This window comes from Streptomyces sp. NPDC059994, assembly GCF_042737755.1.
Taxonomy (GTDB): Bacteria; Actinomycetota; Actinomycetes; order Streptomycetales; family Streptomycetaceae; genus Streptomyces.
Map to the genome: position 1 here is coordinate 1 of NZ_JBHWUR010000062.1, position 45,060 is coordinate 45,060.

Genomic DNA, 45,060 nt, shown 5'->3' on the forward strand with positions numbered 1-45,060 from the left:
CCCTGAAAGCGCCCGATGCCGCGCAGCGGCACTCAAGGGGCGCGGGGAACTGCGCGACCGGCCCAGCCCGGTCCGCAGCCAAAAGCCGGGCCCGGGGCCAGGGCCGCCGGAACGCACGGACCCGCAGGCCATCGGCCTGCGGGTCCGGTCCGGCTCAACAAGCCGTCAGGCGCTTACGCGGCAGCCTTGGGCGCGTTGACGTCGCTCGGAAGCGCCTTCTGCGCGACCTCGACGAGCGCGGCGAACGCGTTGGCGTCGTTGACCGCGAGCTCGGCCAGGATCTTGCGGTCCACCTCGATGTTGGCGGCCTTCAGACCCTGGATGAGGCGGTTGTACGTCATGCCGTTCTGGCGGGCAGCGGCGTTGATGCGCTGGATCCACAGCTGACGGAAGTCGCCCTTGCGCTTCTTGCGGTCGTTGTAGTTGTAGACCAGCGAGTGGGTGACCTGCTCCTTGGCCTTGCGGTACAGGCGCGAACGCTGACCGCGGTAGCCGGAGGCCGCCTCGAGGATCGCCCGGCGCTTCTTGTGGGCGTTTACTGCCCGCTTGACGCGTGCCACTTGTTAACTCCTTGTAGCGGGGCCGTGGTTGGACTCACACGACCCGAAATCGAATAGGTCCCGGTCACGACGTCCCGCCCCCGTCGACCGGAGGCGGAGGAACGTCACTTGCCGAGAAGCTTCTTGATCTTCTTGGCGTCGGCCGGAGCCAGGACGACCGTGCCCGTCAGCGAGCGGGTCTTCTTGGACGACTTGTGCTCAAGCAGGTGGCGCTTGCCGGCACGCTCACGGAGCACCTTGCCGGAGCCAGTGATCTTGAATCGCTTGCTGGCACCGCTGTGCGACTTGTTCTTCGGCATAGCGCCGTTATCTCCTCGTCAGTGGCGCCCCCAGCCGGTCCGGAGACCGGCGCGCGGGAGCGTCATATGTATCGGTAGTCCCTGGGCGGGCTGCCCGGGATCAGGCCTCGGCGGGTTCCTCGGCGGACGCCTCGGCCGGCGCCTCGGCGACGGGCTCCGTGCCGGACTCCTCGACCTCGGCCTCAGCCTCGGCCTCGGCCTCAGCAGGCAGACCCTGGCGCTCCGCCTTGCGGGCGGCCTGCGCCTCGCGGGCTTCGGCCATCGCCTCGGTCTTCTTCTTGTGCGGACCGAGGACCATGATCATGTTTCGGCCGTCCTGCTTCGGGTTCGACTCGATGAACCCGAGGTCCTCGACGTCCGAAGCGAGACGCTGCAGCAATCGGAAGCCGAGTTCCGGCCTGGACTGCTCGCGACCACGGAACATGATCGTGATCTTGACCTTGTCGCCCTGCTTGAGGAACCGGACGACGTGACCCTTCTTGGTGTCATAGTCGTGCGGGTCGATCTTCGGCCGGAGCTTCATCTCCTTGATGACCGTGTGCGCCTGGTTCTTGCGCGCCTCACGGGCCTTCATGGCCGACTCGTACTTGAACTTCCCGTAATCCATGAGCTTGCACACGGGCGGACGGGCGGTCGCCGCCACCTCGACCAGGTCCAGGTCGTACTCCTGTGCGAGCTCCAGGGCCTTGGCAAGCGGAACAATCCCGACCTGCTCGCCGCTGGGACCGACCAGTCGTACTTCGGGAACACGAATCCGGTCGTTGATGCGGGGCTCGGCGCTGATGGATCCTCCTCGGTAGCACCACACGACTGTCCGGCAGACAGCCGCGTATGTCTTCTCACTCGGACCAACCGGCGCGGCATACGAAAAATGCCCCGACGGGACACAGGCGGGGCTCCATGAACAACCGGAGCACCGCCGCGGTCAACCGCGGGGCGCACATCGGACGGCTCCATCGTCCGTACGGAACGATGGCGGCCGTCTGACCGGATGACCCGCCGCCCCGGAGGGCAGTCAGGTGGGAGATCGGAGCCTCCACTTGTGGGCCGGACACATGGGAGTGTCTGGCCGGTCGTTACACAAGGTTAGCAGGACACCGGCACGGGGGCCAATCGTGCGCACCCCGCCCCACCGCCTATCGTGTGGGGCATGAGTGAGACCTCCCCCCAGTCCCCCGAGACCGCCGACTTCGACACCATGACCCGCGACATCGCGGAGGTCCCGGCCGTCGAGGTGATCGTCACGGTCGCCGTGAACCTGATGAGCGCCGCCGCGGTGAAGCTCGGCCTGACGGAGGAGGGCGACGAGCACAAGGACCTGGACGAGGCCCGCAAGCTCGTGCACGCGCTGGCCGGTCTGCTCGACGCCAGCACCACCGAGATCAGCTCGTTCCACGCCGCCCCGCTGCGCGACGGCCTGAAGTCGCTCCAGCTCGCCTTCCGCGAGGCGTCGGTCGTCCCGGACGAGCCGGGCCAGGGCCCGGGCGAGAAGTACACGGGCCCGGTGTACGGCTAGTCGCCGGCCCCTTCCGTACGCATACGCATACGGCGTTACGAAATGAAGCGCCTCCGGGGAGAACCGGGGGCGCTTCTTCATGCGTCCGGACCGCCCGCGGTCAGCGCGTGAACAGGGGCTCGTTGGGCTGAGGGGCCGCGGCCGGCAGCAGGGCCAGATCGAGGCCGCGGACGAGACGGGCGCGCAGCACCTCGTCGGCGGCGAGCAGCTCGACGACCCGGCGCGCGGCGTCGGCCGGCACCGCGCCGTCGGCCAGGACCAGGGCGAGCGTGCCGTCGGCGCTGCCGGGGCCGAGGTGGGCCCGCAGGACCGCCGGCTCGGCGGCGACCGCCGTGCGCACGGCCTCGACCACCGCCGGGTCGTCCAGCGGGTCCGCGCTGGTGCGCCCCTCGGCCAGGGCGAGCAGCGCCCCGCCCTTCAGCTCGTAGGCGACGGGTCCCGCCAGATCGAGGACGACCGTGTCGGCGCGCTCGTGCGCGGCGGCCTGGAGCGCCTGGTGCAGCGGTACGGCGACGGGCCGGGCCTCCGGGTCCCACAGCGCGAGCGAGGCGAGGGAGGTGAAGGCGGGCAGCGCCTTGCGGTCGCCCGCGGTGAGCGTGGGCACCGCCATGTCGCTGGTCTTCTCCCGGCGCAGCCCGTTCTCGTCGGTCTCCACCTCGCCGAGCACCGCGACGACGGGGACGAGCAGCCGCGCGCCCTTGAGCGCGGCCAGGACGCGCGACTGGGCCGCGCCGCTCCCCCTGTCCTCGGCCCAGGCGGCGAGCGCCGCCGTGAGTCCGGGGTCGGCGGTGCCGTCGTCGTCGGAGAAACCGGGGTCCGGGATGTTCTTGAGCGCCACGGCACGAGCCTAACGGGGGCCCGCCCCGGCCCCCGCACCAGGGGAATCGCCGACCGGGGCACAAGGGTGACGACGCCGGGGGAGCGGCGCCTCAGGCTCCGGCGTGCCCGGCGGGGCGGCTGCCGCGCCACAGGGTGAGGGACGCGGTGAGGAGGAGGGCGCCGGCGGCCGCCGCGAGGGCGGCGAGCCAGTCACCGCGGTGGTCGCGCTCCTTCTCCTTGTCGGGGCCCGCGCCGAAGTACGTGCGGGCGCGGCCGGTCGCCGTGTTCGTCCGTACCTCGGGCTTGAGGCGGGCACCCTCGGCGAGGGCGGCGGCCGGGTCGACGCTGCCGTAGCCCCGGGCGTCGTCGCGGCCGCCCCGGGGCGCGTTGCGGGCGGTGTCCGCGAGCAGGGTCTTGATCTGGGCCGGGGAGAGGCCGGGGTGGGCCGAGCGGACCAGGGCGACGGCGCCGGAGACGAAGGCGGAGGCCGCGCTGGTGCCCCAGCCCTCGTAGTACTTGCGGTCCGGGTCCGCTATCACCACGCCCACGCCGGGCGCGGAGACCGTGGCGTACCAGCGGCGGGTGGAGAAGGCGGCGTGCGTGCCGTAGCGGTCGACGGCGGCGACGGCGATGACGCCCGGGTAGGCGGCGGGATAGGAGACGTGGTCGCCCTGTTCGCCGCCGTTGCCCGCGGAGGCGACGACGACGGAGCCACGGGCGAGGGCGTACTGGATGGCGGCGTCCTCGGACGGCTCGGGGTGCGCGGAGGCGCTGTCGTCGCCGAGGGAGAGGTTGATGACGTCGGCGCCGTGGTCGGCGGCCCAGCGGATGCCCTCGGCGAGCGCGCCGCCGCGTGACTCGCGCGCCTTCTTGCGCGCCGGGTCGGTGGATTCGAGGATCACCCGGACCGGCAGGATCCTGGCTTCGGGGGCGATGCCGAGGACGCCGTCCTGGCCGCCGGGACCGTGTCCGTGGCCCGCGATGATCCCGGCCATGGCGGTGCCGTGCCGGGCCCAGTCGCGGCTGCCCCGGCCCGCCCCGAAGCCGACGAGGTCCTTGCCGGTGAGGACCTGTCCGGCGAGGTCGGGGTGGGTGGCGTCGACACCGGTGTCGAGCACGGCGACGGTGATGCCCTTGCCCTTGGCCGTCCGCCACGCCTGCTGGGTGCGCATGGCGGCGAGCTCCCACTGGCGGTCCCGGATGGAGTCGGCGTGCGCGGGGGCCGCGGGCAGGAGGAGCGCGAGGGCGGCGGCGGTGGCCAGGGCGGCCGCGCGGTACCGCCCGGCCCGGCGGGGAGTGGCCCGTGGGGTCGTCATGACGGCTTCTTCGTTCCGGTGGCGGCGGTCTTGCGCAGGGCCCGTTCCACCCGGTCCGCGATGCCCTTGGCGTCATAGGTGAGCCCCGCCTCGACGGGTGCGTCCGTCGCGCCCTCGTCGAGGGCGCGGTCGGCGGGCTGGGGGGCGGTGACGGTACGGGCGTCGGCGAAGCCGGTGACGGAGTAGACCACGACGGGGGCGTCGGTGAGGACGCGTACGGTCCAGCTCGCCCGCTGCTTGTCGCCGAACCTGGCGGCGGGGGTGCCCTTGACGGCGTACGGGCGCGGCATCAGGTCGTCGCGGTCGCCGAGGGACTCGTCGCTGAACCGGGTGCGCAGCGCGGCCATCGCGTCGGCGTCGGCCTCGGTGAAGACGAGCCCGACGGTGGTGACGGCGGTGGAGGTGGCGTCGGTGTACGTGGCCCGCAGCAGCCGTGCGCAGCCGACGGGTTGGAGCACCTTGAGCAGCAGCGGGTCGAGGGCCCCGGCGCACCCGGCGTCGGGCGCGACCCCGACGCGGGTCCAGACGCGGTCGGCGCCGCCCGGCCCGGCGCCGCCTCCGGTGATGGTCGGCGGGAAGAGGGTGTCCACGGGGGTGCTGTGCCACATCTCCCGGGCGGCGGTGTACCCGCCCCGCGCGTCCGCTCCCCCGGACTCCCCGCTCAGCCAGCTCCCGGCGGCGGCGCCCCCGAGCAGCCCGACCCCCAGCACGAGACAGACGGCGGCCGCGACGACCCGGCCACGGCGACGGGCCGCCGGCGCGGCGACGGGTATGGGCGGCACGGCGGGAACCGGCATCGCGGGGTGCGGCATCGCGGGGTGCGGCATCGCGGGGTGCGGAACGGTCCCGGGGAACGGCGGCGCGGCGGACCGGGGCGCGGGCACGGTGGGCTGCGGCGCGGGCACGGCGGCCGGGGGTGGCGTCGGCGGGGCCGGGGGCCGGGTCGGGGTGGGGTGCGGCGGGAAGGGCGGGCGCGCGGGCTGCGGAGACGTACGCGTCGGCGCGGCCGTGCGCGCCTCGGCCGTCGGAGCCGTCGGAGCTGTCGGGGGCTTCGCGGGTATGAGAGGCCGGGGCGTCAGGGCCGCGTCGAGGAGGTCGATGGCCGAACGCGGCGGCCCCTCGGTACGTCCGGGAACGGCGGACCCGTCACCGTCCCCGGACGGGGAAGAACGTCGAGGCGAGGAGTCAGGCGCGCCACCGGACGACGCGCGCCCGGGCGCGGACAGCGCCTCCCCGGACGAGACAGGAGACCGCGGCGCGGAAGCGGGCGACACGCCACCGGACGACGAAGCGCGCGCGGACACCGGCACCGACAGCGCCTCCCCGGACGAGACAGGAGACCGCCGCGCGGAAGCGGGCGACACGCCACCGGACGACGAAGCGCGCGCGGGCACCGGCGCCGACGGCGCGGATTCGGACGGGGCGGGACGCCGGGGCGCCGGGGCCGACGGCGGGTGGCCGGGCCGGTGCGGGAGCCCGGGGGCCGGCGTCGTCGAGCCGTGCGGGTTCGGTGCCCGCGTGGGCCCGGCCGGGGACTCGTGGCCCGGCTCCCCCTCGGCGGGGCGGCGCGCCGCGGACGGGGGGCGTTGTGCGTCCGTGGTCAATGGCCCCCCTCGTACCCCTCGTGCGTGCGCTGCGGATCGGCTTGGCCGGCAGGGCCGTTCGTCGCCGCGTGGGCGCTACTTTACGGGCTGGGGCCAGGGAGCAGGGCGGCGGTCCGTGCTCGGGGGATCTGCACCGACTCGTCCCCCTACCCCCGGGTAAGCCGTTCTGGCAGGCTCTGCGCATGACTCCCCGCGCCGCAGACCGGGCCCGGTACGACCGGGCCACCGCCCATCTCGACGCCCCGCTCGCGCTCGTGGACCTGGAGGCGTTCGACGCCAACGCCGACGACCTGGTCCGGCGCGCCCAGGGCAAACCGATCCGGGTCGCCAGCAAGTCCGTGCGCTGCCGGGCGCTGCTGGAACGGGTGCTGGCCCGGGACGGGTTCGCCGGGATCATGTCGTTCACGCTGGCGGAGTCGATCTGGCTGGCCAGGGCCGGGTTCGAGGACGTCCTCCTGGCGTATCCGTCCGCCGACCGGGGCCGCTTCGCGGAGCTCGCCGCCGACCCCAAGCTCGCGGCCGCCGTCACCGTCATGGTCGACGACCCGGCCCAGCTCGACCTCATCGACGGGGCCCGGGACCGCGACGACCTGCCCGTACGGATCTGTCTGGAACTGGACACCTCGCTCCGGCTGTTCGGCGGGCGCGTGCGCGTCGGGGCCCGCCGCTCCCCGCTGCGCGAGCCCGCGCAACTCGCCGAGCTCGCCCGTGCCGTCGCCCGCCGCCCGGGCTTCCGCCTGGTCGGGCTGATGGCGTACGAGGGGCATGTCGCCGGGGTCGGGGACGACATCGCGGGGCGGCCGGTGCGGTCGCGGGCGATCCGGCTGATGCAGGCCGCCGCGCGCAAGGAGCTCGCGGCCCGCCGGGCCGAGGTGGTGCGGGCGGTCCGGGCCGTCGCGCCCGACCTGGAGTTCGTCAACGGCGGCGGGACGGGGAGCGTGCAGCATACCGCGGCCGAGGACGCCGTCACGGAGATCGCCGCCGGGTCGGGGCTCTATGTGCCACGGCTCTTCGACAACTACACGTCGTTCACCGGGCGTCCCGCCGCGCTCTTCGCCCAGCCCGTGGTGCGCCGCCCGGGCGTGGGCGTGGTCACCGTGCTCGGCGGCGGCTACCCCGCCTCCGGGGCGGCGGGCGTCGACCGGCTGCCCGTTCCGTACCTCCCGGAGGGGCTGCGCTACGACCCGCAGGAAGGCCCCGGGGAGGTGCAGACGCCGCTGCTCGGCACGGCCGCCGACGATCTGCTGATCGGGGACAAGGTGTGGTTCCGGCACGCCAAGGCCGGTGAACTGTGCGAGCGGTTCGACGAGTTGCAGCTGGTGGAGGGCGACCGCGTCACCGCGGCCGTCCCCACGTACCGGGGCGAGGGGCGCACCTTCCTCTGAGGACGCGGCCTCGTGAACAAGTTTCGCGGTTGTTCACAGCGCCGGGGGCGCCACGCTGCTGCCCACCCCGCCGCTCCCCTGGCCGCCGAGGACCCGGATCCCGGCCGTGACCCGGTCCAGCACGGCGAGCGGCGGGGCGCCCTTCACCGCGTCGAAGGCGAAGCGGACGATGATCATCGACTCGCTGCCGACGCTCGACGGGAAGGCCAGCGACTGTACGTAACCGCCGGGCCCCGCCCCCGTCTTGACGCTCCAGCGCACCACGTACCCGGTGCGCCCGGCGACCACCACGGAGGCGGACCTCACCTCGCGGTGCGAGACGATCCCGCCGTAGCGCTGACGGCCGACGGCGTCCTTCTCGAACGCGGCGTCGGCCGCGTCCGCGATGTCGTGCTTGGCGAGGGCCTCGGCGGTCTTGAGGTCGGTGCCGGTCGGCGTGCGGGTGTTGACCGTGGCGTGGTGGCAGAACGCGCCCGAGTCGCCCGGGCAGTCGAAGGTGTCCTTGGTCTGCATGGTGGGCAGGCCGTCGATCCTGGACTCGGCCTTCTCCCAGCCCGGCAGGACCGGCAGGGTGATGCCGTTGAGCTGGTCGACCAGGAGGTTCGGATCGTCGCTCGCGGAGGCCGCAGGCGACGGGGCCGCGGTCGAGGGGGCCGTGCTCTGCGCCTGCGAGGCGGTCGTCCGGGTCGCGCCGCCGCCCGGCGCCGCGTCGGCCGCCGGTCCCCCGTCGTCCTCGTTCAGGACGATCACCCCGGCCACCAGCGCCGTGACGAGCACCGCGGCGGCCACGGCCACGGCGGCCACCGGGCCCCGGCCGCGCGGCCGGGGCTGCGGGGCGACGGGTCCCGGGCCCAGGGGAACGGTCGGCGGCGCGGGCGGCACCGCCGGCTGACCGGCGGCCCTGGTGTGCCCGGTCCAGGCGGTGCCGTCCCACCAGCGCTCCAGCACGGGGGTGCCCGGATCCGGGTACCAGCCGGGCGGTGTCGTCATGCTCATCGGGCCACCCTAAAGCGGCGGTTCAGCCGCCGTACACCGTGTCCATCTGGTCGGGCACGACCGAGCCGTCGGCCCGGCGGACCGGCGCGGCGGTGCCGTCACGGTCGGTGTACGCGGTGCTGGCGCACGGGTAGGCGCCGCTCTTCCGGCCCTTGGGCTGGATGAACATGGGGTTGACGATCCAGCGGCCGTCGCCGTTGTCGTACGCCCGGCACATCAGCTCGTCCTTGTTGCGGTTCAGGACGAGCCGCAGCCCGGTCGCGTCGCGCAGGAAGGAGACATCCGTGTCGGAGTCGCCAGCCGCGAACACCTGGCGCCGCGCGGCGGGCCGCACCCGCTCGGCGGCCGCCCCGCGCACCCCGAAGACCTCCTGGTTGATCCAGCACCGCTTGCCGTCGACGTACGTGATCATGGCGTCCTCGCCGTCGGCGACCGTGCCGCAGCCCTTGAGGTGCGGGGTGAGCCGCCCGTGCGCGGTCACCGGCCGGATGCCGATGGTGTGGTCCGGCGCGACGCCCGCGCCGCCCGCCCACACGTCGACGACCGGCTCGGGCGACGCCGAGGTGATCCAGACGTCGAACCCGGCCTTGTGGAGCGTACGGATCAGATCGCGCTGCTGGTCGTAGTAGCGCACCCAGCCCGTCACCTGGGCCGTGCCGACCCGCTGCTCGGTGCCGATCGGCGCGGCCAGGTTCTCGGCGCGGGCGGCCCGGGCGAAGGAGCGGACGTCGGCGGTGCGCCAGCCGCTCATCAGCTGGGCGAGCCAGGCGTACCGCGGCTCGATCGTGCGCCGGTCCCAGCCCGCGAAGGCGGTGGCCCCGCCCGTGGTCTTCCCGTCCCCGTAGACCGTGCGTATCTCGTCGGCGCAGCGGGTGTCGGTGGCGGTGGGCAGGGTGGTGCCGTGGGCGGCCGGGCAGGCGGTGGCGAGCGCGGTGGCCGCCTGGCCGGTGAGGTAGCGGCTGGTGGTGTGCCAGTCGCCGTGCTGCGGGCGGCGGATCCTGGAGTGGCGCAGCATCCAGTACATCGTGGCGTCGCCGACGTCGTTCTTGACGACGGTGTTGTCCCAGTCGAAGACCGCGACGGGCTTGTGGCCCTTGGCCCGGGCCGGGCCGCCGCCGCACGTGCCGTAGGTGTCGACGAGCTCCTGGAGGCGGGCCTTGTTCTGCCCGTACCAGCCCTGCGTCACGGTGAGTCCGGGGCACGCGCCGGTCCGCGCCTGGGCGGCGGGGGCGGCGGCGAAGGCGCTGCCCGCGATCGCCAGGGCGAAGGCCGCGGCCTGCCAACGACGTGCGCTGCGCATGAACACTCCTGTCACAAACGGAAGATCACCGGGGACGGTGGACAGAACAGCCGGGCGTCGTGCGACGCCCGGCTGCCGGGAGGACGGGGCAGGGGTGAACGCCTAGAGCGGTGTCACGTACGCGCCGGAGATCCCGCCGTCCACCAGGAAGTCGGTCGCGTTGACGAACGAGGAGTCGTCGCTGGCCAGGAACGCCACGGCGGCGGCGATCTCGTCGGCCTCGGCGAACCGGCCGAGCGGAATGTGCACCAGACGCCGCGCGGCCCGCTCCGGGTCCTTGGCGAACAGCTCCTGGAGGAGCGGGGTGTTGACCGGCCCCGGGCAGAGCGCGTTGACGCGGATGCCCTCGCGGGCGAACTGCACGCCCAGCTCGCGGGACATGGCGAGGACGCCGCCCTTGGACGCGGTGTAGGAGATCTGCGAGGTCGCCGCGCCCATCCGGGCCACGAAGGACGCGGTGTTGATGATCGAGCCCCGGCGCTGCTCGCGCATGTACGGGATGGCGGCCTTGCAGCACAGGTACACGGAGGTCAGATTGACCTCCTGGACCCGCTTCCAGGCCTCCAGAGGGGTCTCCAGGATGGAGTCGTCGTCGGGGGGCGAGATGCCGGCGTTGTTGAAGGCGATGTCGACGCTGCCGTAGGTGTCGTACGCGGCCTTGAAGAGCGCGTCGACCTGCTCGGCGTCGGTGACGTCGACGCGTACGGCGAGTCCGCCGACCTCGTCCGCGGCCTTCTTGGCGGCCGCCTCGTCGATGTCGCCGCAGACGACGTGGGCGCCCTCGGAGGCGAGCCGGCGCGCGGTCGCCAGACCGATGCCGCTGCCGGCTCCGGTGATGACGGCGGTACGGCCGACCAGCCGGCGGCAGACGTTGTTCGCTTCGGTCATGTGCTCAGGCCTCCGTGCTGATGAAGACGTTCTTGGTTTCGGTGAAGGCGGCGAGTGCGTCCGGGCCGAGTTCACGGCCGAGGCCGGACTGCTTGTAGCCGCCGAAGGGGGTCCAGTAGCGCACGCTGGAGTGCGAGTTGACGGAGAGGTTGCCGGCCGCGACGGCGCCGGACACGCGCAGTGCGCGCCCCACGTCACGGGTCCAGATCGAGCCGGACAGGCCGTACTCCGTCGCGTTGGCCAGCCGTACGGCGTCGGCCTCGTCGTCGAAGGGCAGGACGACGGCGACCGGCCCGAAGACCTCCTCGACCGCCACGGGGGCGTCGGGCGCAGCGCCGGTGACGAGCGTCGGTGCGAACCAGAAGCCGGGGCCCTCGGGGGCGGTGCCCCGGATGCCCGGCAGGCCGCCGGGGACGTACGCGCGCACCCGCTCCAGCTGGGTCCGCGAGATCAGCGGGCCCATCTGGGTCTTCTCGTCGGCCGGGTCGCCGACCACGACGGACTCGATGCCGGGGGCGACGAGCTCCAGGAAGCGGTCGTAGACCGGGCGCTGGACGAGGATGCGGGTGCGGGCGCAGCAGTCCTGGCCGCTGTTGTCGAGGAAGGACATGGGGGCGGCGGCCGCGGCGGCCTCGACGTCGGCGTCCGCGAAGACGATGTTCGCGCTCTTGCCACCGAGTTCGAGGGTCACCCGCTTCACCCGCTGGGCGCACTTGGCCATGATCTGCTTGCCGACGCGGGTGGAGCCGGTGAACACGATCTTGGCGACGCCGGGGTGCTCGACCAGCGCGTCGCCCGCGACGGCGCCCGCGCCCGGCAGCACCTGGAAGAGGTGCTCGGGCAGGCCCGCCGCCAGGGCGAGTTCGGCGAGCCGCAGGGCGGTGAGCGGGGTGGTCTCGGCGGGCTTGAGGATCACCGCGTTGCCGGCCGCCAGCGCGGGGGCGGTGCCCCAGGCGGCGATCGGCATCGGGAAGTTCCAGGGCGCGATGACGCCGACGACACCGAGCGGTTCCAGGATCGTGATGTCCAGGCCGCCCGCGACCGGGATCTGGCGCCCGGTCAGACGCTCGACTCCCCCGGCCGCGTAGTCGAGCAGATCGCGGACGTTGCCCGCCTCCCAGCGGGCGTTGCCGATGGTGTGCCCGGCCTCGCGCACCTCCAGCTGGGCGAGCTCTTCGCGGTGTTCGTCGACGGCGGCGGCGAAGCGGCGCAGCAGCCGGGCGCGGTCGGCGGGGGCGAGCGCGGCCCACTTGGTCTGCGCCCGCGAGGCCCGCGCGACCGCCGCGTCCACGTCTGCGGCGGTGGCGGCGGGGACGGTCGCGATGACCTCCTCCGTCGCCGGGTTGAGCACCTGGTGCTCGTGCGGGTCGTACGTGTCGGACAACGGGGGCCTCACAGGCGTTCGAAGGAGCGGCGGAGCTCCCAGTCGGTCACCGCGGCGTCGAAGGCGTCCAGCTCGACGCGCGCCATGTTGCGGTAGTGCGCGACCACCTCGTCCCCGAAGGCGGCCTTGGCGATGGGGCTGTTCTCCCAGAGCTCGGCGGCCTCGCGCAGGCTGGTCGGGACGTGCTCGTAGTCGCCGGCGTAGGCGTTGCCGGTACAGGCGTCCGGCAGTTCCAGCTGCTGCTCGACGCCGTACAGGCCCGCGGCGACGAGTCCGGCGACCGCGAGGTACGGGTTGACGTCGCCGCCGGGCAGCCGGTTCTCGAACCGCATCGAGCGGCCGTGGCCGACGACCCGCAGTGCGCAGGTGCGGTTGTCGTGGCCCCAGGCGGCGGCGGTGGGCGCGAAGGAGCCGGGCTGGAAGCGCTTGTAGGAGTTGATGTTCGGCGCGTACAGCAGCGAGAAGTCCCGCAGTGCGGCCAGCTGGCCCGCGAGGAAGTGGCGCATCAGCGGCGACATGCCCTCGGGCCCGTCGCCCTGCATGACGTTGCGGCCCTCCTCGTCGGTGAGCGAGAGGTGGATGTGGCAGGAGTTGCCCTCGCGCTCGTTGTACTTCGCCATGAAGGTGAGCGAGACGCCCTCCTGGGAGGCGATCTCCTTGGCGCCGGTCTTGTAGACGGCGTGCTGGTCGCAGGTGACCAGGGCCTCGTCGTAGCGGAAGACGATCTCGTGCTGGCCCGGGTTGCACTCGCCCTTGGCGGACTCGACGGTCAGGCCCGCGGCCGCCATCTCGTTGCGGATGCGGCGCAGCAGCGGCTCGATCCGGCCGGTGCCGAGCACCGAGTAGTCGATGTTGTACTGGTTGGCCGGGGTCAGGCCCCGGTAGTCGGCGTCCCAGGCCTGCTCGTAGCTGTCCCGGAAGACGATGAACTCCAGCTCGGTGCCGACCTGGGCGGTCAGGCCGAGCTCGGCGAGCCGGTCGAGCTGGCGGCGCAGGATCTGGCGCGGGGCGGCGACGACGGGCGAGCCGTCGTTCCAGGCGAGGTCCGCGATGAGCAGCGCGGTGCCCTCGTTCCAGGGGACGCGGCGCAGGGTCGCGAGGTCGGAGTGCATGGCGAAGTCGCCGTACCCCCGCTCCCAGGACGACATGGCGTAGCCGTCGACGGTGTTCATCTCGGTGTCGACGGCGAGGAGGTAGTTGCAGCCCTCGGTGCCGTGGGCCACGACCTCGTCGAGGAAGAATCGTGCGGCGAACCGCTTGCCCTGGAGCCGCCCTTGCATATCGGGGAACGCCAGGACCACAGTGTCGATCTCGCCGCTCGCTACGAGGGCGCGCAGCGCCTCGATGTCGAGCGGGGGTGTGCGGTCTGCCACGGGAAAAGCCTCCTTCGGTCAGCCGAGAACCCATAAGGTATTGCGGAGAACCATTGCTTGGGAAGGGGGTGCGGCCAGATGTCGCAACCGGATTCCTCGGACCGGCTCGCGCCGGTACTGCGGACCGTACGGGCCGGCAACGGCTTCGAGGAGGCACTGGAGCAGATCCTCCAGGTCGTACGCCTGGGCCTGGTGCCCGGCGGCGAACGGCTGCCGTCGGAGCGGGAGTTGGCCGAGCGTCTCGGCATCAGCCGGGTGACGCTGCGCGAGGTCCTGAAGGTGCTGACCGACCAGGGCCTGGTGGAGGCGCGGCGCGGCCGGTACGGCGGAACGTTCGTGCTGCCCAGGGCCGAGTCGCCCGGCGAGGACGAGCTGCGGCGCCGGGTGGCCGGGGTCGACGTGGAGGACGCGCTGCGCTTCCGCGAGGTCCTGGAGGTGGGCGCGGCCGGCCTTTGCGCGGCGCACGGGCTCACCGACGAGCAGGCCGACCGGCTGCGGGACGCCCTGGCCCGCACCCATGACGCGCCGCTCGGCGACTACCGCAGGCTCGACACCCTGCTGCACCTCACCCTCGCCGAGCTCTCCGGCTCGGCGACGCTGACCGCGCAGTACGCCGCCGTCCGCGCGACCGTGAACGACCTGCTGGACTGCATCCCGCTGCTGGTACGGAACCTGGAGCACTCCCAGCGCCAGCACACCGCGCTGGTCGAGGCGGTGCTCGACGGGGACGCGGACGGGGCGCGGGAGATGATGCGCGAGCACTGCGCGGGGACGGCGGCGCTGCTGCGGGGCTTCCTGACGTGACGGGGGCGGGCCCGGGGGCCGGGACGCGGCTCGCGCGGCCGGCGCGGCACCCCCGTCGCGGCCGCGCCGACCGCCGCCGTTTACCGCGACGTAACGCAGGGGGCTTGATTTCCGGCCGTCAACACCGCAAAGGTATGGCCCCAGTCCTTTGAGCCCGCCGCTCTGCCCGGCGCCGCATCGCCGTGCCCTGCGTGCCACCGTCCAGTTCGGGAGCCGCGTCATGACCATGGAGTCCACGGAATCCGCCAAGCCCGCCGCCACCGCCGAACCGGCGGACGACTACCTGGAGCGCCGTACGCTCCGCCGCGGCAGCGCAGGCTGGCTGCTGCTGACCGGCCTCGGCGTGGCGTACGTCGTCTCCGGCGACTACTCCGGCTGGAACTTCGGCCTCGCCGAGGGAGGCTTCGGCGGCCTCGCCATCGCCATGGCCCTGATGGGCCTGATGTACGTCTGTATGGTCTTCTCGCTCGCCGAGCTCTCCTCCGTCCTGCCCACGGCGGGCGGCGGCTACGGCTTCGCCCGGCGCGCGCTCGGCCCCTGGGGCGGCTTCCTGACCGGCACGGCCATCCTCATCGAGTACGTCCTGGCCCCCGCCGCGATCTCCATCTTCATCGGTGACTACGTGGAGTCCCTGGGTCTGTTCGGCCTCACCTCCGGCTGGCCGGTCTACCTCGCCTGCTTCGTCGTCTTCATCGGCATCCATCTGTGGGGCGTCGGCGAGGCGCTGCGGTTCAGCTTCGTCGTGACCGGCGTGGCGGTGGTGGCCCTGCTGGTCTTCGCGGTCGGCGCGTTCCTCGACTTCGACGCCTCCAAGCTCGACGACATCGCCGTGCACAAGGACGCGGTCGGTGCGAGCTCCTGGCTGCCGATGGGCGTCATGGGCATCTGGGCGGCGTTCCCGTTCGGCATGTGGTTCTTCCTCGGCGTGGAGGGCGTGCCGCTGGCCGCCGAGGAGACCCGCGACCCCGCCCGTACGCTCCCCAAGGCGATCCGCTGGTCCATGGGCATCCTGGTGGTCCTGGCCCTGCTCACCTTCTTCGCCTCGGCGGGCGCGCGCGGCTCGGCCGCGATCCAGGACGCGGGCAACCCGCTGGTGGAGGCGCTCCAGCCGGACGGCAAGGCCACGGCGCTGAGCCGGATCGTCAACTACGCGGGCCTGGCAGGGCTGGTGGCGTCCTTCTTCTCGCTGATCTACGCGGGCTCGCGCCAGCTCTTCGCGCTGTCCCGGGCGGGCTATCTGCCGCGCTTCCTGTCCCTGACCAGCCGCCGCAAGGCGCCCTATCTGGGCCTGCTCGTCCCCGGCGCGATCGCCTTCTCGCTGGCGGCCGCGACCGGCGACGGGGCGCGGATGCTGAACGCCGCGGTCTTCGGCGCCACCGTCTCGTACGCACTGATGTCGCTCTCCCACATCGTGCTGCGCCGCCGCGAGCCGGACCTGGAGCGGCCCTACCGTACGCCGGGAGGGGCGCTGACCTCCTCGGTCGCGCTGGTCCTCGCGTGCGCGGCGCTGGTGGCCACGTTCCTGGTGGACGTGGTGGCGGCGCTGATCGCGCTGGGGGTGTACGCGGTCGCCGTGGCGTACTTCGGCCTCTACAGCCGCAAGCACCTGGTCGCGCGGGCACCCGAGGAGGAGTTCGCGGCGCTCGCGGCGGCGGAGGCCGAGCTGGAGCGCGAGTGAGTGTCCAGGCAGTACGGGATCGGCAGCACGAGAGGGAGAACGCGGTGGGACGGCCACTGATCGGTGTCAGCACGTATCTGGAGGGTTCGGTGCGCTGGGGGGTGTGGGACTGGCCCGCCGCCCTGCTGCCCGCCCACTACCCGCGCCTCGTCAGGGCCGCGGGCGGCCTCACGGCGATGCTCCCGCCGGATGACCCGGAGACGGCCGCGGAGGTGGTGGCCCGGCTCGACGGCGTGGTCATCGCGGGCGGCCCGGATGTGGAGCCGGTACGGTACGGGGCCGCCCTCGACGCCCGCACCGGGCCGCCCGCGCCGGAGCGGGACGCCTGGGAAACCGCCCTGATCGAGGCCGCGTTGGCGTCCGGGACGCCGCTGCTCGGCATCTGCCGGGGGATGCAGCTCCTGAACGTGGCGCTCGGCGGCACGCTCGTCCAGCACCTGGACGGGCACACCGGCGGCCACGGCGTCGTCGGCCGCCACACCGTGCGCCCCGTGCCCGGCACGCGCTACGCGGGGATCGAGCCGTACGAGGCGTCCGTGCCGACCTACCACCACCAGGCCGTGGACCGCCTCGCGGACGGCCTGGTGGTGTCGGCCCGCGCCGAGGACGGCACCGTCGAGGCGGTCGAACTGCCGGGCGAGGCCTGGGTGCTCGGCGTCCAGTGGCACCCGGAGATGGGCGAGGACACCGAGGTGATGCGGGCGCTGGTGGCGGCAGCGGGGGCCCGGACGGCGGTGCCGGTGTCCTGAGCGCCCCCGGGACCCTCAGCCCGTCCCCGTCCCCGTCCCAGTCCCAGTCCCCGGCCCCGACCGCGTCAGCGACAGCAGGTCGCGGGCCGGGCCCGTGGGGCGGTGGCCGGTGCGCCAGACCGCGCGCAGGTCCCGGCGCAGCCGCAGCCCGTCCAGGGGGATGCGGACCAGGCGGCGGCCCGCCAGCTCCTCCCCCAGGGCGAGTTCACTCAGGACCGAGGGGCCCGCGCCGCTCACCACCGCCGCCTTGACGGCCGTGGTGGAGGCGAGCTCCAGGAGCGGCCGGGCCACCCCGCCGTGATCCGCGAGCGCCGCGTCCAGGACCTGCCGGGTGCCCGAGCCCTCCTCGCGCAGGATCAGCGGGGTCGCGGCCAGTTCGGCCGCGCCGAGCGGGGTGCGGCGCCGGGCCCACGGGTGGGAGGGCGCGGTGACCACCACCAGGCGGTCGTGGCCGATCACGGCCCCGTCGAGCCCGGCCGGTACGGTCAGGCCCTCCACGAACCCGAGGTCCGCCTCGTCGGAGAGCAGCCGCTCGGCCACGAACACCGAGTTCCCGGCGAGCAGCGAGACGGCGGTGCCCGGGCGTTCGGCGCGCAGCGCGATCAGCCAGCCCGGCAGCAGATATTCGGCGATGGTCATGCTCGCGGCGACCCGGAGCCGGGAGTCGCGCCGCCCGCGCAGCGCCTGCGCGCCCACGTCGAACGCCTCGGCCGCCTCCACCACCCGCCGCGCCCAGTCCGTCACCAGCGCGCCCTCGGCGGTCAGCTTGGACCCGCGCGGCGAGCGGTCGACGAGGGCGACGCCGAGGTGCCGCTCCATCGACCGGATGCGGCTGCTCGCGGCGGGCTGGGTGATCCCCAGATCGCGCGCGGCGCGCCCGAGGCTGCCGTGCCGGGCGACCGCGATCAGCAGCTCCATCGCGCTCAGGTCGGGCACCCGCTTCGACAGCGGACCGGCGTCCTCCGCACTGCTCATACTCATAAGCCCAGCTTATGTCCCCATAGGAAGATCCGGTCTGGTGACCCCCTCGGACCGGCGCGAAGGTGGACACATGGTCACCCTCACCCACCCCAGCGCCGACACGGTCACCGCGCGCTTCGCACCCCTGCGGCACCTCGGTCCCCACTGGTACGCCACGGTCATGGGCACCGCGATCATCGCCAACGCGGGCGCCGGGCTGCCGTTCCGTGTGCCGGGACTGCCGGTGGTGTGGGCCCTGTCGCTGACCATGCTCACCGTCCTCGTCGCCGCCCGCGCCGCACACTGGCGCCACCACCGCGACCAGGCCCGCGCCCACCTCATGGACCCGGGCGTGGCTCCCTTCTACGGCTGTATGTCGATGGCGTTCCTGGCCGTCGGCATCGGCACCCTCACCGTCGGCGAGGACGTGATCGGCGAGGGCGCGGCGGTCCCGCTGGCCTGGGCGCTGTACGCGATCGGCACCGCGACCGGCCTCGCTGTCGCCGTGGGCATCCCGTACCTGATGGTGGTCCGCCACCGGGTCGCCCCCGGCACCGCCTCCCCGGTCTGGCTGCTGCCCGTGGTGGCCCCCATGGTCTCCGCGACCCTCGGCGCGCTCCTGGTCCCCCACCTCCCGGCCGGCCAGCCCCGTGAGGCGATGCTGCTCGCCTCGTACGCGATGTTCGGCATGAGCCTGCTCGCCGTGCTGGTGCTGCTGCCCCTGGTCTTCGCCCGCCTGGTCCACCACGGCCCGCTGCCCCTCGCCCTGACCCCGGCCCTGTTCCTGGTGCTCGGCCCCCTCGGGCAGTCCACCACCGCCGTCAACAAGCTCGCCGACGTGGCCCCCGGCGCGATCGACGCCACCAACGCGGGCGGCCTGAGCGCCTTCGCCGTGATCTACGGCGTCCCCGTGATGGGCTTCGCCCTGATGTGGCTCGCCCTGGCCACCGCCATGGTGGTCCGCGCCGCCCGCTCCGGGATGCCCTTCGCGATGACCTGGTGGGCGTTCACCTTCCCCGTCGGCACCTGTGTCACCGGCGCCGAGGGCCTGGCCCACCACACCGGCCTGGACGCCTTCACCTGGCTCGCCTACGGCCTGTACGCGCTGCTCGCCGCGGCCTGGCTGCTGGCGGGCGCCCACACCGTACGCGGCCTGGTCAGCGGCAGGCTGCTCGCAGCGCCCCGCTGAGCGCGCCGGGCGCCGCCGCGAGCGACGGCCCGTACCAGGTGAGCAGACGGCCGTCGACCAGGGCGGCCGGGAGCCGCGGGAACGCCTCCGGGCCGTCGTCGGCGGTGAAGCGGTAGGGCTCGTCGGGGAGGACCACCAGGTCCGCCCCGGCGGCCCTCAACTCGTCCAGGGGGACGCGCGGATAGCGCTCGGCGTGCTCCGCGTACACATTGCGGACGCCGAGCCGGTGCAGCAGGTCCCCCGCGAACGTGTCGCGGCCGAGCACCATCCAGGGACGGCGCCACACCGGCACCACGGCGGCGACCGGCTCGGCCGGAGGCACCAGGTGCTCCCAGGCCTCGCGCGCCTCGTCGAGCCAGCGGGGCAGGGGCAGCCCGCAGGCGTCCGCCAGGACCCGCTCCAGCTCCGCGAACGCCTGGTCCAGGTCGCGGACCTCGGTGACCAGGACCTCCAGCCCCGCCGCGCGCAGGGCGTCCAGGTCCAGCTCCCGGTTCTCCTCCTCGTTGGCGATCACCAGATCGGGGCGCAGCGCCGCGATCGCGTCCGTGTCGGGGTTCTTGGTGCCGCCGATCCGCGCCGCCGCGAGGTCCGGCGGGTGCGTGCACCAGTCGGTGGCGCCGACGACGAGCCCGGGGGCCGTGGCCGCGACCGCCTCGGTCAGCGAGGGCACCAGCGAGACGACCCGGGGACCGGCCGCCGGGGACGCCATCAGTGGCGGGTCTCCTCGATCGCCTCGATGTGGTCGGCGACCGCGACGAGCAGGATCCGGGTGCCGGGCACGGCCGCGCGCCAGCGGTGGCGCACCCCGCCGGACAGGCACAGCGTGTCGCCGCGCTCCAGCCGGTAGGCCCGGCCCTCCGCCTCGACCTCGGCGGCGCCGTCGGCCACGTACATCAACTCGTCGTTGCGGTGCTGGAATTCGCGCGCGGTGTCGTGCTCGCCGGTGAACTCCATGGCGTGCAGCTGGTGGTGGCCGCGCAGCAGCTGGCGCACCCCGCCGCCGTCGCTGTCGTCGGCGCGGGCGACCTCGACCGTGCGCGCGGTGTCGGCGGCGTCGTACAGCTCGGGGACGGTGGTGCCCAGGGCGTCGGCCACGCGCGCGAGGGAGCGGGCGCTGGGGCGGGCCCGTTCGTTCTCGATCTGGCTCAGGAAGGGCACCGAGAGGCCGCTGCGCTGCGCGACCGCGGCGAGCGTCAGCCCCAGCTCGCGGCGGAGCCGCCGCACCGCCACTCCCACCCGAAGAGTTTCCTTGTCGTCCATCTCTCCGGCTCCCTCCCCGTCACCTGGACCACCGCGGCCGCCGCACTGCCTGCACCCTACGCAGCTTCGGCGCCCGGGGGCACCATCACGTGGAAGAAGAGTGCCCGGACGGCGTGCTGGGCGTATCCGCACGGATGGGGCCCCGCCGGTGTCCGGCGGGGCCCCATCCGTATGCGGGCGGCTGAAAACATTCGCCCGTTCGCCGTGCCCGCGCGGCTACCCGGCGGTGGGCGTCCACTTGTCCGCGAGGCCCGGGTTGGCGTCGAGCCAGGCGCGGACCGCCTGCTGCTCCTTGCCCTTGCCGGTCGACTGGATCTTCGCTTCGAGACCGGTGAGCTGCTGCTCGGTCATCTTGAAGTTCTTCAGCCAGGCGCCGGCCTTCGGATTGTCGTCCGAGAAGCCCTTGCGGGCCAGGGTGTGCACCCCGTCGCCCTTGCCCCAGCTGCCCTTGGGGTCCCCCAGCTTCGTCAGGTCGTACGTGCTGTACGCCCAGTGCGGCGACCAGAGCGTGACGACGACGGGCTCCTTCTTGGCGTACGCGCGCTTGAGCTCGGCGAGCATGGACGGCGTCGAACCGTCGACGACCTTGTACTCGCCGTCCAGGCCGTACTCCTTGAGGACCTTGTCCTTGAGCAGGCCCATCATGCCGGCGCTCGGCTCGATGCCGATGATCCTGCCCTTGAACTGGCCGGACCTGCCCTTGAGGTCGTCGAGCGAGTCGATGCCCTTCATGTACGAGGGCACGCTGAGCTCCAGCGAGGTCGGGCCGTACCAGGAGCCGAGGTCCTCCAGCTTGTCGTGGTACTTCTGCCAGTACGTGGCGTGGGTGACCGGGAGCCAGGAGTCCGTCTCGAAGTCGATCTGGCCGCCCGCCATACCGGTGTAGAGCGCGCCCGCCTCGTACTGCTTGGTGTCCACCTTGTAGCCGCGGCGCTCAAGGAGTTCCTTCCAGAGGAAGGTGGAGGCGATGCCCTCGTCCCAGGGGATGTAGCCCAGGGAGACCTTCTTGCCCTTGCCGACGTTCTCGGCGCCGGAGGCGGTGGCCGTCGACGAGGAGCCGAACATGCCCATGCCGCCGGCCACGAGCGCGAGGACGACCACGCCGACGACCGCGACTGCGGGCCGCGGACGGTGGTTCCAGATCCTGGCGCCGGACGTCCTGGCCCGGGCCAGTGCCCGGCGGCCGACCGGCGAGACCTGACGGCCGAGCGCACCGGTCATCCGGTCCAGGTACATGGCGAGGACGACGATGGAGATGCCCGCCTCGAAGCCGAGGCCGATGTCGACGTTGCCGATGGCCCGGTAGACCGCGCCGCCGAGCCCGCCGCCGCCGACCATGCCCGCGATGACGACCATGGACAGGCCCAGCATGATGACCTGGTTGACGCCCGCCATGATCGTGGGCAGCGCCAGCGGGAGCTGGACCCTGAGCAGCGTGTTGCGCGGGGTGGTGCCGAACGCCTCGGCCGCCTCGACCAGTTCGGGGTCGACCTGGCGGATGCCGAGCTCCGTCATGCGCACGCCCGGGGGCAGCGAGAAGACGATGGTGGCGATGATGCCGGGGACCACGCCGACGCCGAAGAAGATGATGCCGGGGATCAGATAGACCATGGCGGGCATGGTCTGCATGAAGTCCAGGACCGGGCGGCTGATCGCGCTCACGGTCTTGGACCGGGACGACCAGATGCCGAGCGGCACCGCGAGGAGCAGTGTGACGACGGTCGCCACGAGGACCAGCGACAGCGTCGACATGGCCTCGTCCCACAGCTCGATCGAGTCGATCAGCGCGAACCCGCCGAAGGCGAGCACACCGGCGACCAGACCGCGCAGCCACCAGGCGACGACGGCGAGGATGCCCGCGAAGAGCAGCGGGTGCGGCGCGGACAGGACGGCGTCGATGCCGTCGTACATGCCGTTGACGACCTTGGTGATGGCGTCGAACAGCCAGGAGAGGTGGTTCTGGAGGAAGGTGACGGCGCTGTCCACCCACTCGCCGAGAGGGAGCCTAGGCACGGGCCACCTCCTGCATCGAGCAGGCGACCGGCCCGCGCTGGTCGTCCCCGAGGAAGGCGATCAGCCGCTCCTGCGGTACGACGCCGAGCAGCGACCCGTCGGTGTCCTTGACGGCCACGGGGTGCGGCACGCGCGCGGCGACGGCGCACAGGTCCGCGACGCTGGTGTCCGAGGTCACGCTCTCGCAGGCGCAGTCCCCGGCGTCGGGGCGGTGCGGTGCGGTCATCACGGACACGGCGGTGAGCACCCGGGAGCGGTCGACGTCCTGGATGAACGAGGCGACGTAGTCGTTGGCGGGCGTCAGGAGGATGTCCTCGGCGCTGCCGAGCTGCACGATCCGCCCGTCGCGCATCACGGCGATGGAGTCGCCGAGCCGCATGGCCTCGTTGAGGTCGTGGGTGATGAACACGATGGTCTTCTTCAGGCGTTTCTGGAGTTCGAGGAGCTGGTCCTGCATGTCGCGCCGGATCAGCGGGTCGAGCGCGCTGAACGACTCGTCCATGAGGAGCAGGTCGGCGTCGGTGGCGAGGGCGCGGGCCAGGCCCACGCGCTGCTGCATACCGCCGGAGAGCTCGTCCGGCCAGGAGTCGCCCCAGCCGGCGAGCCCGGTGAGCTCCAGGGCCTCGGCGGCGCGCTTCTCGCGCTCGGCGCGCGGCACGCCCTGGACCTCCAGGCCGTACGCGGCGTTCTCCAGGACGTTGCGGTGCGGGAAGAGCGCGAAGTGCTGGAACACCATGCTGATCTTGGTGGAGCGGACGGCGCGCAGCTCGCGCGGGCTCAGGCCGGTCAGGTCCTGGCCGTCGTAGAGCACCCGCCCGGAGGTGGGCTCCAGGAGCCCGTTGAGCATCCGCAGCAGCGTGGACTTTCCGGACCCGGACAGACCCATGACGACGAAGATCTCGCCGGGCTCGACCGTGAACGACGCGTCGATCACCGCCGCGGTCGTCCCGTCGGCCCGCAGCTCGTCGCGGTCGGCGCCGCCTTCGAGCTTGCGCACCGCGTCGTCGGGTCGTCGGCCGAACACCTTGTAGAGCTGCTCGGCTTGCAGCGTGGACACATAAACCTCACGGATAGAACTGAGAACGGCCCGCATCCCCCGCGGGCGGGCCGTGGAGCGGCGCGGATTCGGTCCGTCGCCCTGTGTATGCGGTGCCGTAGTCGTTGAAACCGATACGAGGGTCCGCTCCGGCGCCGCGCCTGCCCGGCTTTGCCCGGGGCAAACACCAACGTGATCCAGTTCACTACCGCGCATAGTGACTGTCGGCGCACGGTGACTGTCAGTGGCGTACGGCATCATCGGGGTGTGACGCGACGCCTGATGCTCCTCGACACCGCTTCCCTGTACTTCCGGGCCTATTTCGGGGTCCCCGACTCGGTCCGGGCCCCGGACGGCACCCCGGTCAACGCCGTGCGCGGCCTGCTCGACTTCATCACCCGCCTGGTCCAGGACCACCATCCGGACGACCTGGTCGCCTGTATGGACGCGGACTGGCGCCCGCACTGGCGCGTGGAGCTGATCCCGTCGTACAAGGCGCACCGGGTGGCGGTGGAGACGGCCGACGGCGTCCCGGACGAGGAGGAGGTCCCGGACACGCTGGCCCCGCAGGTCCCGGTGATCGAGGCGGTCCTGGACGCGCTGGGCATCGCCCGGGTCGGCGTCGCGGGGTACGAGGCGGACGACGTGATCGGCACCCTGGCCTCGGCGGCCCCCGGCCCGGTGGACATCGTCACGGGCGATCGCGACCTGTTCCAGCTGGTCGACGACGAGCGCGGGGTGCGGGTCCTGTACCCGCGCAAGGGCGTGGGCGACTGCGACGCGGTCGACGAGGACCTGATCCGTACGAAGTACGGAGTACGGGCCGATCAGTACGCGGACTTCGCGGCCCTGCGCGGCGACGCCAGCGACGGCCTGCCGGGCGTGAAGGGCATCGGCGAGAAGACGGCCGCGCAGCTGATCACGGAGTACGGCGATCTGGCGGGCGTGCGCACGGCGGCCGGGGACCGCACCTCCCGCCTCACCCCCGCCAAGCGCCGGGGCATCGTCGAGGCCGCCACGTATCTGGACGTGGCCCCGAAGGTGGTCCGGGTGGCGCTGGACGTGCCGCTGCCGGCGTTCGACCCGGCGCTCCCGGCGGAGGCGCTGCACCCGGAGACGGTGGACGAACTGGCGCGGCGATGGGGACTGGGAAGCTCGCTGACCCGGCTGCTGACGACGCTGGGGCGCTGAGGTTCGGGGGGCCGGCGGAAGGGTGGGCCCAGATGGCCGGGATGCTAACTTAGGCAAACCTAAGAAGAGCAGACGGTTCAGCGCGCCGGGCAGACGAGTCCGGCACACATCAGGGGAGAAACGCTGTGGCAGAACGACCGGCCCGCAAGGGGTCACGGGCTCATGAGACGCACGTGGTGCGCACGGAGTGGATCACTCCGCACATGGTCCGGGTGGTCCTGGGGGGCGCGGCGGCGAGCGGCTTCGCCGTCGGCGAGTACACCGACCACTATGTGAAGCTGCTCTTCCCGGCGCCCGGGGTGACCTACCCCGAGCCGTTCGACCTGGAGCGCGTGCGCACCGAGTTCCCGCGCGACCAGTGGCCGAGCAACCGGACGTACACGGTCCGGACGTGGGACGCCGAGCGGGACGAGCTGAGCATCGACTTCGTGGTCCACGGCGACGAGGGCCTGGCCGGACCGTGGGCCGCCCGTGCCCAGGCCGGCGACGTCATCCACCTCTCCGGCCCCGGCGGCGGCTACGGGCCGGACCCGGCCGCCGACTGGCACCTCCTGGTCGGCGACGAGAGCGCCCTCCCGGCGATCGCCGCCACGCTGGAGCAGATGCCCGAGGGCGCGGTGGTCCACGCCTTCGTGGAGGTCCCCGGCCCGGAGGAGGAGCAGAAGATCCCCGCTCCCGACGGGGTCGAGGTGACGTGGCTGCACCGCGGTGAGGCCCCGGTGGGCGACGCGCTGGTCGCGGCGGTGCGGGAGCTGGCCTTCCCCGAGGGCGACGTACAGGCCTTCGTCCACGGCGAGGCGGCCTTCGTGAAGGAACTCCGCCGCCATCTGCGCCTGGACCGGGAGATCCCCCGCGACCGCCTGTCCATCTCAGGCTACTGGCGCCTCGGCCAGAGCGACGAGGCGTGGCGCGCGGTCAAGCGCGAATGGAACGAGCAGGTGGAACGGGAGCAGGAGGCGGCGTAAGGCCCGGGGGCCCTCTGCGGGCCCCCAACCGCCTCCAGGGGTGCGGGCCTGTGACAGGTGCGGCTCCGCCGCGATGGGTGTCCCCCTGTTCGAGCGAAGCCGGGAACTTGGGGAGCGACCAGCCCCCACCGGCCCACAGAAAAAACCCGCACCCCCGGAGGGACTTCGCCTCAGCCCACCGAGCTGTACGCCACCACGCCCCTCAGTAGCGCGTCCACCGCCTTGCGGGCGTTCTTGGCGACCGTGCTTCCGGCCGAGGAGCCGGGGGCCGCCGCCGCGATCTGGCCGAGTACGTCGATGACCTGCTTGCACCAGCGGACGAAGTCGCCCGCGGGCATCTCCGCCTCGCGCAGCACCTCGTCCAGGCCCTGTCCCGAGGCCCACTGGAAGGCCGCCCAGGCGAAGCCGAGGTCGGGCTCGCGCTGGCCGACGCCCTCCGCCTGGTTGATCCTGTGGTCCTCCTCCAGCGCGTCGAGCCGGCCCCAGATGCGGACCATCTCGCCGAGCGCCGCCTTGGCCGCGCCCGAGGGCAGCTTGGGCGCCACCGCGTCGTCGGCCTGACGGGCCTCGTACACCAACGCCGAGACGCACGCGGCCAGTTCGGCCGGGCTGAGGCCCTCCCAGACGCCCGCGCGCAGGCATTCGCTGGCCAGCAGGTCCAGCTCGCCGTAGAGCCGGGCGAGGCGGCGGCCGTGCGCGGTGACCTCGTCGTCGCGCAGATAGTCCAGCTCGGTCAGGAGCGCCACGATCCGGTCGAAGGTGCGGGCGATCGTATTGGTCCGCCCCTCGATGCGGTGCTCCAGCTGCTGGGTGTCCCGCTTGAGCCGGTGGTACCGCTCGGCCCAGCGCGCGTGGTCCTCCCGCTCGTCGCAGCCGTGGCACGGGTGGGCGCGCAGCTCGGCGCGCAGCCGTGCGATCTCGCGGTCGTCGGCGGCCTCGGCGCGGCCCCTGCGGTGCCGGTCGGGCACGATGTGGCCCGCCTTGGTGCGCAGCGCGGAGGCGAGGTCGCGACGGGACTGCGGCGAGCGCGCGTTGAAGGACTTGGGGACCCTCATCCGCTCGATCGCCTCCACCGGCACCGGGAAGTCGATCGCGGCGAGCCGCTTGACCTGCCGCTCGGCGGTGAGCACCAGCGGGCGCGGCCCGTCGTGCTGTTCGAAGCCGCGGTGGCCGTTGGAGCGCCCGGCCGGGATGCCCGGGTCGAGCACGAGCGCGAGCCCGGCGAACTTCCCGGTCGGCACATGGATCACGTCGCCGGGCTTGAGCTTCTCCAGGGACGCGGCCGCGGCGGCCCGCCGCTGGCTGGCGCCCTGCTTGGCGAGCTCCGTCTCACGGTCCTTGAGGTCGCGGCGCAGGCGCGCGTACTCCTCGAAGTCCCCCAGGTGGCAGCTCATGCCCTCCCGGTAGCCCTCCAGGCCCTCCTCGTTGCGCTGCACCTGGCGGGAGATGCCGACGACGGACTTGTCCGCCTGGAACTGGGCGAAGGAGGTTTCGAGCAGCTCGCGCGAGCGGTGCCGGCCGAACTGCTCGACCAGGTTGACCGCCATGTTGTACGACGGCCGGAAGCTGGAGCGCAGCGGATACGTACGGGTGCCCGCGAGGCCCGCCAGCGCACCCGGGTCCATGCCGCGCTGCCAGAGCACCACGGCGTGGCCCTCGACGTCGATGCCGCGACGCCCGGCGCGGCCGGTCAGCTGGGTGTACTCACCGGGGGTGATGTCGGCGTGCTGTTCGCCGTTCCACTTCACCAGCTTCTCCAGGATCACCGTCCTGGCGGGCATGTTGATGCCCAGGGCGAGCGTCTCGGTGGCGAACACCGCCTTCACCAGGCCGCGCACGAACAGCTCCTCCACGACCTCCTTGAAGGTCGGCAGCATGCCCGCGTGGTGGGCCGCGATACCCCGCTCCAGGCCCTCCAGCCACTCGTAGTACCCCAGGACGTGCAGGTCCTCGCCGGGGATGGAGGCGGTGCGCTCCTCGACGATCTCGCGCACCTTGTGGCGCGCCTCCTCGTCGTTGAGGCGCAGGCCCGCGTACATGCACTGCTGGACCGCTGCCTCGCAGCCGGCCCGGCTGAAGATGAACGTGATGGCGGGCAACAGGCCCTCGGCGCCGAGCCGTTCGATGACCTCGGGGCGGGAGGGCGTCCAGATCCGGGAGCGCTGGCGGCGCTCGCGCTCGCGGTCGGCCTCGCGGACCATCTTGCCGCGCCTGCGGTCGCGCGGGTTGTACGTCTTCTGGTTCTCCATCCGGGCCATGCGCAGCAGGTCCGGGTTGACCTCGCGGCGGGCGCCGCCGCGGCCGCCGTGGTCGGTGGACTCCTCGAAGAGGTCGTACATCCGCCGTCCGGCCAGCACGTGCTGCCACAGCGGGACCGGGCGGTCCTCGGAGACGATCACCTCGGTGTCGCCGCGGACGGTGTCCAGCCAGTCGCCGAACTCCTCCGCGTTGGAGACGGTCGCCGACAGCGACACCAGCGTCACCGACTCGGGCAGGTGGATGATCACCTCTTCCCAGACGGCGCCCCGGAAGCGGTCGGAGAGGTAGTGCACCTCGTCCATGACCACATAACCGAGGCCGAGCAGCGACTGGGAGCCCGCGTAGAGCATGTTGCGGAGCACCTCGGTGGTCATCACGACCACCGGCGCCTCGGAGTTGACGCTGTTGTCGCCGGTGAGCAGGCCGACCTTGTCCGCGCCGTAGCGTCTGGCCAGGTCGGCGTACTTCTGGTTGGAGAGCGCCTTGATCGGCGTGGTGTAGAAGCACTTGCGGCCCTGCTGGAGGGCCAGGTGCACGGCGAACTCGCCGACGATGGTCTTGCCGGAGCCGGTCGGGGCGGCCACGAGCACACCCTTGCCTGCTTCGAGTGCCTGGCACGACTCGATCTGGAAGGGGTCCAGATCGAAGTCGTACAGGTCGCGGAAGGGTGCGAGCGCGGTGGCCTGCTCGGCGGCGCGGAGCCGGGCAGCTGCGTACGCTTCGGCTGGTGAGAGGTCCTCTGTCATCTTGTCTTCGAGCCTACCCGCCGCCTCTGACAGAGGTCTCGATCTTTATCGGGACGGGGGCCCGGGACGGAGTGCGGGGCGGCCGGGAACGCGGAAGCGGCCGGGTGCGCGGCGTGCGCGCCCCGGCCGCTTCGCGGCGTGGGATCAGGTGATGTCGTCGTAGCCGTTGACCCGGCTGCTGGAGCGGCCGCCGTCGGCCTGCTCGGGCAGGGACGGGGTGGTGACCGGCTCGATCTCGCCGATGTCCGCGGGGGTGAGGTCGAGGTCGGAGGCCTCGTCGTCGGCGGGCTTGGCGTCCTCGCGTTGGCGGCGGCGCTTGTCGTTGAGCATGGAGACGCCGACGGCGACGAAGTAGAGCAGCACGATCGGGGTGGCCAGCGAGAGCATCGAGACGGGGTCGACGGTCGGCGTCGCGAAGGCCGCGAAGACCGTGACGCCCATGATCATGCCGCGCCACCAGCCCAGCATCCGGCGGCCGGTGATCGCTCCGCTGAAGTTGAGCATGACCAGGAAGAGCGGCAGCTCGAACGAGAGGCCGAAGACGATGATCATCCGCAGCACGAGGTCGATGAGCTCGTTCAGCGGGAGCAGGTTCAGCGCGCCGTCGGGGGTGAACTCAAGGAGGACCTTCGCCGCCGCGGGCAGCACGTGGTAGGAGAACCAGCCGCCGGCGACGAAGAGCGGGAAGCCCGCCGCGACGAAGCCCAGGGAGTACTTCTTCTCGTTCTTGTGCAGGCCCGGGGCGACGAACGCCCAGAGCTGGTAGAGCCAGACCGGGCTGGCCGCCACGACGCCCGCCACCAGGGACGTCTTGATCATCAAGGTGAACGGCGACATGAGGCCGGACATCGTGACGTTGCCGCAGTGATCCTTGTCGCCCTGCTTGGCCAGCTCGCCGAAGCCCTGCGTGCAGCCGACCGACTCCTTGATCGGCTTGATGATCAGGTCGACGATGTCCTTGTAGTAGAACGCCGCCACCACGGCGCAGACCAGGATCGCGAGGACCGCCTTGGCGAGCCGGTTGCGCAGCTCACGGAGATGATCCGAGAGGGGCATCCGCCCCTCCGGGTCCTTCTGCTGATTGCGGGCAGACTTCAGCAACCCACGTCCTCATCTCGTGCGGCAGGGCACCTTGGTGATCAGTGCCTGCTTCGGCCCAGGTGTCAGCGGGTGGAGTCGGTCGGCTCGGTGACGGGACGCGAGCTGCTGACGTCGCCGGGGGCCGACTGGATGGTGCGCTGCACCGGCGGCTGCTCGCCCGGGTGCGGCGGGTCGGCGGGGGCGGTCTGCTGGCCTTCGGACTTCATCGCCTTCGCCTCGCTCTTGAGGATGCGCGCGGACTTGCCGAGCGAGCGCGCCATGTCCGGAAGCTTCTTCGCGCCGAACAGCAGGACGATGACGACGAGGATGAGAATGATCTCGGGGGCGCCGAGCCTTCCGAACATAAGCTTTTACCTTCTCACCGAGGCGACATGGGTGGGGCTGCGTGGGTTCGACCGGACTGGTGTCCGATCGCATGCGTGCAGCGATCGTAACGCGCAGGGGTAAACGCTGGGCAATCCCCGTGCGTACTCCCGTGACACGGCCCACTGCCTCGCTCCGTGGTCCGCGCTCTGAAGCGTACCTAAAGGGACGGACGGACAGGAGTCCGCACGACCCCGCACGGTCAGCGCAAGGTCTCCCCGGTGGCCGAGAGTTCGACTGCGGCCCGCTCCAGGTCCTCGGCGGCCTTGTTGATCTTATGGGTGGTGTCGGCCACTTGGCGGCCGAGCCGCTGCGCCTCGACGAACACCTTGATCGCGAGGACACCGAGGACGGAGATTCCGAGGAACCCGAGGGCGATGGCGGTCATCGGCCAGAACATGAGCGGACCCTAGACGCTGGAGTGGAGGCGGAGGGTACGGACCCCTCCGCCGGTGAGGAGTTCGACGACGCGCTCACCGGCCGGCTTGCGCACGGCGGAGCCGCACTCGGGGCAGGTGAAGGAGTAGAAGGTGGTACGGCGGCTGGCGCCGATGGCGAGGCGCAGCGCCCCCGCGGCGAGCTCGAAGCGGGCACGGCAGTCGGGGCAGGCGGCCTTGAAGAGCACCGACTGGACCGCGGCCATCTGACGGGAAATACCGGTCAACGCCGACATATTGCGTATATCTCCTCAGCTCTGTCCGTCGTGCGCGCTCTGCTCTTCGTACGCCTCCAGTGCCGCCAGCGCCGCACTGCGGGCGCTTTCGGCCAGTTCACCGGGGGCGACGATCCGGCCGTCGCGGCCCAGGCGCAGCGCGAGGCGCCGCAGCGAGGCCGGCTCGGGGGTGCGCAGAGTGATCCGCAGACCGCCGTCCGCCAGCTCCTCGGCGCTGTCGTGCGGGTAGTACTCGGCGACCCAGCGCCCGCCGGGACCCACCTCGACGATCACCTCCGGGTCCTCGGCGGCGGGCTGCACCAAACCCTCCGAGAGGTCCCGCAGCTCCAGCTCCGGCGGCGCGGCCGGCTCGTCGAGCAGTCGGATTTCGGCCACCCGGTCGAGACGGAAGGTGCGCCGCGCCTCCGAGAGGCGGCACCACGCCTCCATATACGTGTGGCCGACGGCGAAGAGCCGGATCGGGTCGACCTCGCGCTCGGTGAGCTCGTCGCGCGCGGGCGAGTAGTAACGCACCCACAGCCGCCGCCGCTCCGAGATCGCCCGGTCGACGTCCGCGAAGACGCCGCCCTCCGACTCGAAGGTCACCGAGAGCCGGGAGCTGGCGCCCGCCGCCTCCCCGGCCGCCGCCTCCAGCTTGGCGGTGGCGCGCAGCAGCGCCTGGCGGTCGCCCTCGCGCAGACCCGGCAGCGTCGCCACCGCGCGGGCCGCCACCAGGAGCGCGGTCGCCTCGTCGGCGGCGATCCGCAGCGGCTCGGCCGCCTCGGCGCCCAGGGCGCCGGGATTGCGCCACCAGATGCGGTCGCCGTCGGTGTCGATGTCGAGGAGGTCGCCGCCGCGGAAGCTGGTCCCGCACATGGGCAGCACGTCGAGGTCCGAGATCAGCTCGTCCTCGGTGATCCCGAAGGCGCGGGCGACGTCGGCGACGTGCGCCCCGGGCCGCTCGCGCAGATAGGTGACGAGGGAGAGCATCCGCCGCGTCTGGTCGATGGCGTTGGCAGCCATGGTCGTCCGGTCCCCTCAGCCCTTGGCCACGGCGCGCAGCCGGTCCACCACGTCGGCCCGCAGGTCCGCGGGCTCCAGCACGACCACATCGGGGCCGAACTCCACGAGCCAGGCGTCGAGCCCGTGCCCGTACGGAATCTCCAACTCGTCCCACCCGTCGCCGAGTTCCCGCGTCGAGGTGGCCCGCGAGCGCAGCGGATAGCCGGCGCCCGCGCGCAGCCTGATCCGCGCGGAGCGGGTGGCGGTCTCCCCCGCCCAGCTCTCCACGGTCTCGCGCACGGTGACCACGTCGGGCACCGGCGCGGTGAAGGCGCCGGCCCGCGAGCGCACCTTGCCGGTGATCCGGGAGAGCCGGAAGACCCGCTCGGCGCCCCGGTCGCGGTCCCAGCCCGCCAGGTACCAGTGGCCGCGCCAGCACTCCAGGGACCACGGCTCGACATGGCGGGTCCCGGGGCGGGCGGCGGTGGCCTTGCGGTACTCGAAGACGACCGCGCGGCGGTCGCGGCACGCCAGCATCAACGGCTCGAAAGCGGCCTCGTGCACCGGGATGCGTGGCTCGATCGCGCTGTGCTCGTACGGGTTGTCTGCTTCCGGCATTCCGGCGGCGCGCAGCTTCTGCAGTGCGCCGCTGGCCGCGCCCGCGAGCCGGGCCTGCTGCCAGACCCGGGCGGCCAGGCCCAGGGCGGCGGCCTCCTCGGCGTCCAGCTGGACCGGCGGCAGCCGGTTGGAGTCACGGCGGGCCAGATAACCCGTCTCGCCGTCGAGGTTCTCCACCGTCTCGATGACCAGGCCGAGTTCGCGCAGATCGTCCTTGTCTCGCTCGAACATCCGGTTGAAGGCGTCGTCCGACCCCGCCTCCAGATAGGCCTCGATGGAACCGCGCAGCTCGCGCTTGCTGAGCGGACGGCGCGTGCCCAGCAGACACAGCGCCAGGTTCATCAACCGCTCGGCCTTGGCAATCGCCATCGACGCCCTTCGCCTCTCCTCGTCATGAGGGAGCGGCTCCGCTGCTCCCGACCGTTGACCGTACCGTCCCCGGGTGTCGTGGCAAAAGCCGAGGGCCCGTGCCAGGCGGCACGGGCCCTCGGTGTGATCGGGTGTGATCAGACAGCGACCAGGTCGCAGACGAAGATAAGCGTCTCACCCGGCGCGATCTGGCCACCGGCGCCACGGTCGCCGTAGGCGAGGTGCGCGGGGATGGTCAGCCGGCGGCGGCCGCCGACCTTCATGCCCTGGATGCCCGCGTCCCAGCCCTGGATGACCTGACCGGCACCGAGCTTGAACTCCAGCGGGTTGCCGCGGTTCCAGGAGGAGTCGAACTCCTCGCCGGTGGAGAAGGCGACGCCCACGTAGTGGACCTTCACGAAGTCGCCCGCCTTGGCGACGGCGCCGTCGCCCTCCCAGATCTCCTTGATCTCCAGGTCCGCCGGCGGCTCGCCCTCGGGGAAGTCGATCTCGGGCTTCTCGATGCTCACTGAACTGCTCCTCTTGAATACGTGCAGGGCAACCCGGACAGTCTTACATCTTCACCGTCACATCTTGGCCAGGATGTCGATCGAGAAGACCATGGTCGAGTTGGCCGGGATGCCCGACTGCTCCTTGTCGCCCAGGCCCTGGTCCGGCGGGATGACCACCAGGATGCGGCTGCCGACCTTCTTGCCGACCAGACCGGCCTTGAGGCCCTTGAGGGTCAGGTTCGGCAGCGCGAAGGTCTGCGTCTTGCCCTGGTCGTAGGTGCTGTCGAACTTCTTGCTGTCCTTCCACAGGACGCCCTCGTACGCCAGGACCACGCTGTCCGTGTCCTTCACCACGTCACCGTCGCTCTCCAGCACGTAGTTGGAGACCAGCTTCTTGGGCGCGTCGGTCTTGGGGACGGTCAGCGTCGGCGCCTTGCCGTCGGTGTTGGTGCCCACCTTCGGCAGGTCCTTGTCCTCCTGCGCGACCTCCTTGCCCTTGGCGGAGGCCGGGATGGTGGTCGCCTTCACGATGTCCACGACGAAGACCAGGGTGGCGTTGGGCTTGATGTCGCCCTGGCCCTGCGCGCCGTAACCCAGCTCCGGCGGAATGCCCAGCTCGACGCGGCTGCCGACCTTCTGGCCCTCCAGGCCCTGGTCCCAGCCCTTGATGACCTGGCCGGCGCCGAGGGTCAGCGTGAACGGCTCCTTGCGGTCGAAGCTGTTGTCGAACGGCTTGTCCGAGTCCCAGGCCTGGCCGAGGTAGTTCACGGAGACGGCGTCGTTCTTCTTGAGCGCCGCGCCCTTGCCCTCGCTGAGGACGTTCACCTTGAGGGCCTTGGGCGGGGTGCCCTCACCCTTGGCGAGGGTCGGCTTCTCCCCGAACTTGGCGCCCGCGGTGATGGCGGGCAGGCCGTTCTTCATCGAGGCGGAGTCGGAGGTGGAGTCGGAGCCCTTGTCGTCGCTTCCGCAGGCGGCTGTGGCAATCAGCAGCAGCGGGACGGCGAGCAGGCCGGCAAGTCGGCGCACGTGTTCCTCAGATCTCAGACGGCACGGTAGTTTGCCCGCCACTCTAAGGCGTACTCCGGGCCCCGTACGAGGAACGTACGGGGCCCGTGTTCACGTTGCCGGTCGCTTCCCGGTCACATACCGGCGATCAGTTTCTCCACCCTGTCGTCGACGGATCGGAAAGGGTCCTTGCACAGCACGGTGCGCTGCGCCTGGTCGTTGAGCTTGAGGTGCACCCAGTCGACGGTGAAGTCCCGCCGCTGCTCCTGCGCCCGGCGGATGAAGTCGCCGCGCAGCCGCGCCCGAGTGGTCTGCGGGGGCACCGACTTGCCCTCGAAGATCTTCAGGTCGTTGCAGATCCGGGCCGCCTGGCCCTTGCGTTCCAGCAGGTAGTACAGCCCCCGCTGGCGGTGGATGTCGTGGTACGCCAGGTCTATCTGGGCGACCCGGGGGTGCGACATGGTCATGTTGTTCTTCGCCCGGTACCGCTCGATCAGCTGGTACTTCATGACCCAGTCGATCTCGGTGCCGATCCGGTCCAGGTCCTCGGCCTCGATCGCGTCGAGCGTGCGGCCCCACAGTTCCAGGACCTGGTCGACGGTGCCGGTGCGGATACCCCGGCGCTCCACGAAGTCGACGGCCTTCTCGTAGTACTCCCGCTGCACCTCCAGCGCCGAGGCCTCGCGGCCGCTGGCAAGGCGCACCTTGCGCTGGCCGGTGATGTCGTGCGAGACCTCGCGGATGGCCCGGATCGGGTTCTCCAGCGTCAGGTCGCGCATCACCGTGCCCGCCTCGATCATGCGGAGCACCAGGTCGGTGGCGCCGACCTTGAGCAGCATGGTCGTCTCGGACATGTTGGAGTCGCCCACGATCACGTGCAGGCGCCGGTAGCGCTCGGCGTCCGCGTGCGGCTCGTCCCTGGTGTTGATGATCGGGCGCGAGCGGGTCGTCGCGGAGCTGACGCCCTCCCAGATGTGCTCGGCGCGCTGGCTGACGCAGTAGACCGCGCCGCGCGGGGTCTGGAGGACCTTGCCCGCCCCGCACAGGAGCTGACGGGTGACCAGGAACGGGATGAGGATGTCCGCCAGCCGGGAGAACTCACCGTGCCGGGCCACGAGATAGTTCTCGTGGCACCCGTAGGAGTTTCCCGCGGAATCGGTGTTGTTCTTGAAGAGATAGACGTCGCCCGCGATTCCCTCCTCGTGCAGGCGGCGCTCGGCGTCGACGAGCAGGCCTTCGAGAATGCGCTCGCCGGCTTTGTCGTGGGTGACCAGCTCGGTCACGTTGTCGCATTCGGGAGTTGCGTATTCCGGATGCGAACCCACGTCGAGGTAGAGGCGGGCGCCGTTCCGCAGGAAGACATTGCTGCTGCGGCCCCATGACACAACACGGCGGAAGAGGTAGCGCGCCACTTCGTCAGGTGACAGTCGGCGCTGTCCCCTGAACGTGCACGTGACGCCGTACTCGTTCTCCAGCCCGAAAATGCGGCGGTCCATGACTGAACATTACGCCCGATGCCCTCAGCTGAAACCGGGTTCGGCAGCACGGGTTGGATCATTTTGGTCAACTGCCGCGACACTTTCCGTACGCCCGGGAGCTGCGAGGACCCGTCGGGTGGTGAGCAGCACCAGGAGTGCGGCCGCTCCGCCGCCGCCCGCGACGGCGAAGCTCGCCGCGCTGCCGCCGAGTTCGACGGCGGGCCCGGCGACGGCCGTGCCGAGCGCGGTGCCGACTCCGAACGCGGTGACCAGCCAGGAGAACGCCTCGGTCACGGTGCCGCGCGGGGCGTGCCGGTCGACCACGATGAACGCGCAGGCGATGCACGGCGCGAGGAAGAGCCCGGACACCACGGCCAGTCCCACCATGGGTACGACACCGGGGACGAGCATCAGCGGCAGATAGCCGACCGCGAGCAGCGCGACGAGCGAAATCAGCCGTTTCTCGGGAGTTCCGGCCCACTGGCGTGCCCCGTACACGAGACCGCCGAGCAGCGCCCCGAGGCCGTTGGCCGCCATCAGCCAGCCGTAGACCGCGTCCCTGCCGTGGTCGTCGGCGTAGGCCGACGCAGCCACGATGATCGCGCCCAGCGCGAGGCCGACGAAGAAGAAGGATCCGAGGAGCGCGAGCAACCCCGTGGAGCGCAGTGCGCCCAGCCAGTGCGCCTCGCGCGGGGCCGAGCGCCAGGCGCGCGAGGGCTCCGAGAGGACCACCGAGAGCGCGCCGAGCACCCCGAGCACGTTGATCGCGACCAGCGCGGTGGCGGGCGACCACAGGGCGATGCCGAGGGTGACCAGCAGCGGGCCGACCGTGAACATCACCTCCTGGGCTATCGCGTCCATCGCGTACGCGGTGTGCACCTGGTCCTGGCGGGTCAGGACGCTGGGCCACAGCGCCCGCAGTCCGCCCTCCAGCGGCGGTGTGCAGAACCCGGCCACGACCATCGCCGCGTACGCCACCGCGACCGGGTCGATGCCGCTGAACGCGAGGACGGCCATTCCCAGGGCGCTGGCCACCGACGCCGGCAGCATCACCCGGGGCTGCCCGTGGAGGTCCACGGCCCGGCCGAGGAGCGGCTGCCCGGCCGCGGTGGCCACGCCGTACACCGCGGTGAGCGCGCCCGCCAGGGAGTAGCCGCCGCCCTCGGCGCGGACGAACAGGACCACGGCGATGGCCGCGGTGGCGTTCGGCAGCCGCCCCGTCAGCGTCCCCACCAGCAGTCGCGCGGCGTGCCGCGTCCGGAGGATCTCCAGATATCCCGCCGCCATGTCGCCTCTCGGTTGAATTAGTTTTACGTATAACGTCCGGCGTCATACGTACCATGTCGACAACCCCCGGGTCCACCCCGGACCCAGGGCACCCAGCCACCACACCCCGCCGGAGGACCCCGTGAAGACCCAGCCGACCAGCCGGGACGTCGCCCGCGCGGCCGGGGTCTCCCAGGCCACCGTCTCCCTCGTCCTCGGCGACAAGTGGCACGGCCGTGTCTCCGAGAGGACCGCCGCCCTCGTCCGCGACGCGGCCCGCGAACTCGGCTACCGGCCCAACCTCGCCGCCCGCAGCCTGCGCCTCGGCCGCACCCGTACCGCCCTTCTCGTCGTCCCCGCCCTCACCAACGAGTTCTTCGCCCGCGTCTACACCGGCGCCGCCCGCGTCGCCGCAGAACACGACTTCGGCGTCGTCCTCTACCCCTCCCCCGAGGGCGTCGGCCCCGCCCGCGACCCCTTCGACTCCGCCCGCGCCGCCCTCGACGGCGTCATCGCCTCCTCCATGGCCGCCGACGCCCTCGCCGGCATCCAGGGCACCGACCTGCCCCTCGTGATGCTCGACAGCGACCCCGCCGAAGCCGGCCCCGCCGCCCGCGTCAACCTCGACATCGCCGACGGCATACGGCAGGTGACGGAGCATCTGCTCGGCCTCGGCCACCGCAGGTTCGCCCACCTCGCCTCCGCCGTGGACTCCTGGACCTTCCACGTACGCGGCCGGGCCCTGGAGGACGCACTGCGCCGGACCCCCGACGCCGAAGTCCTGACCGTGCCCTCCGCACTCACCGTCGACGCCGCCCGCAAGGCGGCCGAACACGCCCTCACCCGCGCCGGGACCCGCCCCACCGCCCTCGTCTGCGACGACGACATCCTGGCGGCGGGGGCCTGCAAGGCCGCCCGGCGGCTCGGTCTGCGCATCCCCGACGACATCTCGGTGGCCGGATTCGACGACCTCGCGCTCGCCACCGCCCTCGAACCCGAGCTCACCACCGTCCAGCTGCCCGCCGAGCAGGTGGGCGAGCGCGGTATGGCCGCACTGCTCGCGGTCCTGGACGGCCGCGAGCCCGAACCGGGCGACCTGCCCGTCACCCTGATCGTGCGAGGCTCCACGGCCCCGCCCGCGGCCTGAACCGGGAAAGGCCTGTGCCCCGCCGTGAGAAACGGCGGGGCACAGGTCTTCACGTCGACCGGGCCGACGCTTCTACTCGTGTCTGGTCTTCGTCACTCTTCGTCGTCGTCCGACGGCACCTCGGTCGGCTCGGCGCTCGCCTCTTCCGTCTGCAGGAGACGGGACAGCTGACGACCGACGATCCGCTTGAACTTCCGCTGCTGCGGCCGCGTCCGGTCGAGCACCGCGACCTCCAGACGCTCCGCGGGAATCTCCCGCTCGGCACCGTTGGTCTGGTTCGACAGGGCCTGCACGGCCAGCTTCAGCGCCTCCGCCAACGACATGCCGTCCTGGTGGCGCTGGTCGAGGAACGTGCTGATCTGCTCCGCGTTGCCGCCGACCGCGACCGAGCCGTGCTCGTCCACGATCGAGCCGTCGTGCGGCAGCCGGTAGATCTGGTCCTCCTCCGGCGTCGCCCCGACCTCGGCGACCACCAGCTCCACCTCGTACGGCTTCTCGCCGACACTGGAGAAGATGGTGCCCAGCGTCTGCGCGTACACGTTGGCCAGACCACGGGCCGTCACATCGTGGCGGTCGTAGGTGTATCCCCGCAGATCCGCGTAGCGCACACCGCCGATCCGGAGGTTCTCGTACTCGTTGTACTTGCCGGCGGCCGCGAAGCCGATCCGGTCGTAGATCTCGCTGAACTTGTGCAGCGCACGGGACGGGTTCTCGCCGACGAAGACAATGCCGTCGGCGAACTGCAGCACGACCAGGCTGCGGCCGCGCGCGATGCCCTTGCGGGCGTACTCGGCACGGTCGGCCATGGCCTGCTGGGGTGAGACATAGAACGGCGTCGACACCGGCTATCCGTCCCTTTCTGTCAGTGGCGGGGTCATCTCAGCGGCCTCAGAGCAGCGCGGCACGCGGGCCGTCGGGCTGCTCCAGACGCCGCTCCAGGATCGAGCGGGCGATCTCGGAGGACTCCGCCTCGGTCAGCCGCCGGAAGCCCTCGTCGCTGATGACGGTGACGATCGGATAGATCCGGCGGGCGACATCGGGACCGCCGGTCGCCGAGTCGTCGTCCGCCGCGTCGTAGAGCGCCTGGACGACCAGGGTGGTGGTCTGCTGCTCGGTCAGGTCCTCGCGGTACAGCTTCTTCATCGAGCCACGGGCGAAGATCGAACCGGAGCCGGTGGCGGCGTACCCGTGCTCCTCGGAGCGGCCGCCGGTGACGTCGTACGAGAAGATGCGGCCCTTCTCGCGGTCCACGTCGTACCCCGCGAAGAGCGGGACCACCGCCAGGCCCTGCATGGCCATGCCGAGGTTGCCGCGGATCATGGTGGAGAGGCGGTTGGCCTTGCCCTCCAGGGAGAGGGTGGCACCCTCGACCTTCTCGAAGTGCTCCAGCTCCAGCTGGAAGAGCTTGACCATCTCCACGGCGAGACCTGCGGTACCGGCGATGCCCACCGCCGAGTACTCGTCCGCCGGGAACACCTTCTCGATGTCGCGCTGGGCGATCATGTTGCCCATCGTCGCGCGCCGGTCACCGGCGAGCACCACGCCGCCGGGGAACGTCGCCGCCACGATGGTCGTGCCGTGCGGCGCCTCCACGTGCCCCTGCACGGGCGGCAGCACCCGCTTGCCGGGCAGCATCTCGGGCGAGTGCTCGGACAGGAAGTCCATGAACGAGGACGAGCCCGGCGTCAGGAAGGCAGCTGGTAGACGCCCTGTGCCACGAGTGTTGGCTTCCACGAGGTTCCCTCCAGGTAGGCGGCAGCCCGACGAACTGCGTCGGGATCGTCTCCCAACTTGCCGATGGCCGAATTGCAGTTGAAGCACCGTACGCCACGGACCTTACCCGTCTCGTGGCGGTGATCCACATGAACGGCGAGGGCGGAAGGGCGGGTTGGGCACGCCGCGTGCCGCCCCCGCCGAGGGGAGCCGTCGCTCCCTCGGACACACCCCCCGCCGTTCACATCCGTGGACTACTGTCCACCCTTCTGAACGAAGGACCGCACGAAGTCCTCCGCGTTCTCCTCCAGGACATCGTCGATCTCGTCCAGCACCGAGTCGACGTCGTCCGAGAGCTTCTCCTGGCGCTCCTTGAGGTCCTCCGAAGCCTGCGCGTCCTGGGTCTGCTCCTCGACCTCCTCGGTGGAACGCGTGGCCTTCTGCTGTCCGCCGCCGGTGTCCTTGGCCGCCATCTACCTCACCCCGCTCGGTTCGATGTCCTTGATCAGACCCTACAAGCAGGGCCTGACATCGGCCCCGCACTTGGTGGAACGTGCGGGGCCTACCTCTGTGTTTCCCACGCCGACGACTTTTCAGCCCCGGGTCAGCCGCCCGAGAGCACCCGGACCAGATCCTCGGCCGTCCGGCAGCGGTCGAGCAGCTCCTTCACGTGATTACGCGTTCCGCGAAGCGGTTCCAGGGTTGGTACGCGCTGGAGCGAGTCACGGCCCGGCAGATCGAAGATCACCGAGTCCCAGGAGGCCGCGGCGACGTCGTCCGCGTACTGCTCCAGACAGCGGCCGCGGAAGTACGCCCTGGTGTCCTCCGGGGGCTTCGCACGGGCCCGGGAGACCGCCGGCTCGTCGAGGAGCCGCTTCATCTTGCCGCGGGCCGCCAGGCGGTTGTAGAGGCCCTTCTCGGCCCGTACGTCGGCGTACTGGAGGTCGACGAGGTGCAGCCGGGCCGCGTCCCAGCCGAGGCCGTCGCGCCGCCGGTAGCCCTCCATGAGCTCCCGTTTGGCGATCCAGTCGAGTTCGCCGGAGAGGCTCATCGGGTCGTTCTCCAGCCGGTTGAGCACGTCCTCCCAGCGGCCGAGGACGTCCTTGGTCTGGTCGTCGGCGTCGGCGCCGAACCGCTCCTCCACGTACTTGCGCGCGAGCTCGAAGTACTCCATCTGGAGTTGTACGGCGGTGAGCGTGCGGCCGCTGCGCAGGGTGACGAGGTGGCGCAGGTCGGGGTCGTGGGAGACCTGGTGGAGGGTGCGGACCGGCTGGTCGACGGCGAGGTCGACGTTGATGAAGCCGTCCTCGATCATCGAGAGGACCAGGGCCGTCATACCGAGTTTGAGATAGGTGGAGATCTCGGACAGGTTGGCGTCGCCGATGATGACGTGCAGCCGGCGGTATTTCTCCGCGTCCGCGTGCGGCTCGTCGCGCGTGTTGATGATGGGGCGCTTGAGAGTGGTCTCCAGGCCGACCTCGACCTCGAAGTAGTCGGCGCGCTGGCTGATCTGGAAGCCGTGCTCGTGGCCGTCCTGGCCGATGCCGACGCGGCCGGCGCCGGTGATGACCTGGCGGGAGACGAAGAACGGGGTGAGGTGGCGCACGATGTCGCTGAACGGGGTCTCCCGCTTCATCAGGTAGTTCTCGTGCGTGCCGTAGGAGGCGCCCTTGTTGTCGGTGTTGTTCTTGTAGAGGTGGATCGGCTGGGCGCCGGGGAGCTGCGCCGCGCGTTCGGCCGCCTCGGCCATGATGCGCTCGCCCGCCTTGTCCCAGAGCACCGCGTCGAACGGGTTGGTGACCTCGGGTGAGCTGTACTCGGGGTGGGCGTGGTCGACGTACAGCCGTGCCCCGTTGGTGAGGATGACGTTGGCGAGGCCGATGTCCTCGTCGGTGAGCTGGCTGTTGTCGGCGGCCTCGCGGGCGAGGTCGAAGCCGCGGGCGTCCCGCAGCGGGTTCTCCTCCTCGAAGTCCCAGCGGGCGCGGCGCGCCCGGTGCATCGCCGCCGCGTAGGCGTTGACGATCTGGGACGAGGTGAGCATGGCATTGGCATTGGGGTGGCCGGGGACGGAGATGCCGTACTCCGTCTCGATGCCCATTACTCGCCGTACGGTCATGCGGCCCTCCTTGCCCGGCGGCGCTCCCCTCCGGGAGCGTCGCTCAAGTACCGCTGTTTCTCCGGTGCGTGTGCGGTGCCCGTCCCCGCACTGCGCGACTCGGCGGTACGGAAGAGCCTAGAACGCCTTTGCGCTGGTGGGGAGATCAATTCCGTCATTGCTCTTGGTCTGTCTGTGGCCTGTTTTTGGCCGGAAAAGCAGTCGGCTGCGGATGCCCCGGTCGGGCACCCGCAGCCGCCCTGTGTGCTACAGGTACTGACCGGTGTTGGCCACGGTGTCGATGGAGCGTCCGGTGTCCGCGCCCTGCTTTCCGGTGACGAGGGTACGGATGAACACGATCCGTTCGCCCTTCTTTCCGGAGATACGGGCCCAGTCGTCGGGGTTGGTGGTGTTGGGCAGGTCCTCGTTCTCCTTGAACTCGTCCACGCAGGCCTGGAGGAGGTGGGAGACGCGGATGCCCTTCTGGTTGTGGTCGAGGAAGGCCTTGATGGCCATCTTCTTGGCCCGGTCCACGATGTTCTGGATCATGGCGCCGGAGTTGAAGTCCTTGAAGTAGAGGACTTCCTTGTCGCCGTTGGCGTACGTGACTTCCAGGAAGCGGTTCTCCTCGGATTCCGCGTACATCTGCTCCACGACGGACTGGATCATCCCGTGTGCCGCGGCGTCCTTGGAACCGCTGTGCTCGGACAGGTCGTCCGCGTGCAGCGGCAGGGACGCCGTGAGGTACTTGGCGAAGATGTCCTTGGCCGCCTCCGCGTCCGGGCGCTCGATCTTGATCTTGACGTCGAGCCGGCCGGGCCGCAGGATCGCGGGGTCGATCATGTCCTCGCGGTTGGAGGCGCCGATGACGATGACGTTCTCCAGGCCCTCCACACCGTCGATCTCGGCGAGCAGCTGGGGGACGATGGTGTTCTCCACGTCCGAGCTGACGCCGGATCCGCGGGTGCGGAAGAGGGACTCCATCTCGTCGAAGAAGACGATGACGGGGGTGCCCTCGCTGGCCTTCTCGCGGGCTCGCTGGAAGACGAGGCGGATGTGCCGCTCGGTCTCTCCGACGTACTTGTTGAGGAGTTCGGGGCCCTTGATGTTGAGGAAGTAGCTCTTCCCCGCGGGCTGGCCGGTGACCTCGGCGACCTTCTTGGCGAGCGAGTTGGCGACGGCCTTGGCGATGAGCGTCTTGCCGCAGCCGGGCGGGCCGTAGAGCAGGATGCCCTTGGGCGGCCGCAGTTCGTGCTCCTTGAAGAGGTCCGGGTAGAGGTAGGGGAGCTCGACCGCGTCGCGGATCATCTCGATCTGGCCGCCGAGTCCGCCGATCTTCTCGTAGTCGACGTCCGGGACCTCTTCGAGGACCAGTTCCTCGACCTCGCTCTTGGGGACCACTTCGTACACGTAGCCGGAGCGGGGTTCGAGCAGGAGGGCGTCGCCGGGGCGGATGGTGGCGTCCAGCAGCGGCTCGGCGAGCCTGACCACCCGTTCCTCGTCGGTGTGCCCTACCACCAGGGCGCGCTCGCCGTCCTCAAGGATCTCCTTGAGGGTGACGATGTCCCCGGCGCGCTCGAACTCCATGGCGTCGACCACGTTGAGCGCTTCGTTGAGCATGACTTCCTGGCCGCGCCGGAGCTCGTCGAGCTCGACGCTGGGGCTGACGTTCACCCGGAGCTTGCGGCCCCCGGTGAAGATGTCGGCGGTGCCGTCCTCGTTGGCGTGCAGGAAGACACCGAAGCCGGCCGGCGGCTGTGCGAGCCGGTCGACCTCCTCCTTGAGGGCCACGATCTGGTCCCGGGCCTCGCGGAGCGTATTGGCGAGCCGCTCGTTCTGCGCGGACACGCCCGCCAGGTTGGTCTGCAGCTCGACGATCCGCTCTTCGAGAATCCTCGTATGACGCGGAGAGTCGGCGAGCTTGCGTCGCAGGACGGCGATTTCCTGCTCTAGATAGGCAACCTGGCCGGCTGGGTCCTCAGACCCCCGCGCGGGCCGGATGCCGCGGTTGATGTCGTCGTCGTGGGCTGCCACGGTCCTCACCTCCTCCAAGGGGAGCTGGACGCTTCCTGACCCTACCTGGGCGGGTGGTGATTGAAACCCCTAGATCACAAAGACTGCGGGGTGTGTCCGATCTTCACCCTTGCGCTCTCCCTCACGCCAGGGGAATACCCACCCATCAACATCGGAAAGCGGCCGGTTGTATCGTCGAGTCGGTCAACACCCGTCAGGACTGGTGCCGATTGCTCGGCGTCCCGGCCGGTGGGGCACTCCGCACGAACACAGCACCGCGCACGAACGGCAGGCGACATGAACGACGCTCTTGAGGTCTGGATCGACCAGGAGCTCTGCACGGGCGACGGGATCTGTGTCCAGTACGCGCCCGAGGTCTTCGAGCTGGACATCGACGGTCTGGCTTATGTGAAGAGCGCCGAGGACGAGCTGTTGCAGTCGCCGGGCGCCGTGACGCCGGTCCCGCTGCCACTGCTCCAGGACGTCGTCGACTCGGTGAAGGACTGCCCGGGCGACTGCATTCACGTACGACGGGTTTCGGACAGCACCGAGGTGTACGGGCCGGACGCCGACTGAGACCGTACGTAACGAAGTACGTACGCCAGGTGACGAATCAGGCACCCAGTGCTTGGGACCGGATGCTCCGGACGAACTTCCCGCCCTGCCAGCGCCACTTGGCCTTCCGCTCCTCGTCGGGGCAGCAGCGCGGCACGCTCGGCGACGAGTAGCCGAGCAGCGTGGCCGTGACCGTTCCGTCCTGGACCGCGAGGCCGGAGACGCCGAACTTCTCCCGGGGGTCGGCCAGCGTCGCCACCAGGCGCGGCGGGGCGCCCTTCACGGCGGGCCGGGTCAGGACGTAGATCCCGCTCGGCGGGGTGCCCGAGCCGGCCCGGCAGTGGACGACGGCCACGGTCTCGGGGCTGCCGTCGCCGTCGAGGTCCCCCTCGGCCCGGGCCGCTACCTGGGTGCCCACCGTGCCGCACTGGAGCGGGTAGGCGACGGCCGCCGCGTCGGGGGCCGGAGCCGCTGCCACGCGGGCGCCCGCGGCCCCTTGGGAGGCCTTGGCGGCGTCCGGCTGCAGCCAGCCGGCCAGCGCCACGACCCCGGCCATCACTGCGGCCGTGGCCAGCCAGTGCACCGGGCGGGCGTGGGTGTGCGCGAGCTCGGGGACGGCGGCAGTCTGCACGCGGGAGGTCTCCTGTGAAGGGCGGTGCGGGTGGTGGGGGTGGCCAGCATCGTGCCACACGTCACAGTCGGGCGGAACAGCGGGGCCCGGAGGTTCTGCGCCCGCTTGGCGTCGCCGTGCCCCGTACGCCCAACGGAAAAGCGCCGCCGCCGAGTTCCCCGGAGTGTGCGGGAAAACGGGGGCGGCGCCGGGGCGGTGTGCTGTCGGGCCCCGCCGGCCGTGTTGGGGCCCACGGAGTCGTCTCCCTACGCGCCCGTTGCGGGCCGGGGGC

43 protein-coding genes and 1 pseudogene are annotated in these 45,060 nt (G+C 71.7%); 10 read left to right on the forward strand and 34 right to left on the reverse strand.

The genetic code is table 11. The features are described from left to right. Positions 1-173: 173 nt before the first annotated feature. The 3 genes from rplT to infC all read right to left on the reverse strand — a co-directional run bounded on the left by rplT (position 174) and on the right by infC (position 1,667). Positions 174-560 carry a 50S ribosomal protein L20 gene (gene rplT / locus ACFWA7_RS26145; protein WP_114037952.1) on the reverse strand — a complete coding sequence of 129 codons (387 nt, stop codon included), beginning with the start codon at positions 558-560 and terminating at the stop codon, positions 174-176. Between the two features lie 104 nt (positions 561-664). Next, positions 665-859: a 50S ribosomal protein L35 gene (rpmI, locus tag ACFWA7_RS26150; RefSeq protein WP_362721830.1), complete on the reverse strand. Its 195-nt coding sequence runs from the start codon at positions 857-859 to the stop codon at positions 665-667. Positions 860-959: 100 nt separating this feature from the next. Then, positions 960-1,667 (reverse strand): translation initiation factor IF-3, encoded by a 708-nt coding sequence (gene infC, locus ACFWA7_RS26155; protein WP_385825482.1) that lies wholly within the window; start codon positions 1,665-1,667, stop codon positions 960-962. Between the two features lie 342 nt (positions 1,668-2,009). Here infC and ACFWA7_RS26160 point away from each other — a divergent pair, with 342 nt between their 5' ends. Continuing rightward, on the forward strand, positions 2,010-2,375 hold the full coding sequence (locus ACFWA7_RS26160) for a DUF1844 domain-containing protein (RefSeq protein ID WP_385825484.1): 366 nt from the start codon (positions 2,010-2,012) through the stop codon (positions 2,373-2,375). 100 nt (positions 2,376-2,475) lie between these two features. On the opposite strand, the gene ACFWA7_RS26165 is transcribed toward ACFWA7_RS26160, so the two are convergent. The 3 genes from ACFWA7_RS26165 to ACFWA7_RS26175 form a co-directional block, all read right to left on the reverse strand. Continuing rightward, positions 2,476-3,213, reverse strand: coding sequence for an SseB family protein (locus tag ACFWA7_RS26165; protein ID WP_385825486.1), 738 nt, complete (start codon positions 3,211-3,213; stop codon positions 2,476-2,478). A gap of 91 nt (positions 3,214-3,304) precedes the next feature. Next, complete coding sequence (gene mycP, locus ACFWA7_RS26170; protein ID WP_385825488.1) at positions 3,305-4,510, reverse strand: type VII secretion-associated serine protease mycosin; 1,206 nt, start codon at positions 4,508-4,510, stop codon at positions 3,305-3,307. Continuing rightward, complete coding sequence (locus tag ACFWA7_RS26175) at positions 4,507-5,415, reverse strand: hypothetical protein (protein WP_385825490.1); 909 nt, start codon at positions 5,413-5,415, stop codon at positions 4,507-4,509. Before ACFWA7_RS26175 ends, mycP begins: the two co-directional genes overlap by 4 nt. An 881-nt stretch (positions 5,416-6,296) precedes the next feature. Between ACFWA7_RS26175 and ACFWA7_RS26180 the strand changes: the two genes are divergently transcribed. Then, complete coding sequence (locus ACFWA7_RS26180; RefSeq protein ID WP_385541781.1) at positions 6,297-7,499, forward strand: amino acid deaminase/aldolase; 1,203 nt, start codon at positions 6,297-6,299, stop codon at positions 7,497-7,499. Positions 7,500-7,532: 33 nt separating this feature from the next. Here the strand turns inward: ACFWA7_RS26180 and ACFWA7_RS26185 are convergent, their stop codons facing one another. The 5 genes from ACFWA7_RS26185 to ACFWA7_RS26205 form a co-directional block, all read right to left on the reverse strand. After that, positions 7,533-8,495, reverse strand: a complete 963-nt coding sequence (locus ACFWA7_RS26185) for a DUF2510 domain-containing protein (protein WP_385541783.1) — start codon at positions 8,493-8,495, stop codon at positions 7,533-7,535. Between the two features lie 22 nt (positions 8,496-8,517). Then, positions 8,518-9,795 (reverse strand): haloacid dehalogenase-like hydrolase, encoded by a 1,278-nt coding sequence (locus ACFWA7_RS26190; protein WP_385825492.1) that lies wholly within the window; start codon positions 9,793-9,795, stop codon positions 8,518-8,520. 102 nt (positions 9,796-9,897) lie between these two features. Continuing rightward, entirely contained in the window at positions 9,898-10,683 is a 786-nt protein-coding gene (locus ACFWA7_RS26195; RefSeq protein WP_385825494.1) for a 3-oxoacyl-ACP reductase, read from the reverse strand. Between the two features lie 4 nt (positions 10,684-10,687). After that, positions 10,688-12,067 carry an aldehyde dehydrogenase family protein gene (locus ACFWA7_RS26200; RefSeq protein WP_385541789.1) on the reverse strand — a complete coding sequence of 460 codons (1,380 nt, stop codon included), beginning with the start codon at positions 12,065-12,067 and terminating at the stop codon, positions 10,688-10,690. Positions 12,068-12,075: 8 nt separating this feature from the next. Further along, positions 12,076-13,440, reverse strand: coding sequence for a glutamine synthetase family protein (locus ACFWA7_RS26205; protein ID WP_385541791.1), 1,365 nt, complete (start codon positions 13,438-13,440; stop codon positions 12,076-12,078). 78 nt (positions 13,441-13,518) lie between these two features. Here ACFWA7_RS26205 and ACFWA7_RS26210 point away from each other — a divergent pair, with 78 nt between their 5' ends. The 3 genes from ACFWA7_RS26210 to ACFWA7_RS26220 all read left to right on the forward strand — a co-directional run bounded on the left by ACFWA7_RS26210 (position 13,519) and on the right by ACFWA7_RS26220 (position 16,671). Next, positions 13,519-14,244, forward strand: coding sequence for a FadR/GntR family transcriptional regulator (locus ACFWA7_RS26210; protein WP_385541793.1), 726 nt, complete (start codon positions 13,519-13,521; stop codon positions 14,242-14,244). Between the two features lie 220 nt (positions 14,245-14,464). Further along, positions 14,465-15,922 (forward strand): ethanolamine permease, encoded by a 1,458-nt coding sequence (gene eat / locus ACFWA7_RS26215; RefSeq protein WP_385541795.1) that lies wholly within the window; start codon positions 14,465-14,467, stop codon positions 15,920-15,922. Between the two features lie 44 nt (positions 15,923-15,966). Beyond that, the gene (locus ACFWA7_RS26220; protein ID WP_385825497.1) at positions 15,967-16,671 is read left to right on the forward strand and encodes a gamma-glutamyl-gamma-aminobutyrate hydrolase family protein; all 705 of its coding nucleotides are present in this window, start codon (positions 15,967-15,969) and stop codon (positions 16,669-16,671) included. Between the two features lie 15 nt (positions 16,672-16,686). Here the strand turns inward: ACFWA7_RS26220 and ACFWA7_RS26225 are convergent, their stop codons facing one another. Further along, on the reverse strand, positions 16,687-17,652 hold the full coding sequence (locus tag ACFWA7_RS26225) for a LysR family transcriptional regulator (protein WP_385825500.1): 966 nt from the start codon (positions 17,650-17,652) through the stop codon (positions 16,687-16,689). A 70-nt stretch (positions 17,653-17,722) separates the two neighbouring features. Between ACFWA7_RS26225 and ACFWA7_RS26230 the strand changes: the two genes are divergently transcribed. Beyond that, positions 17,723-18,820: a TDT family transporter gene (locus ACFWA7_RS26230; protein WP_385825502.1), complete on the forward strand. Its 1,098-nt coding sequence runs from the start codon at positions 17,723-17,725 to the stop codon at positions 18,818-18,820. Here ACFWA7_RS26230 and ACFWA7_RS26235 read toward each other — a convergent pair. The 4 genes from ACFWA7_RS26235 to ACFWA7_RS26250 all read right to left on the reverse strand — a co-directional run bounded on the left by ACFWA7_RS26235 (position 18,789) and on the right by ACFWA7_RS26250 (position 23,150). Next, entirely contained in the window at positions 18,789-19,529 is a 741-nt protein-coding gene (locus ACFWA7_RS26235) for a helical backbone metal receptor (protein WP_385541803.1), read from the reverse strand. The genes ACFWA7_RS26230 and ACFWA7_RS26235 overlap by 32 nt on opposite strands. Continuing rightward, positions 19,529-20,080 carry a helix-turn-helix domain-containing protein gene (locus ACFWA7_RS26240; protein WP_190089632.1) on the reverse strand — a complete coding sequence of 184 codons (552 nt, stop codon included), beginning with the start codon at positions 20,078-20,080 and terminating at the stop codon, positions 19,529-19,531. Before ACFWA7_RS26240 ends, ACFWA7_RS26235 begins: the two co-directional genes overlap by 1 nt. 216 nt (positions 20,081-20,296) lie before the next feature. Continuing rightward, a complete protein-coding gene (locus ACFWA7_RS26245; RefSeq protein WP_385541804.1) occupies positions 20,297-22,093 on the reverse strand; it encodes an ABC transporter permease/substrate binding protein in 1,797 nt (598 codons plus the stop codon). Further along, the gene (locus tag ACFWA7_RS26250; protein ID WP_385541806.1) at positions 22,086-23,150 is read right to left on the reverse strand and encodes a glycine betaine/L-proline ABC transporter ATP-binding protein; all 1,065 of its coding nucleotides are present in this window, start codon (positions 23,148-23,150) and stop codon (positions 22,086-22,088) included. Before ACFWA7_RS26250 ends, ACFWA7_RS26245 begins: the two co-directional genes overlap by 8 nt. 261 nt (positions 23,151-23,411) lie before the next feature. Here ACFWA7_RS26250 and ACFWA7_RS26255 point away from each other — a divergent pair, with 261 nt between their 5' ends. Then, positions 23,412-24,320, forward strand: a complete 909-nt coding sequence (locus tag ACFWA7_RS26255; RefSeq protein ID WP_385825514.1) for a 5'-3' exonuclease H3TH domain-containing protein — start codon at positions 23,412-23,414, stop codon at positions 24,318-24,320. Positions 24,321-24,445: 125 nt separating this feature from the next. Then, positions 24,446-25,285 (forward strand): siderophore-interacting protein, encoded by an 840-nt coding sequence (locus ACFWA7_RS26260; protein WP_385825504.1) that lies wholly within the window; start codon positions 24,446-24,448, stop codon positions 25,283-25,285. Between the two features lie 170 nt (positions 25,286-25,455). Here the strand turns inward: ACFWA7_RS26260 and ACFWA7_RS26265 are convergent, their stop codons facing one another. The 11 genes from ACFWA7_RS26265 to ACFWA7_RS26315 form a co-directional block, all read right to left on the reverse strand. Then, positions 25,456-28,290 (reverse strand): DEAD/DEAH box helicase, encoded by a 2,835-nt coding sequence (locus ACFWA7_RS26265; RefSeq protein WP_385541810.1) that lies wholly within the window; start codon positions 28,288-28,290, stop codon positions 25,456-25,458. A 144-nt stretch (positions 28,291-28,434) separates the two neighbouring features. After that, entirely contained in the window at positions 28,435-29,391 is a 957-nt protein-coding gene (gene tatC, locus ACFWA7_RS26270) for a twin-arginine translocase subunit TatC (protein WP_385825506.1), read from the reverse strand. Between the two features lie 62 nt (positions 29,392-29,453). Beyond that, complete coding sequence (tatA, locus tag ACFWA7_RS26275) at positions 29,454-29,735, reverse strand: Sec-independent protein translocase subunit TatA (RefSeq protein ID WP_385541814.1); 282 nt, start codon at positions 29,733-29,735, stop codon at positions 29,454-29,456. Positions 29,736-29,956: 221 nt separating this feature from the next. Further along, positions 29,957-30,154 (reverse strand): hypothetical protein, encoded by a 198-nt coding sequence (locus tag ACFWA7_RS26280; protein ID WP_385541816.1) that lies wholly within the window; start codon positions 30,152-30,154, stop codon positions 29,957-29,959. Between the two features lie 9 nt (positions 30,155-30,163). After that, on the reverse strand, positions 30,164-30,427 hold the full coding sequence (locus ACFWA7_RS26285) for a hypothetical protein (RefSeq protein ID WP_385541818.1): 264 nt from the start codon (positions 30,425-30,427) through the stop codon (positions 30,164-30,166). Between the two features lie 15 nt (positions 30,428-30,442). Then, entirely contained in the window at positions 30,443-31,429 is a 987-nt protein-coding gene (locus ACFWA7_RS26290; protein ID WP_385541820.1) for a helix-turn-helix transcriptional regulator, read from the reverse strand. Positions 31,430-31,444: 15 nt separating this feature from the next. Further along, a complete protein-coding gene (locus tag ACFWA7_RS26295) occupies positions 31,445-32,395 on the reverse strand; it encodes a helix-turn-helix transcriptional regulator (RefSeq protein WP_385541821.1) in 951 nt (316 codons plus the stop codon). Between the two features lie 137 nt (positions 32,396-32,532). Beyond that, positions 32,533-32,904: an FKBP-type peptidyl-prolyl cis-trans isomerase gene (locus ACFWA7_RS26300; protein WP_385541823.1), complete on the reverse strand. Its 372-nt coding sequence runs from the start codon at positions 32,902-32,904 to the stop codon at positions 32,533-32,535. Positions 32,905-32,961: 57 nt separating this feature from the next. Continuing rightward, positions 32,962-33,912, reverse strand: coding sequence for an FKBP-type peptidyl-prolyl cis-trans isomerase (locus ACFWA7_RS26305; RefSeq protein ID WP_385541825.1), 951 nt, complete (start codon positions 33,910-33,912; stop codon positions 32,962-32,964). A gap of 113 nt (positions 33,913-34,025) precedes the next feature. Beyond that, positions 34,026-35,387 (reverse strand): Pup--protein ligase, encoded by a 1,362-nt coding sequence (gene pafA / locus ACFWA7_RS26310; RefSeq protein WP_101387501.1) that lies wholly within the window; start codon positions 35,385-35,387, stop codon positions 34,026-34,028. 24 nt (positions 35,388-35,411) lie between these two features. Then, positions 35,412-36,656: an MFS transporter gene (locus ACFWA7_RS26315; RefSeq protein WP_385825508.1), complete on the reverse strand. Its 1,245-nt coding sequence runs from the start codon at positions 36,654-36,656 to the stop codon at positions 35,412-35,414. Between the two features lie 121 nt (positions 36,657-36,777). Between ACFWA7_RS26315 and ACFWA7_RS26320 the strand changes: the two genes are divergently transcribed. Beyond that, on the forward strand, positions 36,778-37,782 hold the full coding sequence (locus ACFWA7_RS26320; RefSeq protein ID WP_385825510.1) for a LacI family DNA-binding transcriptional regulator: 1,005 nt from the start codon (positions 36,778-36,780) through the stop codon (positions 37,780-37,782). Positions 37,783-37,874: 92 nt separating this feature from the next. Here the strand turns inward: ACFWA7_RS26320 and prcA are convergent, their stop codons facing one another. From prcA to arc, 6 genes and pseudogenes are all read right to left on the reverse strand, one after another. Beyond that, positions 37,875-38,624: a proteasome subunit alpha gene (gene prcA, locus ACFWA7_RS26325; protein WP_385541831.1), complete on the reverse strand. Its 750-nt coding sequence runs from the start codon at positions 38,622-38,624 to the stop codon at positions 37,875-37,877. A 46-nt stretch (positions 38,625-38,670) separates the two neighbouring features. Beyond that, entirely contained in the window at positions 38,671-39,516 is an 846-nt protein-coding gene (prcB, locus tag ACFWA7_RS26330; protein WP_101387504.1) for a proteasome subunit beta, read from the reverse strand. Next, positions 39,468-39,677: pseudogene (locus ACFWA7_RS26335) on the reverse strand (endonuclease domain-containing protein); the annotation flags it as partial. The pseudogene ACFWA7_RS26335 and the gene prcB, both read right to left, overlap by 49 nt. Before the next feature lie 72 nt (positions 39,678-39,749). Continuing rightward, on the reverse strand, positions 39,750-39,968 hold the full coding sequence (locus ACFWA7_RS26340) for a ubiquitin-like protein Pup (protein WP_385541834.1): 219 nt from the start codon (positions 39,966-39,968) through the stop codon (positions 39,750-39,752). 131 nt (positions 39,969-40,099) lie between these two features. Further along, positions 40,100-41,611 (reverse strand): depupylase/deamidase Dop, encoded by a 1,512-nt coding sequence (dop, locus tag ACFWA7_RS26345; RefSeq protein ID WP_385541836.1) that lies wholly within the window; start codon positions 41,609-41,611, stop codon positions 40,100-40,102. A gap of 246 nt (positions 41,612-41,857) precedes the next feature. Beyond that, complete coding sequence (gene arc / locus ACFWA7_RS26350; protein ID WP_385541838.1) at positions 41,858-43,624, reverse strand: proteasome ATPase; 1,767 nt, start codon at positions 43,622-43,624, stop codon at positions 41,858-41,860. Between the two features lie 276 nt (positions 43,625-43,900). Here arc and ACFWA7_RS26355 point away from each other — a divergent pair, with 276 nt between their 5' ends. Next, a complete protein-coding gene (locus ACFWA7_RS26355; protein ID WP_385541840.1) occupies positions 43,901-44,179 on the forward strand; it encodes a ferredoxin in 279 nt (92 codons plus the stop codon). Between the two features lie 37 nt (positions 44,180-44,216). Here the strand turns inward: ACFWA7_RS26355 and ACFWA7_RS26360 are convergent, their stop codons facing one another. Next, positions 44,217-44,789, reverse strand: coding sequence for a hypothetical protein (locus ACFWA7_RS26360; protein ID WP_385825512.1), 573 nt, complete (start codon positions 44,787-44,789; stop codon positions 44,217-44,219). Positions 44,790-45,060: the final 271 nt, after the last annotated feature.

Bases quoted from the DNA above. Each gene is read 5' to 3' on its own strand.
- ACFWA7_RS26295 (WP_385541821.1), bottom strand. From the start codon at position 32,395: ATGGCGATTGCCAAGGCCGAGCGGTTGATGAACCTGGCGCTGTGTCTG.
- ACFWA7_RS26255 (WP_385825514.1), top strand. From the start codon at position 23,412: ATGCTCCTCGACACCGCTTCCCTGTACTTCCGGGCCTATTTCGGGGTC.
- ACFWA7_RS26265 (WP_385541810.1), bottom strand. From the start codon at position 28,290: ATGACAGAGGACCTCTCACCAGCCGAAGCGTACGCAGCTGCCCGGCTC.
- ACFWA7_RS26225 (WP_385825500.1), bottom strand. From the start codon at position 17,652: ATGAGTATGAGCAGTGCGGAGGACGCCGGTCCGCTGTCGAAGCGGGTG.
- ACFWA7_RS26210 (WP_385541793.1), top strand. From the start codon at position 13,519: ATGTCGCAACCGGATTCCTCGGACCGGCTCGCGCCGGTACTGCGGACC.
- ACFWA7_RS26280 (WP_385541816.1), bottom strand. From the start codon at position 30,154: ATGTTCTGGCCGATGACCGCCATCGCCCTCGGGTTCCTCGGAATCTCC.
- ACFWA7_RS26180 (WP_385541781.1), top strand. From the start codon at position 6,297: ATGACTCCCCGCGCCGCAGACCGGGCCCGGTACGACCGGGCCACCGCC.
- ACFWA7_RS26190 (WP_385825492.1), bottom strand. From the start codon at position 9,795: ATGCGCAGCGCACGTCGTTGGCAGGCCGCGGCCTTCGCCCTGGCGATC.
- mycP (WP_385825488.1), bottom strand. From the start codon at position 4,510: ATGACGACCCCACGGGCCACTCCCCGCCGGGCCGGGCGGTACCGCGCG.
- ACFWA7_RS26195 (WP_385825494.1), bottom strand. From the start codon at position 10,683: ATGACCGAAGCGAACAACGTCTGCCGCCGGCTGGTCGGCCGTACCGCC.
- ACFWA7_RS26290 (WP_385541820.1), bottom strand. From the start codon at position 31,429: ATGGCTGCCAACGCCATCGACCAGACGCGGCGGATGCTCTCCCTCGTC.
- ACFWA7_RS26340 (WP_385541834.1), bottom strand. From the start codon at position 39,968: ATGGCGGCCAAGGACACCGGCGGCGGACAGCAGAAGGCCACGCGTTCC.
- ACFWA7_RS26240 (WP_190089632.1), bottom strand. From the start codon at position 20,080: ATGGACGACAAGGAAACTCTTCGGGTGGGAGTGGCGGTGCGGCGGCTC.
- pafA (WP_101387501.1), bottom strand. From the start codon at position 35,387: ATGGACCGCCGCATTTTCGGGCTGGAGAACGAGTACGGCGTCACGTGC.
- eat (WP_385541795.1), top strand. From the start codon at position 14,465: ATGACCATGGAGTCCACGGAATCCGCCAAGCCCGCCGCCACCGCCGAA.
- ACFWA7_RS26355 (WP_385541840.1), top strand. From the start codon at position 43,901: ATGAACGACGCTCTTGAGGTCTGGATCGACCAGGAGCTCTGCACGGGC.
- tatA (WP_385541814.1), bottom strand. From the start codon at position 29,735: ATGTTCGGAAGGCTCGGCGCCCCCGAGATCATTCTCATCCTCGTCGTC.
- dop (WP_385541836.1), bottom strand. From the start codon at position 41,611: ATGACCGTACGGCGAGTAATGGGCATCGAGACGGAGTACGGCATCTCC.
- ACFWA7_RS26285 (WP_385541818.1), bottom strand. From the start codon at position 30,427: ATGTCGGCGTTGACCGGTATTTCCCGTCAGATGGCCGCGGTCCAGTCG.
- ACFWA7_RS26230 (WP_385825502.1), top strand. From the start codon at position 17,723: ATGGTCACCCTCACCCACCCCAGCGCCGACACGGTCACCGCGCGCTTC.
- ACFWA7_RS26160 (WP_385825484.1), top strand. From the start codon at position 2,010: ATGAGTGAGACCTCCCCCCAGTCCCCCGAGACCGCCGACTTCGACACC.
- rpmI (WP_362721830.1), bottom strand. From the start codon at position 859: ATGCCGAAGAACAAGTCGCACAGCGGTGCCAGCAAGCGATTCAAGATC.
- ACFWA7_RS26185 (WP_385541783.1), bottom strand. From the start codon at position 8,495: ATGAGCATGACGACACCGCCCGGCTGGTACCCGGATCCGGGCACCCCC.
- ACFWA7_RS26315 (WP_385825508.1), bottom strand. From the start codon at position 36,656: ATGGCGGCGGGATATCTGGAGATCCTCCGGACGCGGCACGCCGCGCGA.
- ACFWA7_RS26235 (WP_385541803.1), bottom strand. From the start codon at position 19,529: ATGGCGTCCCCGGCGGCCGGTCCCCGGGTCGTCTCGCTGGTGCCCTCG.